At 70.5% G+C, this 54314-nt stretch carries 56 protein-coding genes (2 of these 56 running past the window's edge); 31 read left to right on the top strand and 25 right to left on the bottom strand.

Annotated features, from left to right (window positions below; translation table 11 throughout):
* The 4 genes from MD221_RS05945 to MD221_RS05930 form a co-directional block, all read left to right on the top strand.
* A protein-coding gene (locus tag MD221_RS05945) for a bifunctional 2-methylcitrate dehydratase/aconitate hydratase (RefSeq protein WP_242108500.1) crosses the window boundary here: on the top strand, positions 1-1209 show its 3' portion. The gene continues 243 nt to the left of window position 1, outside the view; only the last 1209 of its 1452 coding nucleotides appear in the window; its start codon lies off the left edge, out of view; it ends in the stop codon at positions 1207-1209.
* Positions 1210-1399: 190 nt separating this feature from the next.
* On the top strand, positions 1400-2506 hold the full coding sequence (locus tag MD221_RS05940; protein ID WP_242108499.1) for an OmpA family protein: 1107 nt from the start codon (positions 1400-1402) through the stop codon (positions 2504-2506).
* Between the two features lie 210 nt (positions 2507-2716).
* A complete protein-coding gene (locus MD221_RS05935) occupies positions 2717-3220 on the top strand; it encodes a hypothetical protein (protein ID WP_339328411.1) in 504 nt (167 codons plus the stop codon).
* 201 nt (positions 3221-3421) lie between these two features.
* Positions 3422-4168, top strand: a complete 747-nt coding sequence (locus tag MD221_RS05930) for a pseudouridine synthase (RefSeq protein ID WP_242108498.1) — start codon at positions 3422-3424, stop codon at positions 4166-4168.
* Between the two features lie 39 nt (positions 4169-4207).
* Here the strand turns inward: MD221_RS05930 and kbl are convergent, their stop codons facing one another.
* The 3 genes from kbl to tdh form a co-directional block, all read right to left on the bottom strand.
* The gene (kbl, locus tag MD221_RS05925) at positions 4208-5401 is read right to left on the bottom strand and encodes a glycine C-acetyltransferase (protein ID WP_242108497.1); all 1194 of its coding nucleotides are present in this window, start codon (positions 5399-5401) and stop codon (positions 4208-4210) included.
* A gap of 62 nt (positions 5402-5463) precedes the next feature.
* On the bottom strand, positions 5464-5766 hold the full coding sequence (locus MD221_RS05920; protein ID WP_242108496.1) for a hypothetical protein: 303 nt from the start codon (positions 5764-5766) through the stop codon (positions 5464-5466).
* Between the two features lie 13 nt (positions 5767-5779).
* Entirely contained in the window at positions 5780-6802 is a 1023-nt protein-coding gene (gene tdh, locus MD221_RS05915) for an L-threonine 3-dehydrogenase (RefSeq protein ID WP_242108607.1), read from the bottom strand.
* Between the two features lie 205 nt (positions 6803-7007).
* Here tdh and MD221_RS05910 point away from each other — a divergent pair, with 205 nt between their 5' ends.
* A complete protein-coding gene (locus MD221_RS05910; protein WP_425602208.1) occupies positions 7008-9206 on the top strand; it encodes a S46 family peptidase in 2199 nt (732 codons plus the stop codon).
* A gap of 118 nt (positions 9207-9324) precedes the next feature.
* On the opposite strand, the gene MD221_RS05905 is transcribed toward MD221_RS05910, so the two are convergent.
* The 5 genes from MD221_RS05905 to MD221_RS05885 all read right to left on the bottom strand — a co-directional run bounded on the left by MD221_RS05905 (position 9325) and on the right by MD221_RS05885 (position 10972).
* On the bottom strand, positions 9325-9558 hold the full coding sequence (locus MD221_RS05905) for a DUF6289 family protein (protein WP_242108495.1): 234 nt from the start codon (positions 9556-9558) through the stop codon (positions 9325-9327).
* A 22-nt stretch (positions 9559-9580) separates the two neighbouring features.
* Complete coding sequence (locus tag MD221_RS05900) at positions 9581-9799, bottom strand: DUF6289 family protein (RefSeq protein ID WP_242108494.1); 219 nt, start codon at positions 9797-9799, stop codon at positions 9581-9583.
* Positions 9800-9864: 65 nt separating this feature from the next.
* The gene (locus MD221_RS05895) at positions 9865-10089 is read right to left on the bottom strand and encodes a DUF6289 family protein (RefSeq protein ID WP_242108493.1); all 225 of its coding nucleotides are present in this window, start codon (positions 10087-10089) and stop codon (positions 9865-9867) included.
* Between the two features lie 74 nt (positions 10090-10163).
* Positions 10164-10388, bottom strand: a complete 225-nt coding sequence (locus MD221_RS05890; RefSeq protein WP_242108492.1) for a DUF6289 family protein — start codon at positions 10386-10388, stop codon at positions 10164-10166.
* Between the two features lie 362 nt (positions 10389-10750).
* Entirely contained in the window at positions 10751-10972 is a 222-nt protein-coding gene (locus tag MD221_RS05885) for a hypothetical protein (protein WP_242108491.1), read from the bottom strand.
* Positions 10973-11115: 143 nt separating this feature from the next.
* Between MD221_RS05885 and MD221_RS05880 the strand changes: the two genes are divergently transcribed.
* Together MD221_RS05880 and folC are read left to right on the top strand one after the other, a co-directional pair.
* Positions 11116-11760, top strand: a complete 645-nt coding sequence (locus MD221_RS05880) for a histidine phosphatase family protein (protein WP_242108490.1) — start codon at positions 11116-11118, stop codon at positions 11758-11760.
* 14 nt (positions 11761-11774) lie between these two features.
* Positions 11775-13046 carry a bifunctional tetrahydrofolate synthase/dihydrofolate synthase gene (gene folC, locus MD221_RS05875; protein ID WP_242108489.1) on the top strand — a complete coding sequence of 424 codons (1272 nt, stop codon included), beginning with the start codon at positions 11775-11777 and terminating at the stop codon, positions 13044-13046.
* A 37-nt stretch (positions 13047-13083) separates the two neighbouring features.
* Here the strand turns inward: folC and MD221_RS05870 are convergent, their stop codons facing one another.
* Complete coding sequence (locus tag MD221_RS05870; protein ID WP_242108487.1) at positions 13084-13455, bottom strand: antitoxin YezG family protein; 372 nt, start codon at positions 13453-13455, stop codon at positions 13084-13086.
* A 32-nt stretch (positions 13456-13487) separates the two neighbouring features.
* Positions 13488-14291 carry a DNA/RNA non-specific endonuclease gene (locus MD221_RS05865; RefSeq protein ID WP_242108485.1) on the bottom strand — a complete coding sequence of 268 codons (804 nt, stop codon included), beginning with the start codon at positions 14289-14291 and terminating at the stop codon, positions 13488-13490.
* 354 nt (positions 14292-14645) lie between these two features.
* Here MD221_RS05865 and MD221_RS05860 point away from each other — a divergent pair, with 354 nt between their 5' ends.
* The 4 genes from MD221_RS05860 to MD221_RS05845 all read left to right on the top strand — a co-directional run bounded on the left by MD221_RS05860 (position 14646) and on the right by MD221_RS05845 (position 18713).
* Positions 14646-15647, top strand: coding sequence for an SPOR domain-containing protein (locus MD221_RS05860; RefSeq protein WP_242108483.1), 1002 nt, complete (start codon positions 14646-14648; stop codon positions 15645-15647).
* A gap of 219 nt (positions 15648-15866) precedes the next feature.
* Positions 15867-17339 (top strand): amidophosphoribosyltransferase, encoded by a 1473-nt coding sequence (purF, locus tag MD221_RS05855; protein ID WP_242108481.1) that lies wholly within the window; start codon positions 15867-15869, stop codon positions 17337-17339.
* A 38-nt stretch (positions 17340-17377) separates the two neighbouring features.
* Positions 17378-17938: a hypothetical protein gene (locus tag MD221_RS05850; RefSeq protein WP_242108480.1), complete on the top strand. Its 561-nt coding sequence runs from the start codon at positions 17378-17380 to the stop codon at positions 17936-17938.
* Positions 17910-18713, top strand: coding sequence for a ferritin-like domain-containing protein (locus MD221_RS05845; protein ID WP_242108479.1), 804 nt, complete (start codon positions 17910-17912; stop codon positions 18711-18713). The genes MD221_RS05850 and MD221_RS05845 overlap by 29 nt, the downstream gene beginning before the upstream one ends.
* A 134-nt stretch (positions 18714-18847) precedes the next feature.
* On the opposite strand, the gene MD221_RS05840 is transcribed toward MD221_RS05845, so the two are convergent.
* A complete protein-coding gene (locus MD221_RS05840) occupies positions 18848-19567 on the bottom strand; it encodes a UDP-2,3-diacylglucosamine diphosphatase (RefSeq protein ID WP_242108478.1) in 720 nt (239 codons plus the stop codon).
* A 231-nt stretch (positions 19568-19798) separates the two neighbouring features.
* On the opposite strand from MD221_RS05840, the gene gltX reads away from it, so the two are divergent.
* Together gltX and MD221_RS05830 are read left to right on the top strand one after the other, a co-directional pair.
* The gene (gltX, locus tag MD221_RS05835; RefSeq protein ID WP_242108477.1) at positions 19799-21223 is read left to right on the top strand and encodes a glutamate--tRNA ligase; all 1425 of its coding nucleotides are present in this window, start codon (positions 19799-19801) and stop codon (positions 21221-21223) included.
* Positions 21224-21347: 124 nt separating this feature from the next.
* Positions 21348-21845 carry a Fur family transcriptional regulator gene (locus MD221_RS05830; protein WP_242108476.1) on the top strand — a complete coding sequence of 166 codons (498 nt, stop codon included), beginning with the start codon at positions 21348-21350 and terminating at the stop codon, positions 21843-21845.
* A gap of 34 nt (positions 21846-21879) precedes the next feature.
* Here the strand turns inward: MD221_RS05830 and MD221_RS05825 are convergent, their stop codons facing one another.
* The 3 genes from MD221_RS05825 to MD221_RS05815 form a co-directional block, all read right to left on the bottom strand.
* Positions 21880-23124, bottom strand: a complete 1245-nt coding sequence (locus MD221_RS05825; protein WP_242108475.1) for an MFS transporter — start codon at positions 23122-23124, stop codon at positions 21880-21882.
* Positions 23121-23567, bottom strand: a complete 447-nt coding sequence (locus tag MD221_RS05820) for a MarR family winged helix-turn-helix transcriptional regulator (protein ID WP_242108473.1) — start codon at positions 23565-23567, stop codon at positions 23121-23123. The genes MD221_RS05825 and MD221_RS05820 overlap by 4 nt, the downstream gene beginning before the upstream one ends.
* A 248-nt stretch (positions 23568-23815) precedes the next feature.
* Complete coding sequence (locus MD221_RS05815) at positions 23816-25999, bottom strand: TonB-dependent receptor (protein WP_242108471.1); 2184 nt, start codon at positions 25997-25999, stop codon at positions 23816-23818.
* A gap of 138 nt (positions 26000-26137) precedes the next feature.
* Between MD221_RS05815 and MD221_RS05810 the strand changes: the two genes are divergently transcribed.
* The 5 genes from MD221_RS05810 to MD221_RS05790 all read left to right on the top strand — a co-directional run bounded on the left by MD221_RS05810 (position 26138) and on the right by MD221_RS05790 (position 28980).
* Positions 26138-26548, top strand: coding sequence for a MerC domain-containing protein (locus MD221_RS05810; RefSeq protein WP_242108470.1), 411 nt, complete (start codon positions 26138-26140; stop codon positions 26546-26548).
* Positions 26549-26759: 211 nt separating this feature from the next.
* Positions 26760-26951 carry a 30S ribosomal protein THX gene (locus MD221_RS05805; RefSeq protein ID WP_242108469.1) on the top strand — a complete coding sequence of 64 codons (192 nt, stop codon included), beginning with the start codon at positions 26760-26762 and terminating at the stop codon, positions 26949-26951.
* Between the two features lie 226 nt (positions 26952-27177).
* The gene (locus MD221_RS05800) at positions 27178-27633 is read left to right on the top strand and encodes an SRPBCC family protein (protein ID WP_242108468.1); all 456 of its coding nucleotides are present in this window, start codon (positions 27178-27180) and stop codon (positions 27631-27633) included.
* A 71-nt stretch (positions 27634-27704) separates the two neighbouring features.
* A complete protein-coding gene (locus tag MD221_RS05795) occupies positions 27705-28580 on the top strand; it encodes an EamA family transporter (protein ID WP_242108467.1) in 876 nt (291 codons plus the stop codon).
* Positions 28581-28608: 28 nt separating this feature from the next.
* Positions 28609-28980, top strand: a complete 372-nt coding sequence (locus MD221_RS05790; RefSeq protein ID WP_242108466.1) for a low molecular weight protein tyrosine phosphatase family protein — start codon at positions 28609-28611, stop codon at positions 28978-28980.
* 22 nt (positions 28981-29002) lie between these two features.
* Here MD221_RS05790 and MD221_RS05785 read toward each other — a convergent pair whose 3' ends face one another.
* Together MD221_RS05785 and hutI are read right to left on the bottom strand one after the other, a co-directional pair.
* The gene (locus MD221_RS05785) at positions 29003-30199 is read right to left on the bottom strand and encodes a dipeptidase (RefSeq protein WP_242108465.1); all 1197 of its coding nucleotides are present in this window, start codon (positions 30197-30199) and stop codon (positions 29003-29005) included.
* Between the two features lie 14 nt (positions 30200-30213).
* Entirely contained in the window at positions 30214-31443 is a 1230-nt protein-coding gene (hutI, locus tag MD221_RS05780) for an imidazolonepropionase (RefSeq protein WP_242108605.1), read from the bottom strand.
* A 131-nt stretch (positions 31444-31574) separates the two neighbouring features.
* Between hutI and MD221_RS05775 the strand changes: the two genes are divergently transcribed.
* The gene (locus tag MD221_RS05775; protein ID WP_242108464.1) at positions 31575-32834 is read left to right on the top strand and encodes a formimidoylglutamate deiminase; all 1260 of its coding nucleotides are present in this window, start codon (positions 31575-31577) and stop codon (positions 32832-32834) included.
* A 12-nt stretch (positions 32835-32846) separates the two neighbouring features.
* On the opposite strand, the gene MD221_RS05770 is transcribed toward MD221_RS05775, so the two are convergent.
* The 3 genes from MD221_RS05770 to MD221_RS05760 all read right to left on the bottom strand — a co-directional run bounded on the left by MD221_RS05770 (position 32847) and on the right by MD221_RS05760 (position 36406).
* Complete coding sequence (locus tag MD221_RS05770; protein ID WP_242108461.1) at positions 32847-33353, bottom strand: methylated-DNA--[protein]-cysteine S-methyltransferase; 507 nt, start codon at positions 33351-33353, stop codon at positions 32847-32849.
* Complete coding sequence (locus MD221_RS05765; RefSeq protein WP_242108459.1) at positions 33350-34930, bottom strand: DNA-3-methyladenine glycosylase 2 family protein; 1581 nt, start codon at positions 34928-34930, stop codon at positions 33350-33352. The genes MD221_RS05770 and MD221_RS05765 overlap by 4 nt, the downstream gene beginning before the upstream one ends.
* 198 nt (positions 34931-35128) lie before the next feature.
* Positions 35129-36406: an alkaline phosphatase family protein gene (locus MD221_RS05760; protein WP_425602207.1), complete on the bottom strand. Its 1278-nt coding sequence runs from the start codon at positions 36404-36406 to the stop codon at positions 35129-35131.
* A 126-nt stretch (positions 36407-36532) separates the two neighbouring features.
* On the opposite strand from MD221_RS05760, the gene MD221_RS05755 reads away from it, so the two are divergent.
* Together MD221_RS05755 and MD221_RS05750 are read left to right on the top strand one after the other, a co-directional pair.
* Positions 36533-37126 carry a YybH family protein gene (locus MD221_RS05755; protein ID WP_242108458.1) on the top strand — a complete coding sequence of 198 codons (594 nt, stop codon included), beginning with the start codon at positions 36533-36535 and terminating at the stop codon, positions 37124-37126.
* Between the two features lie 104 nt (positions 37127-37230).
* Complete coding sequence (locus tag MD221_RS05750; protein WP_242108456.1) at positions 37231-37557, top strand: hypothetical protein; 327 nt, start codon at positions 37231-37233, stop codon at positions 37555-37557.
* Positions 37558-37642: 85 nt separating this feature from the next.
* Here MD221_RS05750 and MD221_RS05745 read toward each other — a convergent pair whose 3' ends face one another.
* On the bottom strand, positions 37643-39895 hold the full coding sequence (locus MD221_RS05745; RefSeq protein WP_242108454.1) for a S41 family peptidase: 2253 nt from the start codon (positions 39893-39895) through the stop codon (positions 37643-37645).
* Between the two features lie 179 nt (positions 39896-40074).
* Between MD221_RS05745 and hutU the strand changes: the two genes are divergently transcribed.
* Positions 40075-41742, top strand: coding sequence for a urocanate hydratase (hutU, locus tag MD221_RS05740; RefSeq protein WP_242108452.1), 1668 nt, complete (start codon positions 40075-40077; stop codon positions 41740-41742).
* A gap of 225 nt (positions 41743-41967) precedes the next feature.
* A complete protein-coding gene (locus tag MD221_RS05735; RefSeq protein ID WP_242108450.1) occupies positions 41968-43422 on the top strand; it encodes an amidase in 1455 nt (484 codons plus the stop codon).
* Positions 43423-43483: 61 nt separating this feature from the next.
* Here the strand turns inward: MD221_RS05735 and MD221_RS05730 are convergent, their stop codons facing one another.
* Positions 43484-44155 (bottom strand): hypothetical protein, encoded by a 672-nt coding sequence (locus MD221_RS05730; protein ID WP_242108449.1) that lies wholly within the window; start codon positions 44153-44155, stop codon positions 43484-43486.
* Between the two features lie 83 nt (positions 44156-44238).
* Positions 44239-44850, bottom strand: coding sequence for a YdeI/OmpD-associated family protein (locus MD221_RS05725; protein ID WP_242108448.1), 612 nt, complete (start codon positions 44848-44850; stop codon positions 44239-44241).
* A gap of 119 nt (positions 44851-44969) precedes the next feature.
* Between MD221_RS05725 and MD221_RS05720 the strand changes: the two genes are divergently transcribed.
* The 5 genes from MD221_RS05720 (at position 44970) to MD221_RS05700 (ending at position 50396) form a co-directional block, all read left to right on the top strand.
* Entirely contained in the window at positions 44970-45686 is a 717-nt protein-coding gene (locus MD221_RS05720) for a GNAT family N-acetyltransferase (protein ID WP_242108447.1), read from the top strand.
* Positions 45687-45744: 58 nt separating this feature from the next.
* Positions 45745-46725 carry a hypothetical protein gene (locus tag MD221_RS05715; RefSeq protein ID WP_242108446.1) on the top strand — a complete coding sequence of 327 codons (981 nt, stop codon included), beginning with the start codon at positions 45745-45747 and terminating at the stop codon, positions 46723-46725.
* Between the two features lie 214 nt (positions 46726-46939).
* Positions 46940-48337, top strand: coding sequence for an FAD/NAD(P)-binding protein (locus MD221_RS05710; RefSeq protein ID WP_242108445.1), 1398 nt, complete (start codon positions 46940-46942; stop codon positions 48335-48337).
* Between the two features lie 132 nt (positions 48338-48469).
* Positions 48470-48919, top strand: coding sequence for a nuclear transport factor 2 family protein (locus MD221_RS05705; protein ID WP_242108443.1), 450 nt, complete (start codon positions 48470-48472; stop codon positions 48917-48919).
* Positions 48920-49139: 220 nt separating this feature from the next.
* Positions 49140-50396: a COG3904 family protein gene (locus MD221_RS05700; protein ID WP_242108441.1), complete on the top strand. Its 1257-nt coding sequence runs from the start codon at positions 49140-49142 to the stop codon at positions 50394-50396.
* A 73-nt stretch (positions 50397-50469) separates the two neighbouring features.
* Here the strand turns inward: MD221_RS05700 and MD221_RS05695 are convergent, their stop codons facing one another.
* Entirely contained in the window at positions 50470-50682 is a 213-nt protein-coding gene (locus MD221_RS05695) for an RNA-binding S4 domain-containing protein (RefSeq protein ID WP_242108438.1), read from the bottom strand.
* A 140-nt stretch (positions 50683-50822) separates the two neighbouring features.
* Between MD221_RS05695 and MD221_RS05690 the strand changes: the two genes are divergently transcribed.
* Complete coding sequence (locus MD221_RS05690) at positions 50823-51338, top strand: DUF4019 domain-containing protein (protein WP_242108437.1); 516 nt, start codon at positions 50823-50825, stop codon at positions 51336-51338.
* An 82-nt stretch (positions 51339-51420) separates the two neighbouring features.
* Here the strand turns inward: MD221_RS05690 and MD221_RS05685 are convergent, their stop codons facing one another.
* Positions 51421-52077 carry a serine/threonine protein kinase gene (locus MD221_RS05685; protein WP_242108435.1) on the bottom strand — a complete coding sequence of 219 codons (657 nt, stop codon included), beginning with the start codon at positions 52075-52077 and terminating at the stop codon, positions 51421-51423.
* 51 nt (positions 52078-52128) lie between these two features.
* Positions 52129-52623 carry an RNA polymerase sigma factor gene (locus tag MD221_RS05680; RefSeq protein ID WP_242108433.1) on the bottom strand — a complete coding sequence of 165 codons (495 nt, stop codon included), beginning with the start codon at positions 52621-52623 and terminating at the stop codon, positions 52129-52131.
* 249 nt (positions 52624-52872) lie between these two features.
* Between MD221_RS05680 and MD221_RS05675 the strand changes: the two genes are divergently transcribed.
* Together MD221_RS05675 and MD221_RS05670 are read left to right on the top strand one after the other, a co-directional pair.
* Entirely contained in the window at positions 52873-53205 is a 333-nt protein-coding gene (locus MD221_RS05675; protein WP_242108431.1) for a hypothetical protein, read from the top strand.
* Positions 53202-54314, top strand: the 5' portion of a protein-coding gene (locus MD221_RS05670; protein WP_242108429.1) for a PepSY-associated TM helix domain-containing protein. The gene runs 423 nt beyond the window's last position; 1113 of the gene's 1536 nt are visible here — the first part of the coding sequence; it begins with the start codon at positions 53202-53204; its stop codon lies beyond the right edge, outside the window. Before MD221_RS05675 ends, MD221_RS05670 begins: the two co-directional genes overlap by 4 nt.

The raw sequence follows: 54314 nt of genomic DNA, 5'->3' as shown, positions 1-54314 counted from the left end.
GGCTTCGAGCTCGATCCGGTCCAGGCCGCCTTCAACATCGGCACCCTGGTGCGCTGGCTGGACTTCAACGACACCTGGCTGGCCGCCGAGTGGGGCCATCCCTCCGACAACCTCGGCACCATCCTCGCCGTGGGCGACTACCTCTCGCGCAAGGCGGAGAAGGAAGGCGGCAAGGGCCTGACCGTGCGCGACGCCCTGGGCTGGGCGATCAAGGCGCACGAGATCCAGGGCGTCTACGCCCTGCAGAACTCCTTCAACCGCGTTGGCCTGGATCACGTGATCCTGGTCCGCCTGGCCTCCACCGCCGTGGCCACCGCCATGCTCGGCGGCGACAAGGAGGCGGTGACCACCGCCGTCTCGCACTCCTGGATCGACAACGGCGTGCTGCGCACCTACCGCCATGCCCCGAACACCGGCCCGCGCAAGAGCTGGGCGGCGGGCGACGCCTGCCGCCGCGCCGTCATCCACGCACTCAACGCCGCGCACAAGAAGGTGGTGGGGTATCCGAGCGCGCTCTCGGCCAAGACCTGGGGCTTCTACGACATCGCCTTCAAGGGCAAGGAGTTCCAGTTCGAGCGGCCGTTCGGCAGCTACGTGATGGAGAACGTCCTGTTCAAGATCAGCTTCCCGGCCGAGTTCCACGCCCAGACGGCCGTGGAATGCGCCATGCAGCTGCACGGCCAGGTCAAGGACCGTATCGGCGAGATCGAGAAGATCGTGATCGAGACCCAGGAAGCGGGCGTGCGCATCATCGACAAGACCGGCCCCCTGGCCAACTACGCCGACCGCGACCACTGCATCCAGTACATGGTCGCCGTGCCGCTGATCTTCGGCCGCCTCACCGCGGCCGACTACAACGACGACGTGGCCGCCGATCCGCGCATCGACGCCCTGCGCGAGAAGATGACCGTCCAGGAGAACCCACAGTTCACCAAGGACTACTTCGACCCCGACAAGCGCTACATCGGCAACTCGGTGCAGGTTTTCTTCAAGGACGGCAGCAGCACGGAGAAGGTGTCCATCGACTACCCGATCGGCCACCGCAAGCGCCGCGGGGAGGGCATCCCGGTGCTGCTGGCCAAGTGCGAGGCGGCGCTGCGGGCGCACCTGCCGGCCGGCCAGGTCGACCGCCTGATGGCGCTGGCGGCCGATCCGGCGGCCCTGGACGCGCTCCCGCTTTCCGATTTCATTCAGCTATATCAACAATAATGTTGAACCGAGCTTCAGCTGGGGGATGCCTTTTCGGCTTGGCTTCCCCTAACTGTTATGGTAGCGTTAACAACGCCTTCACACGGCAGGCAATAGTCTGCGCGGCGAGGGCAGGCAGACCAGCTGTCTCAATCTAAGAAGTAGAAACTGCTACACCGCTTTTTTCCCCTTGATCTAGGAGCTGAACCCAATGAACAAGAAACTCCTTTGTGCCGCACTGCTGTGTGGTCTGGGCGTGGCCCAGGCGGCCAGCGCGCAGGAGTTCGACGACCGCTGGTACCTGACCGGTAGCGTCGGCTACAACTTCCAGGACAACGATCGCAAGACCGACGATGCCCCGTTCGGCACCATCGGCCTCGGCAAGTTCATCAGCCCGAACTGGTCGCTTGACGGCGAGCTGAACTATCAGAACCCGAACTTCGACTCCAGCAAGGTCGGCTACGGCGAAGACCTGAACTGGAGCCAGTACGGCATCTCGTTCGACGCCCGCTACCACTTCATCAAGGAAGGCCGCGGCTGGAACCCCTACCTGCTGTTCGGTCTGGGCATGCAGCGCGTGGAAGAAGAGTTCGACACCACGCCGGACCCGAACTCCCCCGGCCAGCGCCGCGACAACAACCTCGCCGCCAAGGTGGGCGTGGGTCTGCAGACCACCTTCACCAAGCGCGTCGCCGTGCGCGCCGAAGTGGCCTACCGTGCCGACTTCGACGACCAGAGCTTCAACGCTCCGCAGGAAGACTGGTTCGGTGACATCCTCGCCTCGGTTGGCGTCGTGATCCCGCTGGGTCCGGCCCCGACTGCCCCCGTTGCTCCGCCGCCGGTCGCCGACAACTGCGCCGACAAGGACGACGACGGCGACGGCGTCAACAACTGCGACGACAAGTGCCCCGGTTCGCAGGCTGGCCAGACCATCGGTCCGGACGGCTGCCCGGTGCCGGTCTCGATCGACCTGAAGGGCGTGAACTTCGACTTCGACAAGTCGACCCTGCGTCCGGACGCCGTCTCGATCCTCAACGAGGCCGTCGAGATCCTGAAGCGCTATCCGGATCTGAAGGTCGAGGTCGCCGGTCACACCGACTCGAAGGGTACCGACGCCTACAACCAGAAGCTCTCCGAGCGTCGCGCCAAGGCCGTGTACGACTACCTGACCAGCAACGGCGTCGACGCCGGTCGCCTGGTTGGCCCGGTCGGCTACGGCGAGACCCGCCCGATCGCTCCGAACACCAACCCGGATGGTTCGGACAATCCGGAAGGTCGTGCGAAGAACCGTCGCACCGAGCTGAACGTCCAGAACTAAGCGTCAGGACGCTTCCGCAAGCGTCCGGCTCCGGCCGGACGCCCAGGAAGAAGCGATACGAAGAAGCCCGGCCTCGCGCCGGGCTTCTTTTTTGTTGGTCGTCCGGGTTTGGTGCGCGAAACCTCATGTAAAACATCAACAAGGGTGCGCAAGGGTTGCCGCATGCTTCGCCCGCGCCTACACTCCCCGGACCATTCGCGAGGGGTCGCCATGCGCAAGACGTTGTTGGTTCTGTGTTGTTTCGCCGTTCCCGGTCTCGCGCAGGCGATCGATTGCTCGAACGTGGGCGTGCCCAGGGCCGCGCCGCTGCAGCCGACCGTGCTGTCGCCGATCTCCACGGAACTGGCCACCCCTTCGTACCGCATCGGCGGCGCCGGCAGCGTGCTGTCGGCGGCCTACGACGAATCGCAGTCGCTGGACCAGGTGCTGCTGCGCCTGCGCATCGAGGGCTGTGCCAACGTCGCCAAGGCCATCCCCGCGCCGAGCGCGATCAACCCCAACGACCCGGCGGCCTACAAGCCGCAGACCGAGTTCGACAACACGCCCTGGCGCTTCGACATGAGCCAGAACGGCAAGCGCATGACCGCCGAGGAGTTCGACGCCTGGATGAAGGCGCGCGGCGTGCGCGTGGCGAAGGGCAACGGCGCCCCGGCCGCCGCGCCTGCACAGCCTGCACCGGCGCCGGCGCCTGCCGAGGAAACGAAGAAGCCCTGATCCGGGAGCGGGTGGCCTGACGGCGCCGCTTCCGGCTGGACGTTGCTGAGCGGTCGTTCTTCAGCGGATCGTATTCAACGCATCGTTTCGTCATGCCCCGTGGCCGGGCATCGCCCGGAACCGCGCCTTCACCCGCGTCGCGGGACCGCGTGCCGCTTCGAGGCTGGCCGCCGGCCGTCGCGCCCTGCAAGCTAGCGGCCCATGTGTGCACTCCGTAGAACGCCCGCCACGCCCCGTCACGGGCTGGCGCGCGTGCTTTCCAAGCGCGGCGTCTGCTCGCGCACCGAGGCCGCCGCCTGGATTCGCGCCGGGCGGGTCATGCTCGATGGACGGGTGGTTCGCGATCCCGAGCATCCGACCGCGCTGGATGCCGCGGCGATCCTGGTCGACGGGCAATCCCTGGCGGCGCCCGCGCGGCGCTACCTGATGCTCAACAAGCCGCGCGGCCTGGTCACCACGGCCGCCGACGAGCGCGGCCGCGCGACCGTCTACCGCTGCTTCGACGGCGCCGGGCTGGGGTGGATCGCGCCGGTGGGGCGCCTGGACAAGGCCAGCGAAGGCCTGCTGCTGTTCAGCAACGACCCGGCCTGGGCCGCGTGCATCACCGATCCCGACACCGGGCCGGAGAAGACCTATCACGTCCAGGTCGATGCGATCCCGGGGCCGGCGCTGCTGTCGGCGCTGACGGACGGTATCGACGCCGGCGGCGAACGCCTGCGCGCGCGTTCGGCGACGCTGCTGCGCCAGGGCGACCGGCACGCCTGGCTGGAGATCGTGCTGGAGGAGGGGCGCAACCGGCAGATCCGGCGCATGCTCGAGGCGGCCGACCTCGCGGTGCTGCGCCTGGTGCGCGTGGCGATCGGGGGAATTGCCTTGGGCGCGCTGGCCAAGGGCGCCTGGCGCGAACTCGAGGCGGAGGAGATCGCGGCGCTGTCGGGGCGCGGGTGAGGCGGCCGGAATGTCCGGCCGCCGGTATCGCACGACCGATCAGCCCTTCAGCACGCCGAGCTCGCGGCCGATGCGGACGAAGGCGTCGATGGCGCGGTCCAGGTGCTCGCGGGTGTGGGCGGCGCTCATCTGCGTGCGGATGCGGGCCTGGCCCTTGGGCACGACCGGGAAGAAGAAGCCGATGGCGTAGATGCCTTCTTCCAGCAGGCGCGCGGCGAACTTCTGCGCCAGCGGCGCGTCGTAGAGCATCACCGGGCTGATCGGATGCGTGCCGGGCTTGAGGTCGAAGCCGGCCGCGGCCATCTTCTCGCGGAAATAGGCGGTGTTCTCGGCCAGGCGCACGCGCAGGTCGCCGGCGGCCTCGAGCATCTCGAAGGCCTTGATGCCGGCCGCGACCACGTGCGGCGGCAGCGAATTGGAGAACAGGTAGGGGCGCGAGCGCTGGCGCAGCAGCTCGACCACTTCCTTCTTCGCCGTGGTGAAGCCGCCCAGGGCGCCGCCCATGGCCTTGCCGAGGGTGCCGGTGAAGATGTCGATGCGGTCCAGCACGCCCTTCACCTCGGCCGAGCCGCGGCCGGTGCTGCCGAGGAAGCCGGTGGCGTGGCATTCGTCGATGTGCACCAGGGCGCCGTATTTCTTCGCCAGCGCGGTGATCTCGTCGAGCGGGGCGATGAAGCCGTCCATCGAGAACACGCCGTCGGTGGAGATCAGCTTGGTGCGCGCGCCGGCCGCGTCGGCCGCCTGCAGCTGCGCTTCCAGGTCCGCCATGTCGCAGTTGGCGTAGCGGAAGCGCTTGGCCTTGCACAGGCGCACGCCGTCGATGATCGAGGCGTGGTTGAGGGCGTCGGAGATGATCGCGTCCTCCTCGCCCAGCAGCGGCTCGTACAGGCCGCCGTTGGCGTCGAAGCAGGCGGCGTAGAGGATGGTGTCCTCGGTGCCGAAGAAGTCGGCGATGGTCTTCTCCAACTGCTTGTGCAGATCCTGGGTGCCGCAGATGAAGCGCACCGAGGCCATGCCGAAGCCGTGCGTGTCCAGCGCGTCCTTGGCCGCCTGGATCACGTCGGGATGGTCGGCCAGGCCCAGGTAGTTGTTGGCGCAGAAATTCAGCACGGTACGGCCGTCGGCGAGGGTGATCTGCGCCGACTGCGGGCTGGTGATGATGCGCTCGGACTTGAACAGCCCCTGGTCGCGGATTTCCTCGAGGGTGTCGGCGTAGCGTTGCGTCAGGGACATGGAAGGCTCGTCTGGATGTCGGGAGGAAGTCGGTGCGGAGCGTGCGGCCGCCCGTGAAGCGTCTAGCGGGGTTTTTCCCCGCCGTAGGCCTCGTCGCTGCGCGGCGCATCGGGCAATTGCCGGTCGAGCGACTGGCGGTAGCGGATGCAGCCGCGCAGGAACTCGGGCCAGGCGGGGACGGCGGGTGCCGGATCGGTCCGGTCCGGGAGCAGGGACCACAGGTCGGGATGGTGCCAGCACAGGTCGTGGCCGGTGCTGTCGCGATGGGTGCGGATGCCCTGGCGCAGCCTGCGCACCTCGGCGGCAAGCTGCTCGCGCGTCATGCCGTCGAGGTCCTCGTCCAGCCGGGCGTCGGGCGCGGCCATCGCCGATCCTCCGTCAGTTCCAGCTCAGGACCACCTTGCCGGCCTTGCCCGATTCCATCAGGTCGAAGCCCTTCTGGAATTCGTCCACCGGCAGCTGATGCGTGAGCACCTTGCCGAGCGGGAAGCCGGAAAGCACCAGCTGGGTCATCTTGTACCAGGTCTCGTACATGCGGCGCCCGTAGATGCCGTGCAGGGTCAGGCCCTTGAAGATGATCTTGTCCCAGTCCACGCCGGCGCCCTTGGGCAGGATGCCGAGCAGGGCGATCTTGCCGCCGTGGTACATGCAGTCGAGCATGTCGCCGAAGGCGCGCGGGTTGCCGCTCATCTCCAGGCCGACATCGAAGCCTTCCATGTGCAGGTCGCTCATCACGTCCTTCAGCGACTGGTTGGAGACGTTGACCACGCGCGTGGCGCCCATGTCGGCGGCGAGCTTGAGGCGGTAGTCGTTGACGTCGGTCACCACCACGTTGCGCGCGCCGATGTACTTGCAGATGCCGGCGGCCATCACCCCGATCGGGCCGGCGCCGGTGATCAGCACGTCCTCGCCGACCACGTCGAATTCCAGGGCGCAGTGCGCGGCGTTGCCGTAGGGATCGAAGAAGGCGGCCAGCTCGGACGGGATCTGGTCGGGGATCGGCCACAGGTTGCTGGCCGGCATCACCAGGTACTCGGCGAAGGCGCCGTTGCGGGTGACGCCGATGCCGACGGTGTTCGGGCACAGGTGCTGCTTGCCGGCGCGGCAGTTGCGGCAATGGCCGCAGACGATGTGGCCCTCGGCGGACACGCGCTGGCCGACGGTATAGCCGCTCACGCCGGGACCGATCTGCACGACGCGGCCGACGAACTCGTGGCCGATCACCAGGCCGGGCTTGATGGTGCGCTGGCTCCATTCGTCCCACAGGTAGATGTGCAGGTCGGTGCCGCAGATCGCGGTCTTCTCCAGCCGGATCAGCACTTCGTTGGGGCCGGGCGTGGGCACCGGCACCTCCTCCATCCAGATGCCCTTGGCGGCTTCGCGCTTGACCAGCGCCTTCATGCTGGAGGGGAGCTGCGCGGGCGTGGATTGCAGGGACGTTTGCGACATGGCGTGCCGGAGTGGGGAGGTCGGAAAGAGGGCGCCATTGTACCCCCGCGCCCGCGGGCCGCCGCCGCGCGCGGCGCGCCGCCGTTCATGACCGCCGGCAGTTGCCTGGGGCCTGCCGCTATGCCTATGGTCCGGTTTTTGGTCATGAGGAATCACCGTGCATATGCGTATGTTGCCCCTCGGCATCACCAGCGCGCTGCTGCTGTCCACGGCGGCGAGCGCCAACGAAGGCATGTGGGTGCCGCAGCAATTGCCCGAGATCGCGCCGGCGCTGCAGCAGGCCGGGCTGAAGCTCGATCCCAGGCAGCTCGCCGACCTGACCGGCGATCCGGTGGGCGCGGTGGTGTCGCTGGGCGGGTGCACGGCCAGCTTCGTGTCGCCGCAGGGACTGGTGATCACCAACCATCACTGCGCGTACGGCGCGATCCAGCTCAATTCGACGCCGGAAAAGAACCTCATCGCGAGCGGCTTCAATGCCGCGGGCCGCAACGACGAGCTCAGCGCCGGTCCCAATGCCCGCATCCACGTGCTCGACTCGATCGAGGACGTCACCGACCGGATCAGGGCGGCGGTCGCCGCGGCGCCGGACGCGCTGGCGCGGACCGAGGCGCTCGACAAGGCCGAGAAGCAGATGGTGGCCGCGTGCGAACAGGGCGGCGGCTACCGCTGCGAGCTTTACAGCTTCTCCGGCGGCAACGCCTACCGCCTGTTCAAGAGCCTGGAGATCCGCGACGTGCGCCTGGTGTACGCGCCGCCCGGCAGCATCGGCAACTTCGGCGGCGAGGTCGACAACTGGATGTGGCCGCGCCACACCGGCGACTTCTCCATCTATCGCGCCTATGTCGGCAAGGACGGCAAACCGGCCGCCTATGCCGCCGACAACGTGCCCTACCAGCCCAAGCATTGGCTGAAGTTCGCCGACAAGCCGCTCGCGGCCGGCGATTTCGTCATGGTGGCCGGATACCCGGGCTTCACCAACCGCTACGCGCTGGCGCAGGAATTCGAGAACGCCGCCGACTGGTCCTACCCGACGATCTCGCGCCATTACAAGCAGGTGATCGCCCTGGTCCAGGCCGAGGGCGCCAAGACGCCCGACATCGCGGTGAAGTACGCCAATACCGTGCGCAACTGGGAAAACGTCTCGAAGAACTACGACGGCCAGATCGACGGCTTCAAGCGCATCGACGCGCCTGCGCGCAAGCGCGCCGAGGAGAGCGCCGTGCTGGAATGGCTGCGCGGTCGCGGCGAGTCGGGGCAGGCCGCCCTGCAGGCGCACGAGAAGCTGGTGGCGCTCTCCAACGAAACCAGGCAGACGCGCGATCGCGACTTCCTGGTCGGCCAGTTCAACGGCACCGGCGCCATCGGCACGGCGATCACGCTGTACCGGCTGAGCCTGGAGCGCGCCAAGCCCGACGCCGAGCGCGAAGTCGGCTACCAGGAGCGCGACCTGCCCACCATCGAGGGCGCGCTGAAGCAGATGGACCGGCGCTACGTGCCGAGCATGGACGGCGTCCTGCAGCGCTACTGGCTCACCCAGTACGTCGATCTGCCCAAGCAGCAGCGTCTGGCGGCGCTGGACCGCTGGCTGGGCGGCGATAGCGAGAAGGCCGTCTCGCGCGCCGTCGCCAGGCTGGCCAAGACCAGGCTGGGCGACGCCGCCGAGCGCGGCAAGTGGTTCACGGCCGACAGCAAGGCGTTCGAAAGCAGCAAGGACCCGGCGATCCAGTACGCGGTGGCGCTGATGCCGGCCCTGCTCGAGCAGGAGCGCGCGCGCAAGACCCGCGAGGGCGAGAACCTGCTCGCGCGCCCGCTGTACCTGCAGGCGGTCGCCGACTACCGCAAGGGCAAGGGCGAGGCGGTGTACCCGGACGCCAATTCCTCGCTGCGCATCACCTTCGGCAACGTCAAGCCGTACACCAAGCTCAGCGGCGCGGCGCAGTTGCCGTTCACCACGCTCGAACAGGTGGCCGCCAAGAGCACGGGCAAGGAGCCCTTCGACGCGCCCAAGCCGCTGCTGGACGCCATCGCCGCCAAGCGCTACGGCGGACTGGCCGACCCGAAGCTCGGCACCGTGCCGGTCAATTTCCTCTCCGACCTGGACATCACCGGCGGCAATTCCGGTTCGCCCGTGCTCGACGCGCAGGGCCGCCTGGTCGGCCTGGCCTTCGACATGAACTGGGAGGCCGTGGTCTCGAACTGGGTGTTCGATCCGGCCATGACGCGGATGATCTCGGTCGACGGGCGCTACGTGCGCTGGATCCTGCAGGAGGCCTATCCGGCGCCGCAGCTGCTGCAGGAGATGAACCTGGCGCCGCGCCAGGCGCCCGTGGGCAAGAACAAGAAGAAGCGGCGATAGGCTTCGCCGCCAAGCGGCATCATCGACCGGTTGGAAACGGCGGCAGGGGATCCTGCCGCCGTTTTCGCTTTCGTGGGCGCAGTCGCCGGGATTGCCTTTCCGACGATGCGCCTGCGCGTCATTCCACCGGCGGCGGACAGTTCATGTGCGTCTTGACGGCGTTGGCGGTGCGTTCGCCCCATTCCCGAACCTCGCTGGAATAGCAGGGAATCCAGGCCTGCCCGACGACCTGGTTGTCGGCGTCCCGGTAATAGACGTAGTCGCCGGGCTGGGTGGGATAAAGCACGGCCCAGGCGGCGGTTGCGCCCAGCGCGGTCGTCAAGGCAAGTGCGAGCGTCAGTCGGATACGCATGGTCGATCTCTCCTTCGATGGCTCAACGCGGATTGCAGAACAGGTGGCCGTTGGTGATCGAATTCGAGGTGCGCGTGCCGCTGTAGCTGAAGACGCCTTCGCAGCTCACGATCCAGGTGCCGACGACATTGCCCTGGTCGTCCAGGTACACGCCCATGTCGCCGTTGTTGGGGCGGGCGAGGGCGTAGCCGGCGGCCAGCACGGCGGCCAGGCCAAGGGCGGCGACGAGTTTCTTGCGCATGGGTAACTCCTCTCTTTTTGTGGTGCGGGATGATCGGTCGCGGGTCGGATGCTATGCGGACGGCATCAGACGTCGGGATCGCAGATGAAAACGCCGGTCGCGCGATTGCGCGTGGGCTTGCCCCAGCTTTCGACGCTGCCGTCGCAATGGACGGCGTAGTAGCCGACCACGGTGCCGTTCTCGTCGAGGTAGTGGACGAATTCGCCGCGGCCGACGTCCGGCGCGGCGGCGGCCGTGCTGCCGATGGCGAGCGCCGTCGCCAGGCCCAGGTGAATGAGCGCTTTTCTCATGTCGTTGCTCCTGTTGGACGCGCGGATGCGGGCGGCCGGCGGTGCCGGTCGCGGGAAGGCCGCATCCGGCCGGATCAGTGTTGCGGACAGGTGGTATGCCCGACGTCGAATTTGTCGGTACGGACGCCTTCTTCGTAGAGCTTGCCGTCGCAGTCCATCCAGGCGTTGCCTACGACGCTGCCGCTCTGGTCGTAGTAGAAATAGAACTCGCCGATCTCGTCCGGGCCGGGAGGCACGGCGAGGGCGGCGGTGGTCACCAGCAAGGCCCCCAGGCCCAGGCCCATCGATCTCTTTCGCATCAGAGTTTCCTCGATTGAATGGATTGAACTCGTCGCGTCCGTGCCGATCCCCCCATGAAACGAACCATGGAGATTCGCGCGGCACCACGGCATTTGCACGATGCGCTGCAGCAAATGTGAAGTGCGTCAGGAAACCGTGCGCGTCGCTGCCGATGTCGAGGAGAAGAAGTTGCGTGCGAAACGAAAATCGAGAAGCGCGACATCGCCTGCCGGGACGCGGCCCGCTCGAAGCGCAGGCCGGAGAAGCGCAAGCCGGACCGGAGACCGGCCCGGCCTGCGGATGCGCGCGCCGTTCGAGCGGCCGATGCGGCCGATGCGGTCGAGCCGGCCGGCGGTGCCGTGGCGCGCGTTGCGGACGACCGTCAGCAGCTGACGGTGAACGATCCGATGTAATCGTCGGTGACGAGGCCGACGATGGAGATCTCGCCGGTGCACGGATTGTGGACCGCGCGGCCCACTTCCACCCCGTCCTGGAAATAGGTGCGGACTTCGCCGGGCGCCGGCAGGTTCGAACCCTTGCCGGCCACGGCGGCGCTGCTGGCCACGGCCAGCGCCAATGCCAGCCACAATGTCTTTCTGTTCATCGATCGACTCCTTGGATCGCGTCGGCCAATCGCCGACCCGGTGAGGCTGGCCCCATGGCGCTCCGGATGCATGGCGCAGTGCATCAATGGGGCGGTGAGTCTGATACCCTGCCGCGCCCCCATCGCACTCGTCCCGACGCCGCATGAAGATCCTGCTCGCCCGCCACGGTGAAACGCCCTGGAACGCCGAGGGCCGCTATCAGGGCCAGGAGGACATCGCGCTGTCGGCGATCGGCGAGGCCCAGGCCGCGGCGCTGGGCGAGCGCCTGGGCGAGGTGCGCATCGATCGCGCGGTGGCCTCGCCGCTGGCGCGCGCGCGGCGCACCGCGGAGCTGGCGCTGGGCGCATCGAGAGCGCAGGCGCTGACGCTCGATCCCGGGCTGATGGAGATCGCGCACGGCACCTGGGAGGGCCTGCTGGCCAGCGAGATCCGCGAGCGCGACCCGCAGCGCCTGCAGGCCTGGCGCGACGCGCCCGACAGCGTGCAGATGCCGGAGGGCGAGTCCCTGCAGCAGGTCTTCGATCGCGCCTGGCCGGCGCTGGCGCGCGCCTGCGAGGGCCTGCGTCCGGCCGACACGCTGCTGGTGGTGGCGCACGATGCCGTCAACCGGGTGCTGCTGTGCCGGGTGCTGGGCATCCCGTTCTCGCGGCTGTGGACGTTCCGCCAGGCGCCGACCACGCTGAACCTGCTCGAGGGCGACGACGTCGACCACCTCGACGTGGTGCGCCTGAACGACTGCGCCCATCACACGCCGTTCTTCGGCGAAGCGGTGCACCGCGCACTCTAGGGGGCGGCGCAACCATGCAATCGCTGGGCGACTGGCTGGCCTACATCGAGCGCCAGCACCCCAAGACCATCGACATGGGGCTGGAGCGCGTGCGCGAGGTCGCCGGACGCCTGGGGCTGGGCAGGCCCGGCAAGCGCGTGATCGTAGTCGGCGGCACCAACGGCAAGGGATCGACGGTGGCTTTCGCCGAGGCGATCGCGCGCGCGGCCGGCTGGAAGACCGGCGCCTACACCTCGCCGCACCTGCTGCGCTACAACGAGCGCGTGCGCATCGACGGGCGCGATGCCGACGACGACGCGCTGGTCGCCGCCTTCGAGGCGGTGGAGGCCGCACGCGGGACCACGCCGCTGACGTATTTCGAGTACGGCACGCTGGCCGCGTTCCGGCTGTTCGAGCGCGCCGGACTCGACCTGGCGATCCTCGAGGTCGGCCTCGGCGGCCGCCTGGACGCGGTCAACCTGGTCGACGCCGACGTCTCGGTGATCACCACGGTCGATCTCGACCACCAGGACTACCTCGGCGAGGACCGCGAGGCGATCGGCTTCGAGAAGGCGGGCATCGCCCGCGCCTGGAAACCGCTGGTGCTGGGCGAGGACGATCCGCCCTCGAGCGTGCTCGGCCACGCCTACGCCATCGGCGCCTCGACCTGGCGCGCCAACAACGATTTCTTCTTCGAGCGCATCGACGCCGCGACGTGGCGCTGGCGCGAGGTGGGGTTCGAGGCCGTGCTGCCGATGCCCGCATTGGTCGCCCCCGTGCAGCTGCGCAACGCCGCCACCGCGATCGCCGCGCTGCGCGCGCTCGAGCTCGCCGATCCGGCGGACGACATCGCCGAGGCCGCGCTTGCGCGCGGCGTCGCGCAGGCGCGCGTGCCGGGGCGTCTGCAGGCCTTCGTCCGCGACGGCGTCGAGATCGTGGTCGACGTCGGCCACAACCCGCAGGCCGCGCGCGAACTGGCCGCCTGGCTGCGCGCGGCGCCGGCCGCCGGCCGCACGTTCGCCGTCTACGCCGCGCTGGCGGACAAGGATGCGGCTGGCGTGGTCGATGCGCTGGGCGGGGAGGTGCAGGGCTGGTACGTCGCCGGGCTCCGCGATGCCGGGCCGCGCGGGCTCGACGTCGACGCGTTCGCGCAGCGGCTGGCCGGCGGCCCTGCGGCCGCGGCCGAGCGCCATGCCGAGGTCGCCGGCGCGCTGGCGTCCGCGCGCGCGCAGGCGCGCGAGGGCGATCGCATACTGGTGTTCGGTTCGTTCCACACCGCGGCGGCCGCACTCGCCATCCTGGGCTGACGGCACCGACGATCCCGGTGCCGGCCGCGCGCGGCGGTCAGGGACGCGCGCGCCGCGCGATCTCCGCCGCCGTCGACGGCGTGACGTGCCAGCGCTCGGGGTCGTCGTACTCGAAATCCACCACCGCCTTGCCGGTGCCGCGGTCGAGCTTGACCACGCAGGCGCGCCACGGCGCCTGGCCGTCGAGGCGGGTGGCCTCGCGCAGCGCATCGAGGCGGCCTTCCAGCTCCAGCCCCGCCGGGGTGGCCGGCTGTGCGGCATCCTCGCCGAGGTAGCGGAAGCCGTTGAGCTTGGACACGCCGTCGCCGTACCACGCCACCAGCGCGTACTTGTCCCACGGCTTGGACGCGACCTTGGGGTCGGAGACGATCAGGCGGCCGATCTCGACGATCAGTGCGTCCTTATCCACGTTGCGGCACCTCGCGTACGGTCATGCGGCGGTCACATGTCCTGGCGCGGCACGCGGTCGAAGGTCTGACCGGCCTCGTTGCGGAAGGTGACGCGCTGATCGTACACGACGCTGCCGTCGGTCGGATCGGTGACCTCGTAGGACACGTGCACTTGCTCCGGACGGTCGGCCTCGGCGGGCGTCAGCTCCACCGTGATGTGCACGTCCTTGCCGCTGTCGATCCAGTCGGCCCATTCGTTCTCGAGCTTCTTGTAGGCGCCGACGTTGAAGTTGCCGTTCTGCGGGAACAGGTTCTTCAGCCCCTGGTCCTTGACGAAGCGATGGCCGATCAGATGCCCGCCCTGGTCGCCTTCGACGCCGCGGTCGGCGGCCTCGCGCTGGGCGCGGGTCTCGGCCGAACTGCGGTCGATGCCGGTGAAGACCTCGGTCAGGTCGGCTTCGGCGCGGATCGGGCGGCCCTGGCTGTCGTTGGTCCAGGTGACGGTGTTCTCGCCGATGTGTTCGGTGGTCTGGGTGGTGCCGTTCGCCTGCGCGGCCGGCGACAGCGGCGCGCCGCCGGTCAGGCCCAGCAACTGGGGCGCGTCGTCGTCCTCGAAGCGATGCGGCCCGGCGCCTGCGGGCTTGCCGGCCGACAGCGCCGCGTAATCCTCGCGCACCGTGCGCGGGCTGTGCGTCTCCACCGCATGGGCGACGCCATCCTTGCCGAACACGCCCTCGATCCGGGCCAGCTGCGGCGCCTCCAGCTTGCCGGCGAGCTCGTTGACCAGATCGGTGCGCTCGCCGATGGACAGCGCGTCCACGTCCGTGGCCAGCTGCGCCTCCTGGGCGGGGGTCATCGCGCGGATGGCCGCGTCGGCGGCGGCGGGGTCGGCCCGCTTCAGCGCCGGTGGCGTCGGCGGCGGGGGCGGTGGAGGCGGCGGAAGATAGGGGGTTCGATCATCGACGCGCACGACCATGGCTGTCCCTTACGGCGACCGGTTCCGGTACCGGCAAGTCTAGGGAGGGCACGTGACGGCCGGTACTGGGGAACACCCTAGCTTCGGTGGCGCGCGACGTCGCGCGCACGGCGTCGCCGGCATGTACGGCGTCTGTACGCGCGATGCCGCCGGCCTCGCGCAACGGGCCGCGTGCGGGCCTCCGTCACAGCGCGCGGGTATAATTTGCGGGCCCGTCCGCTTTCGCGAGTCTCGATGGAATCCCAACTCAAACAGCGCCTGATCGGCGCGGCCGTGCTGGTCGCCCTGGCGGTGATCTTCCTGCCGATGCTGGTGAAGGGTCCGGCGCCCGACAGCGGGGTCTCCGACGTTCCGCTCAAGACTCCGGAAGCGCCGCAGGGCGACATGCAGACCCGCGATCTGCCGCTGGTGGCCCCGGCCGACGCTCCGGCCAACGGCGCCACCGGCATGCCGGCGCCGCCGGCCTCCGGCGATGCGCTGCCGACCGTCGATACCACCGCGCCCGGTGCCACGGGACAGCCCGGGCCTTCGCCCGACGCCGCCGACCTGGCCGGGCCCGAACCGATGCTGCCGCCCAGCGCGGCCGGCGGCGACTACGCGGTGCACTTCGGCGCCTACGCCAGCAGCGTCAGCGCCGACACCGTGGTCTCGCGCCTGCGCGGCGCGCAATTGCCGGCCTACCGCGAGAGCACCAGCCTGAACGGCAAGACCGTCTGGCGCGTGCGCGTGGGGCCGTACGCCAGCCGCGCCGACGCCGAAACCGTGCGCCTGCGCGCCAACGAGGTCGGCAACCAGTCCACCTCGCGCGTGGTGGCGCTCGATGCCGCCGACGCGGCCACGCCCGCCGCCACGGCGAGCGCTTCCAAACCGGCGCCCGCCAAACCCGCCCCCGAGCCGGCCAAGCCGCAGCCGTTGCCGCCGGAGCCGAGCAAGCCGGTTGCGACCGCCAAGCCGGAGCCGGCCAAGCCCGCGCCCGCGCCCAAGCCCTCGGGCGCCGCGTCGGTGGGCTTCGCCGTGCAATTGGGCGCCTTCAGCAGCGCCGACCAGGCCAACAAGAAGCGCGACGAACTGCGCGCCGCCGGCTTCAGCGCCTTCGTGCAGACGGTCAAGACCGACAAGGGCTCGCTGACCCGCGTGCTGGCCGGCCCGGTGGTCAGCCGCGCCGACGCCGATCGCCTCAAGGCGCAGATCAAGGCCAAGACCGGCACGGACGGGATGGTCCGCCCGCATCCATAATAGGCACGCGGCAGGCGCGGATCGCCCGCGCCGCCCGAGCCGCGAGCCCGGCGCAGGCCCGGCTCGTCCCGAACCCCGGACGCCGATGCGCCCGGTGCCCGACGCGGCCGTTTCCGGCCGCGCTGGCGAACCGCCCCTGGCGGCGCGCCAGGCGCACGGATCGCGCGCCAGCTTCTTCCGCGCTCCATCCCACATGTTCCATTCCAGGCAGATCGAGTTATGTGCGGCATCGTCGGCATCGTCGGAACCACCGAAGTCGCGGCAGCGTTGTATGACGGGCTGACCGTGCTCCAGCATCGCGGGCAGGACGCGGCGGGCATCGCCACCGCCAACGGCGCGCAGCTGCGCGTGCACAAGGGCAACGGCCTGGTGCGCGACGTCTTCGACGCCAAGGCGATGCGGCTGCTGGAAGGGCGCGTGGGCATCGGCCATTGCCGCTATCCCACCGCCGGCAGCGAGGGCAGCGACGAGGCGCAGCCGTTCTACGTCAATTCGCCCTACGGCATCGCCCTGGCGCACAACGGCAACCTGATCAATACCGACGCGCTGCGCCGCGAGGTGTTCGAGCAGGACCGCCGCAACATCAACACCGAGTCCGACTCGGAAGTACTGCTCAACGTGTTCGCCCACGAGCTCGACCGCGAGCGGGCGCTGACCCCGGAGGCGGCGTTCAAGGCCATCGAGGGCGTCAACCGCCGCGCCAAGGGCGGCTACGCCGTGGTCGCCACCGTGCTCGGCCTGGGCCTGGTCGCGTTCCGCGACCCGTACGGCATCCGTCCGCTGGTGCTCGGCCGCCGCAGCACCGACGCCGGCACCGAGTACTGCATCGCCTCCGAATCGGTGGCGCTGGACATCCTCGGCTTCGAGCGCCTGCGCGACGTGCAGCCGGGCGAGGGCATCGTGGTCACCGCGCGCGGCGAGCTGCACACGCGCATGTGCGCGCAGCCGCAGCAGCACGCACCGTGCATCTTCGAGTACGTGTACTTCGCCCGCCCGGACTCGATGATCGAGGAGATCTCGGTGCACAAGGCGCGCATGCGCATGGGCGTGACCCTGGGCGAGAAGATTCTGCGCCAGCGCCCCGACCACGACATCGACGTGGTGATCCCGATCCCGGACACCTCGCGCGATTCCGCGCTGGAGATCGCCAACGTCCTCAACGTGAAATACCGCGAGGGCTTCATCAAGAACCGCTACGTCGGCCGCACCTTCATCATGCCGGGGCAGGGCGAGCGCGCGAAATCGGTCAAGCGCAAGCTCAACCCGATCCCGCTGGAGTTCAAGAACCGCGTGGTGCTGCTGGTGGACGACTCGATCGTGCGCGGCACCACCTCCAAGCAGATCGTGCAGATGGCGCGCGACGCCGGCGCGCGCAAGGTCTACCTGGCCTCCGCCGCGCCGCCGGTGCGCCACCCGAACATCTACGGCATCGACATGCCCTCGTCGGACGAGCTGATCGCGCACGGCCGCACCGAGCAGGAAATCCAGCAGTTCCTCGGCTGCGACTGGCTGATCTACCAGGACCTGGCCGACCTCGAAGCGGCCGTGGCCGGGCCGAAGTTCGTCGGCCGCGTGTTCGACAGCTCCTGCTTCAGCGGCGAGTACGTCACCGGCATCGAGCCGGGCTATTTCGAGCGCCTGCAGCAGCTGCGTTCCGACGAGGCCAAGAAGAAGCGGCGCCTGGCTTCGTGAGGCGCGCGGGCGGCAGATGGGTCGCCGTGCCGATGCTCATGGCGGCGCTGGCCGCCTGCCACCGCGACGGCGGCGAGGCATCGCCGGTCGCCGGGCTCGACGATCCGCGCGTGGCGCAGGGCCAGTCCGCCGATGAAATCCTGTTGCAGACCCCCATGGCCGGGTATCTGGACGAGCATTTCCGCACCGTGGCCGGCGGTCCCGAGGTGCTCGGGGCGGCGCGCATCGGACCGGACATCGTCAAGGTGTACCTGACGCGGCCGGTCCAGCCGGCGGAATCCCTCGCGCACCCATATGTGGCCTATGCCGCCGACTGCAGGACGCGGCGGATGCGGGTGGCCGGCGCGGGCGACACGTTCGATGCCGTCTCGCGGGGCATGGGCGCGCAGGCGGCGGTCACGCCGTGGCCCGCGCATGCTGGGCAGGCCGCGGTGCTCGAAACGGTCTGCGCCAACCGGATGCGCTGCGAGTTTCTCGCGAAGGACAATCCCTGCAGGCGCGAGATGCTCCGGCGCCTCGAACGCGCGAACGCCGCAGCGGCCGCATCGATGCAACCGCCGGAGCCGGAACATGGCGAGCCTCCAGCACGCCGCGAGTGAATGCCTGGCGGCGGCCGGCCCGGACGACAAGGTCGCCATGACCTTCGCCGCCGCCGCCGCGTTCGGCCGCGGCGAACTGCAACCCGATGCCGCGGCGACGCCCGTCGATCCGATCCGCATGCCCGGGCGGCCGGCGCGGCCGTTGCTGGTGCATCCGCGCGACCTGCCCAGGCGCGGCTTCGGCACGCCCGAGGGGCGCGCGGCCTTCGTGCATTCCATCGCCCACATCGAGTTCAACGCCATCGACCTGGCCTGGGACGCGGTGTACCGCTTCCGCGGCATGCCGGCGCGCTATTACGCCGACTGGGTGGGCGTGGCCAACGACGAGGCCCGGCACTTCGTGCTGCTGCGCGAGAGGCTGCAGCAGCTCGGCCACGACTACGGCGACTTCGACGCGCACAACGGACTGTGGGAGATGGCCGAGAAGACCGCCCACGACGGCCTGGCGCGCATGGCCCTGGTGCCGCGCGTGCTGGAGGCGCGCGGGCTCGACGTCACCCCGGGCATGATCGTGAAGCTGCGTTCGCTGGGCGACGATGCCACCGCGGACATCCTCGAGGTGATCCTGCGCGAGGAGATCGCGCACGTCGCCGCGGGCAGCCGCTGGTTCCGCTGGCATTGCGAGCGCGCGGGCGTGGCGCCGGAACCGAAGTTCCGCGAACTGCTCGCCGAGTACGCGCGCGCCGTGCTGCACGGGCCGTTCAACGTGCAGGCGCGCAGCGCGGCGGGATTCAGCGACGAGGAACTGCGCGCGCTGCAGCAGATCGCCTCCTGAACCGCGCCGATCCTCGAGAGCTCGCAGGGCCTCTCGCCCGTCATTCCGTCATTCCTGCGAAAGCAGGAATCCAGTGCCTTTGTTTCCAAAGCCTCAAACCGGCAGGTTTTGGGCTCCGGACGTGCCCCCTCGGCCTACAGGCTCGCCAGCTCCATGCCGCCGTCGCCCACGCGCAGCACCGATCCCTGTTCGTACCAGTCGCCGAGCACGATGCGCGTCTGCGCGCCGTCGCGATGGATCGCGGGACGGTGCGTGTGGCCGTGGATGATGGTGTCGACGCCGTAGCGCGCGAACGTCTCCGCCACCGTCTGCGGCGAGACGTCGGTGATGGTTTCCATGGTGCCGGCCTCGCGCAGCTCGCCCTGGCGCGCCTGGCTGGCGGCGCGCGCCTGCTGCGCGAAGGCCAGGCGCGCGGCCAGCGGCTGCGCCAGGAACTGCTGCTGCCAGGCCGGCGCGCGCGTCATCGCGCGGAACTGCTGGTAGGCGGTGTCGTCGGTGCACAGCAGGTCGCCGTGCATCAGCAGCACCGGCCGGCCCTGCAGCTGCACCACGGTCGGGTCGGCGAGCAGGGTCATGCCGGCGCGGCGCGCATAGTCCTCGCCGACCAGGAAATCGCGGTTGCCGTGCATGAAGAACACCGGTACGCCGCCATCGCGCAGGGCCTTGAGCCGCTGCGCCACGAAGGCGCCGGTCTCGGAAGGATCGTCGTCGCCCACCCAGGCCTCGAACAGGTCGCCGAGGATGTACAGCGCCTCGGCTGCCGGCGCCTCCCGATCGACGAATTCGCCGAACAGGCGGGTGACCTCCGGGCGCGCCGGATCCAGATGCAGATCGGAGATGAAGAGCGTGGTCATGGAGCCATTCTATTCCTTGCCCGCATCCAGGCCGGATGGGCCGGCAGAACGGCCGTTCGAGGTCTCCGTCGCCGTCCTCGGCGCCACGATCCGGGTTCCGTGAGCCGGCCCGTCCGCTCGCATGGCCTCGCGCTCGGCGGCGTCGCGGCCCGCGGGGCTCGAGCACGCGGCTTCCCCCGGTAAAACCACGCCCGGTAAAATCCTGCCATTCCGCCGCTCGCCGACTCGCCCATGACCTGCCGTACCCGCTTCGCCCCCAGCCCCACCGGATACCTGCACATCGGCGGCGCGCGCACCGCGCTGTACTGCTGGCTGGAAGCGCGCCGGCGCGGCGGGCAGTTCATCCTGCGCATCGAGGACACCGATCGCGAGCGCAGCACCCAGGCGGCGATCGACGCCATCCTGCAGGCGATGGACTGGCTGGGCCTGGACTACGACGAGGGCCCGATCTACCAGACCCGGCGCCTGGAGCGCTACCGCGAGGTGGCCGAGCAGCTGGTCGCGGCCGGACACGCCTATTACGCCTACGAGACCAAGGAAGAGCTGGAGGCGATGCGCGAGGCGGCGATGGCGCGCAACGAGAAGCCGCGCTACAACGGCGCCTACCGCGACCGCGCCGACCGCGCCTTCGACGAGGCGCATCGCGACGATCCCAATCGCGTGATCCGCTTCAGGAATCCGCTGGACGGCGCCGTCGCCTGGGACGACAAGGTCAAGGGCCGCATCGAGATCAGCAACGGCGAGCTCGACGACCTGGTGATCTTCCGTTCCGACGGCTATCCGACCTACAACTTCGCCGTGGTCGTCGACGATCTCGACATGGGCATCACCGACGTGGTGCGCGGCGACGACCACGTCAACAACACGCCGCGCCAGATCAACATCTACCAGGCGCTCGGCGCCCCGGTGCCGCATTTCGCGCACCTGCCGATGATCCTCGACCCGGAAGGCGCCAAGCTCTCCAAGCGCACCGGCGCCGCCGACGTGATGCAGTATCGCGACGAAGGCTACCTGCCGCACGCGCTGCTGAACTACCTGGTGCGGCTGGGCTGGTCGCACGGCGACCAGGAGATCTTCTCGATCGGGGAGATGACGCGCCTGTTCGACCTGAAGGACGTCAACGCCAAGGCCTCGCGCCTGGATCCGGCCAAGCTCGGCTGGCTCAACCAGCAGTACCTGAAGAGCGACGACCCGAACGATGTCGCCCCGCACCTGGAATGGCATCTGCGCGAGGCGGGCTACGACCTGGCCCGGGGACCGGCGCCGTCCGACATCGTGGTGGCGCTGCGCGACCGCGTGCAGACGCTCAAGGACATGGCCGCGCGCGCCGCGGTCTGGTATGGCCCGCTCACGCATTACGACGACGCCGCGGTCGCCAAGCATCTGGTGCCCGCCGCCGCCGCGCCGCTGGCCGACGCGCGCGCGCGCCTGGCGGCGCTGCCGGCGTGGAGCGCCGAAACGGTGAGCCAGGCCCTGCACGCGAGCGCCGAAGCGCTCGGCATCGGCATGGGCAAGATCGCGCAGCCGCTGCGCGTGGCGATCACCGGGACGCAGGTGAGTCCGGATATTTCACATACCGTTTATCTGGCGGGGCAGGAGGAAGCCCTGCGCCGCATCGACGCCGCGCTGCGGAAGATTCCCGCCGCCGCCGATTGAGCGGGCGGGTCCGTCGGATCGCGGGATCGCGCCGGTCGCGATCCCGGCCGTTTCGGCCGTGTTTTCATGGCCTTGCGCGCGGTCTCGACTTGAGTTCCGACGCCGCCGCCGCCATCATCCGGACATGGTCAAGTCCGTCTGCACAGACCCCCGGCACCACGTCCACGACGCCCACGGCTTCGTGGCGGCGGTGGAGCGCGCCTGCCACGAGCGCGGGCTGCGCCTGACGCCGATCCGCGCGCGGGTGCTGGGGCTGGTGGCCGATGCCGGACAGCCGATCAAGGCCTACGACCTGCTCGAACAGATCAGCCGCGCCAACAGCCTCGACGGCGAGGGCGCCGGCGCGGCCGCGCCGCCCACCGTGTACCGGGCGCTGGATTTCCTGCTCGCCAACGGCTTCATCCACAAGCTCGAATCGGTCAACGCCTTCGTCGCCTGCCATCATCCGAACACCGCGCAGCATTCGGTGCCGTTCCTGATCTGCGACAACTGCCACTCGGCGGTGGAACTGGAGGACCTGGAAGTGGTGGCGCAGCTGGAGGAGCGGGCGAAATCGCTCGGTTTCCGCCCGCAGGCGCAGACGCTGGAAGTGCACGGGCTCTGCGCGCGCTGCGCGGCCTGATTCCTTACAACCGTCGCGCCCCGCGACGGGCGCATCAGGCCGGCGCGGCCTGCAGGCGCGGCGACTGCTCGCGAATCGGCAGGTTGGCCAACGCGGCCAGCAGCGCCAGCGCCATGTCCGCGTACCACATCCAGGTGTAGTCGCCGAAGGTTTCCAGCGCCACCCCGCCGAGCCAGGCGCCGAAGAAACCGCCGATCTGGTGCGAGAACAGCGTGAGTCCGAACAGCGTGCCCAGGTGGCGCGCACCGAACAGCTTGCCGACCAGCCCGGCGGTGGGCGGCACCGTCGCCAGCCAGGTGAAGCCGAGCGCGGCGGCGAACACGTAGAAGGTCAGCGGCGTCGGCGGCGCGACCAGATACAAGGCGATCATCGCCGCGCGGCTGGCGTACATCGCCGCCAGCAGCCATTTCATCCGGTAGCGCTGGCCGAGCACGCCCATGCTCAGGCTGCCGGCGATGTTGAACAGGCCGATCAGCGCGATCGCCGAGGCCGAGACGCTGGCCGGCAGCCCGCACAGCGCGATCTCGCCCGGCAGGTGCGTGACCAGGAAGGCGATGTGCACGCCGCAGGTGAAGAAGCCGATGTGGAGGCACCAGTAGCTGCGGTCGCGCAACGCCACGCGCAGCTGCGCGCGCAGCGGCAGCCCGTTCGCGGCGTCGATCGGCGCCTGCGCGGCGGCGGGCGCCGGCTTGCGGCGCAGCGCCCAGGCCAGCGGCAGGGCGAGCAGGGAAGAGGCGGCCAGGCCGAACATGGTCGTGGCCCATCCGGCGGCGGCGATGCCGGCCTGCACCAGCGGCGCGAACACGAATTGCCCGAGCGAGCCGCCGGCATTGATCAGGCCGGCCGCGAACGAGCGCCGCTCGGGCGCCAGGCGCGCGGCGGTGGCGCCGATCAGGATCGAGAAACTGCCGGCCCCCGCGCCCGCCGCCGTGAGCAGGCCGAGGGTGAGCACCAGTCCCCATTGCGACTGCAGGAACGGCGTCAGCGCCAAGCCCAGCGCCAGCAGCAGCGTGCCGGCCCAGACCACGCGCACGGAGCCGTGGCGGTCGGCGACGGCACCGAACAGCGGCTGCACCGCGCCCCAGACGAACTGGCCGATCGCCAGCGCGAAGCTGATCGTGGCGATGCCCAGACCGCTGCTGTGGTGGATCGGGGTGACGAACAGTCCGGTGGTCTGGCGCGCGCCCATGGTCAGCATCAGGATCGCGCTGGCGGCCAGCAGCACGCCCCATTGCGCGTTCGATGCGGCACGCGTGCCGGCGACGGCGGGCCCGCTCATGCTTCGCGCTCCGCCAGCGCCGCCAGCCGCGCGCGCAGCGCGTCCAGGTCGCCGTGCAGGCGTTCGATGCCTGCGCGCCCGTACAGCGTTTCCACGCGCTTCTGCGCCCGTCGCCAGTGCGGCAGGGCCGCATCCACGCGCGCGCGGCCGGCGGGCGTGATCTCGATGACGCGCTTGCGCCCGTCGTCCTCGGCGCGGCGCTCGCGCAGCCAGCCGGCCTCGTACAGCGGCCGCAGGTTGCGGGTGAGGGTGGTGCGGTCCATGCCCAGCTCGTCGGCGAACTCGCCGAGCACGCGCGGCGCGCGCGAGGCGCGCTTGAGGATCGAGTACTGGTTCAGGCTCAGCCCCAGGGGAGCGAGCTCGCGATCGTAGAACTGCGAGACCTGGCGCGCGGTGCGCCGCAGCAGGAAGCAGGTGCAATGGCTGGCGGCGGGAGCGCTCATCGCCTGGGTCCGGGGAAGGGTGCCGCATGATAAGTGTATATGCACGTATCTTGTCAACAAGAACCGCGGTCAGTCCCGGAACCGCCGAGAGATTCGGTTCCGGAACTGCCGCGGGTGATGCTCCGTGCCCAGTCGATGCCCGAGCGGCATCGGCTGTGGTGGTGATGCACGCCGGGCTGGGGGAGGTAGGCCCGGCGTCGCGAAACCACGCCGCCCGCACCGGGCGGCGTGGAATGCCCGTTGATCGACTAGAAGAAGATGCGCACGCCCCCGCTGACGCCGCGCCCGGGCAGGGGCGCCACGTCTTTCAGGAACGAGGTATGCGCGCGCGCTTCCTTGTCGAGCAGGTTGCTGCCGTCCAGGAACACCTCCCAGCCGTTGCCGGCGGCGGTGTCCCGGTGCCAGGCGAGGTGCGCGTCGACCAGGGTGTAGCCGGGCGTCTCTTCCTCGTGCTCGGCGACGCGATCGGCCTGGGCGTAGCGCACGGCGCCGAGCGAGGCGCGTATCGGGCCGCGCTCCCAGCGCAGTTCCCCGCCCACGCGCGCCGGCGCCATCCGCGGCAGGTTGCCGCTGCGCGCCAGCTCGATGCCGTAGTCGTGGGTGTGGTCGCCATGCGGCACCGACACCTCGAGCGTGCGCGTGCCGCCGCCCGAGAGCTTGCCGCGCACGATGTCGCCGAATACGTGCACGGTCCAGCTGCCGCTGTCGTTGTCGGCGAAGTTCCAGTCCATCTGCGCCTCGGCGCCGTTGAAGCGGGCATCGCCCTGCGTCCACACGCGCAGCGGGCCGTCGTGCTCCTCCACGCCGGTGTCGGCCAGGTAGATGAAGTCGCTGTAGCGCACGTGGTAGATCGACGCGCCGAGCTTGAACGGCCCGCTGTGCCAGTGGAAGCCGAGCTCGGCGCGGTCGGCGGTTTCGCGGTCGAGCTGCGCATCGCCGATCTCCACGCTGCCGGTGGCCACGTGCGTGCCCTGCGAATACAGTTCCTCGGCGGTGGGCGAGCGCTGCGCGCGGTCGAGGCCGAGCGAGACGTGGAAGCCCTCGGCGACGTTCCAGCGCGCCGCCGCCGACAGGCTGGTGGTGCCGAAGTCGCGGTCGCGCGCATCGCGACCGATGGCGATGGCGGCATCGTCGACGTCGACGCGGTTGCGGTCGTGGCGCGCGCCCAGCTCCAGCTTCACCGGGCCGAACTCGCGGTCACCGATCCAGAACAGGCCGACGTCGCGCGACTTGGACGGGGGCACGAAGGCCTCGTCGCCCTCGGCGTCGAACTTGCGCTGCGCCCATTGCAGGCCGAAGGCGCCGTTCCACCCGGCCCAGGGCTTGTGGGCGAGCTCGATGCGGCCCTCGGTGCTGTCGTTGTCGAACACCGTGCCGGGCACCTCGCCCTCGTACTCGGTGTGGGTATAGTCGGTGTGCGCCAGCTTCACGCGCAGCGAGGCGAAGGGACCCAGATCGTCGAGCCCGCCGCGTACCTCGCTGCGGCGCTGGTCCATGACGATGTGCACGCCGCCTTCCTCCTCGTGGCCGGCCTCGGCTTCCTCGCCCTCGTGGCCGTGGTCGTCGTCGCCGTGTTCGTGCTCGTGGCCGGGCACGCCGTAGCGCGTGTTGAACATGCTGTAGCCGACGCCGAGGAAGCCGCGGTCGCCGACCCAGGTCACGCCGAGCGCGCCGCTGGTGGTGCGCACCGCGCTGTTGTCCAGCGTGCCGCGCGTGGCCGGGTCGGGCGTCTCGCCTTCCTCGGCCATGTGCCGGCGGCTCTCGGCGTAGCCCGGGATGTCGTAGTCGCCGGTTTCGCGGTGCATGCCGTCGAAATGGAAGACCAGGTTGCCGGCGGTGCCGTCCAGGCGCAGCATGCCGGTCTTCTCGTCGTTGACGCTGCCGGCGCGCAGTTCGGCGCGGCCCTGCAGCGGCTGCTCGGTGCGCGCCTCGGGGATGCGGCCGTCGACCACGTTCACCGCGCCGCCGATCGCGCCGCTGCCGTAGAGCAGGGTGGCCGGTCCCTTGAGCACCTCGATCTGGTTGGCGAGGAAGGGTTCGATGGTGACCGCGTGGTCGACGCTGACGGTGGACACGTCGCCGGAGGACAGGCCGTCGCTGAGCACCTGCACGCGCGCGCCGTCGAAGCCGCGGATGATCGGACGGCCGACGCCGGGGCCGAAATAGGAAGACTGCACGCCCGGGAGCTTGGCCACCGTCTCGCCGATGGAATTGGACTTGGCCGCGTCCAGGCGGTCGCCGGCGAGCACCTCGATCGGCAGCGCCAGGTCCTCGGCGGTGGTCGGGATCGGCCGGGCGGTGACCATCACCCGGTCCAGGTCTTTGACATGATGTTCGTCCGAGGCCGGCTGGCTGGCCCCGGCCTGGGCCGCTTCGGCCTCCTGGGGCGCCGGCGCGGCGAAAGCGGGGGTGAGGACGGCGGCCAGGGCCATGGCGAGAGCGGTGCGGGCCGGCAAGCGGAGTGTTGGCATGGAGGGCGGGGATCCGGTGGGGGAGACAAGAAGCTATTTATGTTATAACATAACAAAACAAGAACACGGCCCCTGCCACAAGTCACGCTCCACGTCCCCATGAAGACCTATCTGCACGCATTGCTCGATCGTCTCGGCGCCACCGGCTCGCTGCTGTGCGCCCTGCATTGCGCGCTGCTGCCCCTGGCCCTGGCGGTGATCCCTTCGGTGGGCCTGTCGGTGTGGTTCGGCGACGGCTTCGAGCGCGGCTTCGTGCTGTTCGCCACGCTGATGGGCGCCTTCAGTCTGGTCTGGGGCTATCGCCGCCATCGCAAGTTCCGCGCGCTGGGCCTGCTGCTGCTCGGCCTGGCGGCCATCTGGGCAGGGCTGCTCTACGACCCCTGGCACAGCGGCTCGGTCGGGCTGCACGCCGCGGTGATGACCTTCGGCGGCACCCTGGTCGGGCTGGCGCACCTGCTCAACCTGCGGCTGAACCATGGGCATGTGCATGACGCGAGTTGCGCGCATTGATGCCAATGCGCAGCATTGGCATCAATCCCAAAGTTTGCGTAGCAAACTTTGGGCCCCGGCTTTTGCCTTCCGATCCCCGCCCCTTCGGGGCGCCCCCTTACCAAGGGGGCTCTGCTCCAGTAGGTAGGGGCTAGGCCGGAGGGAACGGGAGGGCGTGGTAAGATGCTGGGTTACCAGACAGCACGTCATCCACGAACTTCGGAGCACGAACATGGGCAAGGGCGACCGCAAGACCGCCAAGGGCAAGCGCTACAACTCCAGCTACGGCAACGCCCGCAGCCAGGCGACCAAGAAGGTCGCGGGCACGGCCTCGGCTCCCGTCGCCAAGAAGGCCGCGACGAAGTCGGTGACCAAGGCGCCGGCCAAGAAGGTCGTGGCCAAGAAGGCGGCCGCCAAGGAGTGAGGCGCCATCGCCGACCCCGCGCCGCATGAGAAAGCCCCGCATAGCGGGGCTTTTTTCTGCCCGCCGCATCGGCCTGCGGCGCTGCGGGGCGCCTTCAGGGAGGGCTGCGGGGGCCGGCTCGGGATCCGCTGCCTGGACCGCCGCAAATTCGCGGCGGCCGATGTCGATTTCGGGCAGGCTGCTTCGTCGCAGGCAAGAGGGCTCCTCCTCGCCAACGGGAAATCCCATGACGACCGCCGACCATACCGTCCGCCTCCACCGTGTCCTGACCGCGCCGCCGGAGCGGGTCTACCGCGCCTTCCTCGACGCCGACGCCCTGGCCAAGTGGCTGCCGCCGAACGGCTTCACCTGCAAGGTGCACGAGCTCGACGCGAAAGTGGGGGGCGTCCACCGCATGAGCTTCACCAATTTCACCACCGGCAACGGCCACAGCTTCGGCGGGACGTATCTGGAGCTGGTGCCGGGCGAGCGCATCCGCTACACCGACAGCTTCGAGGATCCCAACCTGCCCGGCGAGATGACCACCACCATCACGCTCCGCCAGGTGGCCTGCGGCACCGAGATCGACATCGTGCAGGAGAACGTGCCCGAGTCCATCCCGGTCGAGTTCTGCTACCTGGGCTGGCAGGAATCGCTGGTGCTGCTCGGCAAGCTGGTGGAGCCGGAAATCCCCGACCAGTGACGGGATGCGGGATTCGCCCGGAAGGCCGTGCCGGGCGGATCGCGTTCCTTTGGACAGGCCTGGAGGTAGTGATGCACGACGAGGGCAAGGCTGCAGCGACCGGGACGCCCGCCACGCGCTCGGGCCTGGCCGCGTGCATGGCGGTGGCCTCGATGACGTCGGTGCAGCTGGGCGCCGCCCTGGCGCATCCGGTCATGGATGCGCACGGCTCCTTCGCCACCACCTGGGCGCGCCTGGTCTGGGCGGCGCTGCTGCTCGGGCTGATCGTGCGTCCGAACCTGCGCCGCTACCGGCGCGAGGATCTCCTGGCGGCGCTGGCGCTGGGCACCGCCATCGCCACGATGACCTTGTCGTTCTTCGTGGCGATCACGCGCGTGCCGCTCGGTCTGGTGGTGGCCATCGAGTTCCTCGGCCCGCTCGGCGTGGCCGCGCTGGGCTTCGCGCGCAGCTGGCGGCTGGTCTGGCTGCTGCTGGCCTTCGCCGGCGTGCTGCTGCTGGTGCGCGACCGCCAGGGCTGGAGCGTCGACCTCGCCGGCTTCGGCTTCGCCCTGCTCGCCGGCGCCGGCTGGGGCGCCTACATCCTGCTGAGCAAGCACATCGGCAAGGCGTTCAAGGGCCTGGACGGATTGGCGGTGTCCTTCGCGGCGGCGGCGCTGATCGCCACGCCCTTCGGGCTGTCCGACACCGGCCTGCGTTTTCCGACCGATCTCGCCCTGAGCACGGTCGGCCTGGCGGTGCTCACGCCCTTGCTGCCCTATGCGCTGGAAATGATGGCCCTGCGCAGCCTGCAGCCGGCGACCTTCGGCATCCTGATGAGCGCCGAGCCCGGCATCGGCGCGCTCGCGGGTTATCTGCTCCTGCACGAGCCGCTGAGCCCGCAGCAGATCGGCGGCATCGCGCTGGTGATCTGCGCCAGCGCCGGCGCGGTGATCAGCACGCGCGAATGAAGCGCAGGCTTCCGGCCTTCATCGGTAGATGGCAGGATGGAGATCGAGATCGACCGGATCGGGATTGCTCTTGCGCAAGGTGCTTTTCGTCTGCAGCCGCAATCGCCTGCGCAGCCCGACGGCCGAGCAGGTGTTCGCCGACTGGCCGGGCGTGGAGACCGCCTCGGCCGGGGTCGACCACGACGCCGACAATCCGCTCACGCCCGAGCTGCTGCGCTGGGCCGATCAGATCTTCGTCATGGAGCGCGCGCATTGCGACAAGCTTTCCAGGAGGTTCCGCGCCCACCTCGGCGGCAAACGCGTGATCTGCCTGGAGATTCCCGACGAGTACGGCTACATGGACGAGGGCCTGGTGAGGTTGCTGAAAGCCAAAGTCCCCAGCTACCTGCCGGGCGGCTGACGCCGCGCGGACCCCGGCCGCGTCAGGGCTTTTCGGCGCCCGCCTCGATGGCGGTCCACGTCCGCAACAGGTTGCCGCCGAGGATCTTGCGGATGTCGGCATCGGAATAGCCGCGCGACTGCAGGCCGGCCACCAGGTTGGGATAGTCGGCGACCGTGCGCAGGGTGTCGGGCAGCTCGCCGCTGACGCCGTCGAAATCCGAGCCGATGCCGACGTGGTCGACGCCGATCAGCTTGACGCCGTAGTCGATCTGGTCGAGGACGGCGTCGATCTTCGTGGCCGGCGCCGGATGCGAATCCGACCAGGCCTTCTCGAACGCTTCGCGGTCCTCTTCGGGCTTGCCGGCGGCCTTGAGCTCGGCATTGCGCTTGTTGAGGTCGTTGATGGCGCGGAAATGCGCCTGGGTGTCGGCGGCGCCCTTCGGGTTGACGAAGGCGATGCCGAAGGGCACCTGCACCACGCCGCCCTTGGCGGCCACGGCCTTGGCCAGCTCGTCGCTGATGTTGCGCTCGAAATCCGGGGTGAAGTGGCGGAACGCGGAGTGGCTGGCGATCACCGGCACGCGGCTCAGCGCGATGGCCTCGCGCGCGGACTCGTCGGAGATGTGCGAGACGTCGACCATGATGCCGAGCCGGTTCATCTCGGCCACCACCTGCTTGCCGAACGGGCTCAGGCCGTGCCACTTGCGCTCGATGCCGTAGGAGGAGTCGGCGATGCGGTTGGCGGCGCTGTGGGCGAGGGTGATGTAGCGCACGCCGCGGTCGTGGAACAGCTTGAGGTTGGCGAGGTCGTCGCCGATCGGCGCGCCGTTCTCCATGCCCAGCGGCAGCAGCACGCGATCGCCCTTGCGCAGCCTGTCGACGTCGCCGGGCGAGCGCAGCAGCGCGAACTTGTCGGGATGGCGCTCGGCCAGGGCCTCGACCGAATCGATCATGGCGTTGGCGATCTGCCAGGCCTCGCCCTTCTCGTCCTGCTCGGGCGAGGTGTAGATCGACATGAAGGCGACATCGAGCCCGCCGGCGCGCGCCTTCGGGTAGTCGAACTCGCGTCCCTGCGCGTCGGCGCCGAGATCCATCCAGCGCTCGGTCAGCATGCCGGGGGCGTCGACATGGGTGTCGACGATCACGGCCTCGCGCGCCAGCGCGCGCGCGGCGTCTTCGGCGGCCAGGGCGGCGATCGGCAACAGCAGCAGCGGAGCGAGCAGCGACGCACGGGACATGGCGGGGTTCCTGGTCAAGAAGAGGTCAACAGGCGGCCGTCGGCGTATACGCCGGCGGCAAGGTCGCCGCCGAGCCAGTAGCACAGCTCGGCCGGCTGGCGAACGCACCAGCGCACGAAGTCGGCGCGCAGGCCGGGGCGCAGCACGCCGCGGTCGGCGAGGCCGAGCGCGCGCGCGGCGTTCACGGTGGCGCCGCGCAGCGCTTCCTCCGGCGTCAGGCGGAAATGCGCGCAGGCCAGCTGCATCGCCTGGCGCAGCGACAGCAGCGGCGAGGTGCCGGGATTGCAGTCGGTGGCCACCGCCATCGGCACGCCCTGGGCGCGGAATTCGTTCAGCGGCGGCAGTCGCGTCTCGCGCAGGACATGGAACGCGCCCGGCAGCAGGACGGCGACCGTGCCGGCGCGCGCCATCGCCGCGACGCCCGCCTCGGAGGTGTATTCGACGTGGTCGGCCGACAGGCCGCCGAACTCGGCGACCAGCGCCGCGCCGCCGCCGTCGCTGAGCTGGTCGGCGTGCAGCTTCACCGGCAGGCCGAGCGCGCGCGCGGCGGCGAACACGCGCCGGGTCTGTTCGCGGTCGAAGCCGATGCGCTCGCAGAAGCCGTCCACCGCATCGACCAGGCCTTCGGCGTGCAGCTTCGGCATCCATTCGACCACGGCGTCGATGTAGGCGTCGGCGCGTCCGGCGTATTCGGCCGGCAGGGCGTGCGCGCCGAGGAAGGTGCAGCGCACGTCGATGCCGAGCGCGTCCGCCACCCGCCGCGCCGCGCGCAGCATCTTGCGTTCGTTCTCCAGGTCCAGGCCGTAGCCGGACTTGATCTCCAGCGTGGTCACGCCGTCGTCGCGCAGCGCGCGGGCGCGCGGCAGCGACTGCGCCAGTAGCGCGTCCTCGTCGGCGGCGCGGGTATGCCGCACGGTGGAGAGGATGCCGCCGCCGGCGCGGGCGATCTGTTCGTAGTCCGCGCCCTGCAGGCGCTGCTCGAATTCGCCGGCGCGGTCGCCCGCGAACACCGCGTGGGTATGGCAATCGACCAGCCCGGGCGTGATGCAGTCGCCGCCGGCATCGACGGTCGGCGTGTCCCCGCCGGCGGCGTCGGCCGGCAGGCCCGCGCGCGGGCCCGCGTAGGCGAGCACGCCCTCGCGCCAGGCCAGGGCGCCGTCCTCGACCAGGCCGTAGCCGGCCTCGGCGTCGAGCGTGATCAGGGTCGCATTGACGATCAGGCCGTCCCGGCGCGCGTCGGTCATGATCGCGGCGTCCATGGCAAGCGGACGCCGGCGAGAGAGCGATCTGGGGCCTCGAACGGGACGAGCATGGGTGTGCGCGATCTGCGAAAGCGTTAGCCTAATCCATTCGCTCCCGGAACGCAGGAACGCACATGCCCACGCCGCAGCGCTGGACGCCCACAGGCTGGATCGATGCGCCCCAGGCGGAGGGCTGGTGCCTGCCGGGAATCGCCAACCTGCACTCGCATGCGTTCCAGCGCGCGATGGCCGGATTGGCCGAGCGCCAGACCAACCCGTCCGACTCGTTCTGGACCTGGCGCGAGACCATGTACCGTTTCGCCGCGCGCTTCGATCCGGACACGCTGTACGCCGTGGCCTCGCAGCTGTACGTCGAGATGCTCGAGGCGGGCTATACCACGGTCTGCGAATTCCACTACCTGCACCATGCGCCGGACGGGCGCGCCTACGACGATCCGGCGGCGATGTCGCGGGCGCTGATCCGCGCTGCGCGCGATACCGGCATCCGCCTGACCTTGCTGCCGGTGCTGTACATGTGCGGCGGCTTCGACGGCCGACCGCTCGGCGAGCGCCAGCGGCGATTCGGGCACGACGTGGACGCCTACCTGCGCCTGCTGGAGACGCTGCGGATCGAAGGCGACGCGACGCTGCGGATCGGCTGCGCCCTGCACAGCCTGCGTGCGGTGCCCGCCGATGCGATGCGCGACGTGCTGGCGGCGCTGCCGCGCCAGAGCCGCGTGCACATCCACATCGCCGAGCAGATCGGCGAGGTGCAGGACTGCCTGGCCGTGCGCGACGCGCGGCCGGTGGAATGGCTGCTGGACAATGCCGAGGTGGACGCGCGCTGGACCCTCGTGCACGCCACCCATCTCACCCCCGGCGAGGTCCAGGGGATCGCGCGCAGCGGCGCCACGGTGGCGCTGTGCCCGACCACGGAGGCGAATCTGGGCGACGGCCTGTTCCCGCTGCGCGACTACCTGGACGCCGGCGGCGCCTGGGGCATCGGCTCGGATTCGCATATCTCGGTCTCGCCGGTGGAGGAGCTGCGCTGGCTCGAATACGGCCAGCGCCTGGTCACACGCCACCGCAACATCGCCGTGCGCGAGGATTCGCCGAGCGTGGGCGAGACGCTGCTGCGCGGCGTGGTCGCCACCGCAGCCAATGCCTCGGAGTTCTCCGGCGCCGACGACGTTCTCGTGCTGGACGCGGCCTCGCCGCAGTTCGCCGGCGCGATCGCCGGGAACGTGGTCGATCGCTGGCTGTTCGCCGGCAACCGCAATCCCGTACGCCAGGTGTCGGTGGCGGGCATGCCCGTGGTCGCCGCCGGCCGCCATCGCGACCGCGAGGCGGTGGCGCTGGCCTACGCCGCAGCGATGCGCAAGCTCATGGCCTGAGGGCGCGCGGCGTCAGTGCGCCGCGGCGAACAGGTCGTCCGCGCGCAACGCGCCTTCCAGCGTCAGCAGGAAGCGCTTGGTCGGCAGTCCGCCGCCGAAGCCGGTGAGCGAGCCGTCGCTGCCGATGACGCGGTGGCAGGGCAGCACGATCGGCAGCGGGTTGCGGCCGTTCGCGGCGCCGACCGCGCGCGTGGCGGTCGGCTGGCCGATGCGGCGCGCCATCTGCGCATAGCTCCAGGTCTCGCCCCAGGGGATCTCGGCGAGCGTGCGCCAGACCTGCATCTGGAACGGCGTGCCGTGCGGTGCCAGCGGCAGGTCGAAATCGCGGCGCTTGCCGGCGAAGTACGCATCCAGCTGCCTGCGGGTCTCGCGCAACACCGCGTCGTCGCCCTCGCGCCAGCGCGCATCGCGCTTGGCCGGATGCCAGGGCGCTTCGAATTCGATCAGGCGCAGACCGTCGTCGGCGCTGGCCAGCAGCAGCGGCCCGACCGGGCTGTCGACGTGGCGGTAGGTGATCATGCGGCCTTCCTGGACTTCTTCGCGGGCTTGGCGGCCTCGCCACCGGTCTTCACCGCAGTCTTCGTCGCGTCGGCGATGGGCACCGGCATGCTGTCGCGCCACAGCTGGATGACGGCGTAGGCGCGCCAGGGGCGCCAGGCCTCGGCACGCGCGCCCAGGGCGCGCGCGCTCAGGCGCGAGCCGTCGGTGGGCACGGCCTTCTGCAGCACCAGGTCCTCCGCGGGGAAGGCATCGGGATGGCCGAGCGCGCGCATCGCGATGTAGTGCGCGGTCCAGGGGCCGATGCCGGGCAGGGCGGTCCAGCGCGCGACGAAATCCTCCAGCGTGCGGTCGACGCGGAAGTCGACGCGGCCATCGAGCAGCGCGCGCGCCAGCGTGCGCACCGTCTCGGCGCGCGTGCGCGTCAGGCCGATCGCGGTCAGGTCGGCTTCGGCCAGGACGTCCGGCGTCGGGAACAGGTGCGTCAGTCCGTGCGCGGCGTGTTCGGCCGGCAGTGCGCTGCCGAAGCGTTGCGCGGTACGCGCCGCGAAGGTGCGCGCCGCCGCCACGCTGACCTGCTGGCCGAGGATGGCGCGCACCGCGATCTCGAAACCGTCCCAGCCGCTGGGCAGGCGCAGGCCGGGGCGCGCGCGCAGCAGCGGCGCCAGGCGCGGGTCGCGGGAGAGCGCGTCGCCGATCGCATGCGGATCGGCGTCGAGGTCGAACATGCGCCGCAGGCGATTGACGATCTCGAGCAGGCGCGAGGCCAGCGGCGCAGGCAGTTCCAGCTTGAGCGCGTGGCTGGCCTCGCCGTCGTGTCCCGGCCAGGCGCTCACGCGCAGCCAGCCGGGCGGCGCGCCCGGGCCTTCGCTGGGAATGGCGCGCGCATAGCCATGCTCGTCCACGGTTTCCACGCCGGGCAGGGCGCGGCCGCGCAGGAAGGCGAGCATGGAAGCGAAGTCGTAGGGCGGGCGATAGCCCAGGCGCAGCGTCAGCGTCTGGTCGCCGGAGGCGACCGAGGCCGCCGGCTTGCGGCGCAGATCGCGCGGCGCCATGCGATAGGCGTCCTTGAACGCGGCGTTGAACCTGCGCAGGCTGCCGAAGCCGGCGGCGAGCGCGACCTCGGTGATCGACAGGTGGGTCTCGCTGAGCAATTGCTTGGCGAACAGCAGCCGGCGCGTGGTGTGCACGCCGATCGGCGCCGCGCCCAGGCGCTCGACGAACAGGCGCCGCAGCTGGCGTTCGCCCAGATTCACCCGTTCGGCGAGCACGGACAGCGGCTGCTCGGCCAGCAGGCCCTGGTCGATGAGCTTCAGCGCGCGCGCCAGCGCCGCGTCGCCGCGCCGCCAGGCGCCGTCCGAAGGCGAGAGTTCGGGACGGCAGCGCAGGCAGGGCCGGAATCCGGCCGCTTCCGCGGCCGCGGCCGAACGGTAGTAGGTCACGCGCTTGGCCCACGGCGCCGGGCACACCGGTCGGCAATAGATGCGGGTGCTGAGCACGGCGGTGAAGAACAGCCCGTCGAAGCGCGGATCGCGGCTCAGGCGCGCCTGTTCGCAGACGTGCGGCGGTGGCAGCGCGACGAGGTCGGGAGAGGTCATGGCGGCAGGTTAGCACCGGCCGGCGGCACCGACTCGCCGGATTCGGACATGGGGGCGAGGAGTCGCAACCGATGCCCTATCGGCATCGGCTGCGACTCCGAACGCCCGGCCATGGAGGGCCGGGCCGGGCAGTCCGGAGCCGATGAAGCTGCGCCATGGATGGCGATCGGCACCTCATTGCGACCTGTCTCAATAAGCTCAGTGTTCCCGCAACGCCGGCAGCAGCGGCGCGAGATCGCCATCGTTGCGCGCCGGCGCGATACCGGCCAGCCGGGCCAGCAGCGGGTATACGTCGACGTTGTCGAACGGCGCGATCTCCACGCCGCGCCTGAACGCCGGTCCGCGCGCCAGGAACAGCGCCCGCATCGACGGCAGCGCCGGGTCGTAGCCGTGCGAGCCGCGCGTCCGGGTCGCCGCTTCCTTCGCCCGTTTGGTCAATATCTCGCGTGGCACTGCGTCCCAGCCCTCGCGCATCTGGCACAGGATCGGCGGGATGCGCGGATGCGTGCCGAAGTGCCAGCGAGCGGGCAGCTCGCCCTTGCGCCAGCAATCGTAGTGATCGTGCGCGCCGAGCAGCTTGGCCGCGACGGCTTGCTCGTGACCGGGATTGGGCGCGATCCCGATCACCTGCCCGATCGAGATCACGGCCGCTTCCTGCAGCGTCACCATGTCCTCCACCGCGATCGCATGCCCGGGCGCGACCGTGGCCATGCCGTGGTCGGAGACGACGATCAGGTTGGTGCGGTCCAGGCGCCCGCGCCGGGCGAGGCCGTCGAGCAGCCGGCCGATGGCGGCATCGATTTCGCGGATCGCGGCATCGGTTTCCGGCGCGTCCGGGCCGCGCTCGTGCGAGACGGCATCGACCTTGTCGAAATACAGGGTGATCACGCGCGGGCGTTCGGCCTCGGGCAGGTCCAGCCAGGACAGCACCGTGTCCACGCGCGCGCCGGCGGAGAAATCCTTGTCGAACAGTCTCCATTGCGACGGACGGATGCCGTCGATCTCCGCCTCGCTGCCCGGCCAGAACATGGTGGCGCTGCGGATGCCGGCCTTCTCGGCGCTCACCCAGATCGGTTCGCCGCCGTTCCACCAGCGGCCGTCGCCCACCGCCTCGCGGTTGGCATGCCTGAAGCCGCCGAGCCCGGTATCGAGCATCGTGTTGTGGACGATGCCGTGGTGGTCCGGCCGCAGGCCGGTGACGATGCTGTAGTGGTTGGGAAAGGTCAGCGACGGGTACGAGGGATTCATCCAGCGTGCGCGCGCACCCTCGGCGGCGATGCGGGCGAGGTTGGGCGTGATGCCGCGCGCCAGATAGTCGATGCGGAAGGCGTCGATGGAGACGAGCAGGAGGGTGTCGGCGGTCGCCGGGGGCCGGGCGGCGGCGGGCGTCTCGGGGGCGGCCGGCGTCGTCATGCATGCCGAGACCGAGGCCGCGACCAGGCAGAGGGTCGCGATCAGGCGAAAGAGGAATCTCATCCGGGCATGATAAACGCTGCCGATGTCGTTCCAGAGACATGGCCGGCCGCCGTGCCATGACTTCCGCCGCATGCCGTCTCGCCGCTTCGCGAGGACAGTGGGGACGAACCGTCGAGGAGCCGGCGCATGCGAAGGAAGACGGATGGGAAATGGCGTCCGGCCGCGCTGCTCGCGACCGTTCTGCTGCTGGCCGGCGCGCCCTGGCGCTGCGTGCCCGCGGCCGACGCGTCGCGCAAGCAGGCGTCCGGACCCGCGCCGCCGGCGATGTCCGCGGCCGAATGCGAGGTCTGGGCACGCGAGCGCAGCTTCGCGCGATCGGTGGCCGATCACGATGCGGCGGCGTTCGCCGGGCATCTGCACCCGGGCGCGGTGTTCATCGGTGGCCCGCAGCCGCTGCGCGGCGCGCGCGCGGTGGCCGAGGGCTGGGCACCCCTAATCCGGGGCGAGGGCATGCGCCTGCGCTGGTATCCGGAGCAGGTGGTGATCGGCGGCGATCCCGACACCGCGCTGTCAATGGGGCCGTACTGGCTGGAGGACGCCCGCCCGGGCGCGGACCCGCGCTACCGGCTCGGGCGCTTCATTTCCACGTGGAAACGTGACGGCCACGGCACCTGGCACGTGCTGTTCGACGGCGGTGGCGGCAACGCGGCCAGGCCGGCCACCGACGCCGAGGTGGCCGCGCTCAAGGCCGCGCTGCCGGCGGACTGCCCGCGCGGCTGAGCGCACCGAATCCGCTCAGCCGCCGTTGTGCGCGACGGGCGTAGCGTCATGGGGACGCGGCGGGGGCCCGCCGCGACTTTCCTCCACACGATGCGAGGTGCGCAATGAAACGACTGCTTCTCCTGCTCCTGATCGGCGGCTTCGCGGGCATCGCCTGCGCGCAGGCGCCGGCCGCCAACGACGAAGGCGCGAGCGAAACCGCGACCGCGATCGGTACGCAAGCCAGCGATCGCGCGAGCGACCGCAACTGCCTGAAGAGCACCGGCTCGCGCATCGCCGCCGGCGCCAACGCCAAGGCCCGCAAGGCGGGCAAGCCCGAGCGCGCCTGCGCCAATGCCGCCGGACGTTCCTATACGCAGGACGACCTGGACCGCACCGGGCGCACCGATGTGGCCTCGGCGCTGCGCCAGCTGGATCCCTCGATCCGCTGATCCTTCCGCGGACCGCACCTCCGACGCCCGGCCGATGCCGGGCGTTTTTTTGCCTGGCGTTTCGCTTCGCGAAGCGTCCGGAAGCTCAATCCAGCAGTTTCAGCGCCGCCTCCAGCACCTCGTCGCGCCCGGCGCGGATGCCCGCTACCGTCGGTTCCGCGGCCACGTCCGGCGGCGTGCCGAGCGCGTGATAGCGGCCCACGCCGTCATGGCGGGTGACCCGCATGCCCGTGAACATCACGTTGAAGCCGGAAGGCGTATCGAAATCGGTGACGTTGCCGTTGGCGCCGCAGGTGGTGCTGCCGACGATGGTGCCCAGCCCAAGCTCGCGCACGTAGCCCATGATCGACTCGCCGTAGCTGATGGTGCTGCCGTTGACCAGGAAGAGGGCGCGGCCGCGAAGACGTGGCGTACGCGGCTGCAGGTTCCAGCCCGAATCGCGGTATCCCGCGCGCTCCCCGAATGGGCCGGTATACAGCGGAATATGCATCCAGCGCGCCTGCTCGGGCGCCTGCAGCAGATGCGGCAGTACGTCGAACGCCGCCTCGCTCGGATAGTCGCGCATGTCGAAGACCAGCGCCCGTGCCCGCGCCAGCCGCTCCAGGTTGTCGGCGAGCTGCGCCTGCTTCAGGCGCGAGAGATCCACGTAGAGGACGCCGGGGCGAAGTTCGGCGATCGTCGCCGGCCGCGGCCGGTCCGGCCAGGTCTCCGCTTCGAAGGGGAGCGCGACATCGACCGTCGATCCGTCCTGCCGCTGCAGCGACAGGGTACGCACCGTGCCCCGGGTGCCGAAGGTCAGCGGCGCCAGCGCCTTCCATGGACGCGCCGAGGGCTGGGCCGAAGCGAGCGCTTCCAGGCGCGCCTTTTCCTGCGCGGCGGGCACGCCGTCCACGGCGGCGACCACGTCGCCGGCGCGGACCTTGTCGGGAACCGAGGAGGCCAGCACCACCCACCGGTCGCCGACCGGCGCGAAGCGGACGGGAAGGCTGGCGCGCTTGGGGCCGCGCTCGTCGTAGACGGTGCCGTGTCCGTCCTGCAGCGCGGCGATCAGGCGTTGCAGCGTCTGCCTCTGCAGTTCGCGCGATGCGCCGGTCCGCGCCTCGGCAAGCGCGGGCGCCAGGCGCGCGTCCCAGTCGTCGGGGATCACGTCCCAATAAGGGTAGAAGTGCCGCAGCACGCTCCAGGCCACGATCACGTCGGCCTGGCGCGCCTCGGCCGGGATGTCGCGGTCGGCGACCGGAAGGCTCGGCAGGCGTGCCTTGAGCGCGGCCAGGGCCTGCGCGCGTGCGGGCATGGCGCGCGCCTGCGCGTCCGCGAGGGTCAGCGCCACGCGAGCCTTCAGTCCCGCGCCCAATTCGAGCGTCGCGGTTTTTCCGGCGATGGCGGGAGCGTCGAAGAGCGTGGTGCCGGAAGGGTCGCGCGCGTAGCGCAGCTGCAGGTAACCGCCGTCGTCGGCCTGCCAGGAAGCGCCGGCGCCCTCGCGCAAGGGGCCCGCGATCGACCACGCCTGCGCGGACGCGCCGTCGACGGCCGCCTCGCGCAACGATGGCGTCTCGACGGGGCGCCAGGCGCCCTTGCCGTCGCCGACTTCCAGCGTCAGGTGCCTGAGGCCGCCGCTCGACACGCCCGGCGCGCCGGTCTGCATCATGAGTCCGAAGCCCGCGCCGGTGGCGTCCTCGTCGACGCGCGCGAGCACCTCGTGCGCCTGCCAGGCATCGCCGGTGTTGGCGTTGGTCACCGAATTCTCGAACGTTCCCGGTTTTCCCTGCGGCCGGCCGATGTCCAGCCACAGCCCGAGCTGGTTGGCGTGCAATGCCTGCAGCGGCCTGAGCTCGGCGCGAAGCCGCAGGGTCTTGCCGCGCAGCGCGCGCGCGTCGACGCTCGCGCCGAGCGTGGTGTAGCCGTTGCTCACCGCGCGTCCGGTGCGCTCGCCGGCGTAGGCGCGGCTTTCGGAGGAGGGAAACCCCTTGTAGCGCCAGGCGACCAGTGGCGGCGATGCTTCAGTCGGCGCCGGCGGGAAGGTCTCGCGCTCGCCGACGATGTCGATGCCGGGGCCGAGCGGATCGAACAGCGCACGCAGCCGCGCCCGCAGATCGTCGTCGTCCTTCGCGGCGCGCGCCTCGGCCGCGCCGAGCATCGCGAAGCCGTTCCAGTCGATGTCCTGGGCCGCATCGCCCGGATAGAAATAGCGCACCACGCCGTAGAGCCGGGCGAAAGCGGCCACGCGCGCCTGGCGCGCGGCGTCGGCTTGCGGCGCGGGCGCGGCGGACGCGAGCGCGCACAGGCACGCGAAGAGCACGAACAGGGAGCAGGCGAGGCGTCTTCCGATACGGTGCATATGGCTCTCCGGTGCCAGGGGGCGCACTCCGGATCCCTCTAATCCGGAAAAGGCCCCGCAATACCGACAGCCATCACATGCGTTCAGTTCCCCCGCGGCCGCGGCACGGCCGGGCGGTTTGGCGGCTGCGGGCCGGACGCCCATAATTGGCGGTTCACGTCCCCCGCAGACACGAGTCCATGAGCAACCGCAGCGATCCGTCCCGCCAGATCCGCGCCCCGCGCGGCGCCACGCTCACCTGCAAGAGCTGGCTCACCGAGGCCCCGTTCCGCATGCTGCAGAACAATCTGGATGCCGAGGTGGCCGAGAATCCGGCGGAGCTGGTGGTCTACGGCGGCATCGGCCGCGCGGCCCGCGACTGGGATTGCTACGACGCCATCCTGCGCTCGCTGCAGACGCTCGAGGACGACCAGACCCTGCTGGTGCAGTCCGGCAAGCCGGTCGGCGTCTTTCCCTCGCACGCGGACGCGCCGCGCGTGCTGATCGCCAATTCCAACCTGGTGCCGGCCTGGGCGACCTGGGAGCACTTCAACGAACTCGATCGCAAGGGCCTGATGATGTACGGCCAGATGACGGCCGGCTCCTGGATCTACATCGGCTCGCAGGGCATCGTGCAGGGCACCTACGAGACCTTCGTCGAGATGGGGCGCCAGCACTACGGCGGCGACCTGACAGGCAAGTGGATCCTCACCGCGGGCCTGGGCGGCATGGGCGGCGCGCAGCCGCTGGCGGCCTCGCTGGCCGGCGCCTGCAGCCTCAATATCGAATGCCAGCAGTCGCGCATCGACTTCCGCCTCAAGACCCGCTACGTCGACGAGCAGGCCGACGATCTCGACGATGCGCTCGCCCGCATCGAGAAGTACACCAAGGCCGGCGTGGCGAAGTCGATCGCGCTGCTCGGCAATGCCGCCGAACTGCTGCCGCAGATGGTCGAGCGCGGCGTGCGTCCGGACGCGGTCACCGACCAGACCAGCGCGCACGATCCGGTGCACGGCTACCTGCCGATCGGCTGGACGGTGGAGCAGTGGCTCACCGGACAGAAGCAGCATCCCGAGCGGGTGCGCGATGCGGCGAAGAAGTCGATGCGCGTGCACGTGGAGGCGATGCTCGCCTTCCAGAAGCAGGGCGTGCCGACCTTCGACTACGGCAACAACATCCGCCAGATGGCCAAGGACGAGGGCTGCGCCAACGCCTTCGACTTCCCCGGCTTCGTGCCGGCCTACGTGCGCCCGCTGTTCTGCCGCGGCGTGGGGCCGTTCCGCTGGGTGGCGCTCTCCGGCGATCCCGAGGACATCTACAGGACCGACGCCAAGGTCAAGGAGCTGATCCCGGACGACAAGCACCTGCACAACTGGCTGGACATGGCGCGCGAGCGCATCAGCTTCCAGGGACTGCCGGCGCGCATCTGCTGGGTCGGCCTGGGACAGCGCCACAAGCTCGGCCTGGCCTTCAACGAGATGGTGCGCAAGGGCGAGCTGAAGGCGCCGGTGGTGATCGGCCGCGACCACCTGGATTCGGGCAGCGTCGCCTCGCCCAATCGCGAGACCGAGGCGATGCGCGACGGCAGCGATGCGGTCTCCGACTGGCCGCTGCTCAACGCCATGCTCAACGTCGCCGGCGGCGCTACCTGGGTGTCGCTGCACCACGGCGGCGGCGTCGGCATGGGCTATTCGCAGCACTCGGGCGTGGTCATCGTCTGCGACGGCAGCGAAGCCGCCGACAAGCGCATCGCGCGCGTGCTGTGGAACGATCCGGGCACCGGCGTGATGCGGCATGCGGACGCCGGCTACGAGATCGCCGTGCAGTGCGCCAGGGAGCAGGGCCTGACGCTGCCGATGCAGCGCTGAGCCGCGCAAGCGCCGGCGATTCCGCCTGCGCGCGCAGCGCAGGGAGGGTTTCCCGTCTCATGCCGGAACGCATCGTTCCGGCCGATCGCTGGACCTGAAGAGCGCTTCAGGTTTTAGGATGCCGTGCATCCGGGATTCGTGAAGCGCCCGGCGAGTGCCGGAGGTTTCGGCACCGCCGGTCCGTGCCCTCGAACCCGCCCACGTCCAGCCGGGAGGCGCCGCAACATGTCGCAGATCACCCACGACCTGGCGGAAGGCTATGCCTCCCGCGACGCGCTCGGCCTCGCGCAGTGGATCCGCAGCGGCGAGGTTTCCGCGGCCGAGGTCGTCGAGATCGCCATCGCGCGCATCGAGCGGGTCAATCCCGAGCTCAACGCCGTGATCCTGAAAACCTACGACATCGCGCGGCGCGCGGCGGCCGAACCGGCGGACAGGGACGCGCCGTTCGCGGGCGTGCCGTTCCTGCTCAAGGACGCGTTCACGCCCTGGGCCGGATTGCCCACGGCCAATACCTGCGCCTACCTGCGGCCGCTGGTGGCGCCCGCCGACAGCGAGACGGCGCGGCGCATCAAGCGCGCCGGCTTCGCGCTGCTCGGCAAGACCAACGTGCCGGAGAACGGCTGGAGCATCGCCACCGAGCCGAAGCTGACCGGGCGCACCCGCAATCCCTGGCGCGAGGACGTCAGCGCCGGCGGTTCCAGCGGCGGCTCGGCGGCGGCGGTGGCCGCGCGCATCGTGCCGCTGGCGGATGCCACCGACGGCGCCGGTTCGATCCGCGTGCCGGCATCCAACAACGGCCTGGTCGGGCTGAAGCCCTCGCGCGGACGCATCAGCTACGCGCCGTTCGTGGCCGATCCCTGGTACGGCGGCACCTATGCGCTGTGCAATTCGCTCACGGTGCGCGACACGGCCGCCTACCTCGACGCGATGGGCGGCGGCAGCCTGCCCGGCGATCCTTACAGCGCCGCGCCTCCGCAGGACAACTGGCTCGCGGCGTCGTCGCGCGCGCCCGGGCGCCTGCGCATCGGCTTCGCCGGCGCCACGCCGCAGGGCGAAGCCTTCCATCCGGAGGTGCAGGCGGCGATGCGCAACGCCGCGCGGCTGCTGGAACGCCTGGGACACCACGTCGAGGCGCACGAGCTGTCCGCCTTCGACGCCGACGCCGCCTGGATGGCCTACACCGGCATGGCCGCCGTGCAGACCGCGAGCATGTTCGAGTCGCTCGCGCCACTGGTCGGCAGGCCGGTGACGGCGGCGGACGTCGAACCGCTGACCTGGGCGTGCATCGAGCGCGGGCGCAGCCTGTCCGGGGTGCGCCATGCCGCCGACATCGAAGCCCTGCGGCAAATCGGCCGGGCGCTGGTGACGGAGCTGATGCCGTTCGATGTCTACCTGACGCCGACGCTGACGCATCCGCCGCGGCCGCACGGTCATTGGGACATGGACATGACCGACTACGACGCCTACAACGCGCTCTGGTCGGACGGCGTGTTCCTGTTCCCGTTCAACATCTCCGGCCAGCCGGCGATGTCGCTGCCGCTGCACTGGACCGACGACGGCCTGCCGGTCGGCGTGCAGATCGTCGGACGCCCGGGCGAGGAGCGCACCTTGCTGCAGCTGGCGACCCAGCTGGAACAGGCGCAGCCCTGGATCGATCGCCGGCCGCCGATCCGCGCCTGAGGGAACAGCGCCTGAGAGAAGCCTCACCTGAGGGAAGCCGCGCCCCCGAAGGGGCGCCATGTCATTCGTCGGGAATCGCGTCGAAGTCGGCCGGATCGTAGATCCGGTTGAACTTCTCGAGCGGGATGTTCCTGGACGATTCCTCGATGCGCTTTATCTCCTCGTCCACCGAGACCGTATGCTTGAGGTAGGCCTTGTGTGTCGGCGTGTTGGGCGCGAGTTCCGGAAACACGGGGTGCTCGAGATAGTGCCGGACATGCCATTTCGCCTGGCCGACCATGCGCAGGAGGGTTTTGATGGAATCGCCGTAGCCCTCCGCCTCCGTCGCCGTGATCTTCTTGTCGGACCGGGCCTTGTCGCGCAGTTGGATCAGTTTCTCGGTGAATTCGCGGTTCCTGTCGTTGAGCGCATCGATGTAGGAGTGCGTCAGCTGCATCGCGCGTCGCTGATGGCGGTTCATGCCGATCGCGGCGTCCCGGTAATGGTTGTTGAAGATGTGGTGGGTGAGGGGCAGCGGCGTCGACGAGTCGAAGCCCTTGAGCGTGCTGATCTGCAGCGTTCGCGCATAGGACTGCCACCAGCGGTCGAGTTCGTCGGAGATCTCCAGCAGTTCGTCGTTGAGCGCCTTGCGCGTACGGCGCCGGTCGTGCCAGGTGCGAAGACTCGTCGACAGCTGCGCCAGCAACCAGCCGGCGACCACGCCAACGAGGGCGGCGGTGAGTTTCGGGTCCATGCGGGGATGTCCTTCGGAAAGCGCGGGTCGCGGTCGGTCGGGGAGGCGTTGGTGGAGGATGGCGCGGATTAGCCGGACGCGGCCTAGCCGGAGGGCTTTTCGTACTTCCAGTTGCGCGACTTGCCATCGGCGATCCATTCCATGGCCTGGGCGATGCGCCGCGCGCGGGTCTGCTCCTGCTTGGCCTCGGCGATCCATTCGGCATAGTCGCGGCGCTTGCTCGGCGCGAACCCGGCGAAGTGGGATCGGGCCGCGGCGTTCTTCGACAGGGCCAGGGTGAGGGCCTCGGGAATCTCCACGGGCGGCTTGGGTATGTCGCGCCTGCCGCGCGGGCGCTTCTCGCCGGCGTCGATGGCCCGGGCCGCGCGCTGGAGTTGCGCGATCAGCGCGCGCCTGGACGGCAGGTCGGAGAGCGCGGTGATCCGCCCGTAGTCGCCCATCGCCTCGCCGCGCTTGCCGGCGCTCCCGCCGGCCGCAGCGGCCATCGGCACGGCGAAGGCGGCGTGCTGCTTGAAGGCGGACATGCCGGCGAGGATCCTGCCGTTGCGGGTGAAATGCGGCATGCCCCACTTGATGGTCTCCTCCACGCCGGGACAGGCCTCGTGGACGAGGGCGCGCAGATGCGCCAGGATCGGCTTGGCGAACTCGGCCGACTTGGCGATGTAGGCATCGATCCTGTCGTCGCGGGCGGGCATCGCGATTTCCTCGGTGGCGGAACCGGGCGGATTCTACGGCCTGCGCGCGGGCCCGCCGATGCGCCGCCGCAATGCCGGCGGCGCTTTAGAATTCGCCGTTCCGCCATGCCTGGCCGGCCATGTCCGAATCGGAGCTCGACAACCCGTTCTGGTCCTCGCTGCGCACCCGCCATGCCGGGATCGCGCAGCGCGCGGGCGAGGCCGCGCGCTATTCCGCCGACTTCGCCCCGTTCCTCGGGATCGCGCACGCGCGGGCGGCGGGCGATGCCGACCTGGCCGCGCTGGTCGCGCCGGGGGAGCGTGTCTACCTGCTCGGCGTGGCGCCGGCGCGGCCGCCGGCGGGATGGCGGCTGGAAGTGCTGCGGCCGCTGGCGCAGATGGTCTGCCCCGCGGCGATCGCGGCGGTCGACGGGCCGGAGATCGCCGCCCTGGAAACGCCGGCGCACCGCGCCGACGTGCTGGCACTGACCGCGCGGGTCTACCCGCATTATTTCCGGGCGCGCACGATCGAGATGGGACGCTATGTCGGCATCTACCGCGACGGCTGCCTGGCGGCCATGGCCGGGGAGCGGCTGGGCATGGACGCCCTGCAGGAGGTCAGCGCGATCTGCACGCATCCGGACTTCAACGGCCGCGGCTACGCGCGCCGCCTCACCGCGATGCTGTGCAACGCCAACCTCGCGGCGGGACGCCTGCCGTTCCTGCACGTGAGCCACGAGAACCCGCGGGCCGAGCAGCTGTACGCGCGCATCGGTTTCCGGCATCGCCGCGACATCGGCTTCTGGGCGCTGTCGCGTCCCGCGGCGGACGCCCATGCGGGGGCGCCTGTAGACTAGGCGGACATGCGCCGCCCCCGTTGCACGGGCGTGGCGATGGCGAAGCGAAGGGGGACGCATGATAGTTCCGCGGTACTGGGCCGAGGCCCGGCGGCGGCATCGCAGCGGCGGCCGGCAGGTCACGGTGCGCCGGTTCGGATGGTCCGACGACAGCCAGGCGACCGCGCAGGCGCATGCCGGCGTGCGCGCGGAAGAAGCCATGCGCCGCATCCTGGCCGGCGAGCGCCTGCCCAGGCACGACCCGAAGCTTCCCTACAACGGTGCCGAGGGCGTGCCAATCCGCGAGGAGGTCGTCGATCGGCGCGGCGATGCCGTGCTCAGCCGCAACAGCTACGGCGCGCTGTGCCTGAACACGCCCGACGTGCTGTTCGTCGATATCGATTTCGCCGACCCCGGACCCGGGCGGCGGCTCTACGCATCGAGTTTCCTGTCGCTGCTGGCGCTTGCGACGATCGCGGGCCTGCTCGCGCAATCGACCAAGGTGGCGGTGGCCGGTGCGGCGATCGCGCTGCTGTGCGGGGCGTGGGTGGCCGGACGCGTGCAGCGCTATCTGTGGGCGAGGGCAGGTGGTCCGGAGCGCCGCGCGCAACGGCGGCTGCAGGCGTTCTTGCGCGCGCATCCGGACTGGCACGTCGGCACGTACCGGACGCCCGCGGGCTGGCGGGTCCTGGTCCTGCATCGCCTGTTCGATCCGCGCGAAGAAGCGGTGCGCGCGTGCTTCGACGCACTCGGCGTCGATCCGGTGTATGCGCGCATGTGCCGGCGCCAGCATTGCTTCCGCGCGCGGGTGACGCCCAAGCCGTGGCGCATCGGCATGGCCGCGCATCTGCGCCCGCGGCCCGGCGTCTGGCCGGTGAGGCCGGAAGGCCTGGCGCTTCGGCAGCGCTGGGTGCGGCAGTACGAACTGGCCAGCGCGGGCTACGCGGCCTGCAGCGCGCTGGGCGAGGCGGGCAGCGGCAGGATCGACGCCAAGGCGGAAGCGGTGCGGGAATGGCACGACGATTTGTGCAGGGCAAAACAATCGCTGCCGATCGCCTGATTCCGGCGCGCCGCGCCGCGTTTCGCATCTGAAGATAACCCTTCGTCATATCGCCGGAAACGCGCACGCGCGCGTTCGGAATCCGGAAGTTACATCGCGTTACAGGCGCGCCTGCGCCAATGCGCGACGCGCGGCGCATCGCGCTAACCGGCTTTTTACAAAGCCGCGTGTCGGGCCCTGCTACAAGTTGCGCCACTTCAAGCAGGAGTCCGTCATGCGCATCAGCATCATCGGCGCCGGTTTCAGCGGAACCGCGCTCGCCACCGAACTGGCCACGCCCGACGACTCCGACCTGGATGTCTGCCTGGTGGGCGTCGGCAGCACCTTCTCGCGCGGCGTCGCCTACGGCGAGGCGCGTCCGGAACACCTGCTCAACGTGCGCGCGCGGCAGCTGGGCGCGAGCGCGGACAATCCGGGCGAATTCGCCGACTGGCTCAATCTCACCGAGCGCGGACGCGACAGCTTCCTGCCGCGGCTGGCCTACGGCGAGTATCTGCAGGACCGCCTGCAGTCGGTGCAGGCGCTGTCCTCGAACCTGACCTGCCTGGAATACGAGGCGATCATGATCGAGCGGCAGCCGGGCGGCTTCCGCGTCCACCTGGCCGACGGCAGCGATTTCTTCAGCGATCGCGTCGTGCTCGCGCTGGGCGCGCTGCCGCCGCAGCGGCTGGCCGGCGTCGGGCCGCGCCTGGCGGCGCATGCGCGCTACATCGGCTGGCCGTGGCAGGACGGGGCCCTCGACCGCATCCCGTCCTCGGCGCGGCTGCTGATCGTGGGCACCGGCCTGACCATGGCCGACGTGGCGGCGACCCTGCGCCGTCGCGGGCATCGCGGGCCGATCACGGCGCTGTCGCGTCACGGCCGCCTGCCGCAGCCGCATCTGCCCGAGCCGAGTCCCGCCATCGAGCTTCCGCCGCACGTGCTGCGCGCGCTGGCCGCGCGCGAGGTCGGCCAGCTGCTGCGCGCGATCCGTTCGCTGGCGCCGGTGGTGCCGGACTGGCGCAGCGTGATCGATGCGCTGCGGCCGCATACGCAGGCGTTCTGGCAGCAGCTGCCGCCGGCGCAGCGCGGCCGCTTCGTGCGCCACGTGCGCTCGTACTGGGAGATCTTCCGCCATCGCCTCGCGCCGCAGGTGTCGGCCGAGCTCGACGAGCTGCAGGTGAGCGGCCAGCTGCAGGTGCGCGCGGGACGCCTGCTGCGTGCCGGCCTGTCCACCGACGGCGAGGGCGTCGACACGCTGATCCGCGATCGCGGCCAGACGCGGATGAACAGCGAACGCTACGACTATCTGATCCGCGCGACCGGCCTGGACACCGACATCGCCCGCACCACGCATCCGCTGGTCCTGCACCTGCGCGAATCCGGACTGGTGCGCGCCGACGCGCTCGGGCTCGGGCTGGAAACGACGCCGCGGTACGAGGTGGAGGATGCGGCCGGGCGCGCCGTCTCCGGCCTGTACTGCATCGGCCCGCTGCTGCGCGGCCGGCTGTGGGAAATCACCGCGGTGCCCGAGCTGCGGAGCGCGGCGCGCGAACTGGCGGCGCAACTGCTGGCCGGGGAGCGGACGGCGCGGGCGCCCAGGCCCGCCGCGAGGCGGCGCGCCAAGGCCTAGCTTGGAGGCATGGCGCGATGCGGCCGCGGGCGCCGCCGCGGCCCATGCATCCGCTCCGGCCAGCCTCTAAGATGGCCGCTTCGTGCGGACGGCCGGGCCGTCCGCGAGGCCGCCATCCCGACCGGAGTGACCATGAAGCCGTTGATGCCGATGTTCGTCGCCGTACTCGCCATGACCGCGACCGCCGCGCAGGCGCGCGACGCGGCGCAGGACAGGGCCGAGATCCTGCGCGTGGAAGCCGTCCTGTGCCGCGCCTTCGAGCAGGGCGACGCCAAGACGCTGCGCGAGGCGCTGGATCCGACCTTCACCCTGACCGACTCGCGCGGCGCGGTCACCGACCTGGCGCAGAACCTCGCCGAGGTCGAGAAGCGCGATCCGCTCTACAGCGAGTTCCGCAATCACGGACAGGATGTCCGCCTGTACGGCGATGCGGCCATCGTCACCGGCATCACCACGGTGAAGGGCAGTTCCGGCGGCGATGCCTTCGCGGCCGATTTCCAGTTCACCGATACCTGGGTCTACCGCGATGGCGGCTGGAAGCTGGCGGCCAGCCACGCGAGCCGGCTGCAGAAGAAGGAATGAGCGGCGCCGGCGCGCAGCGCGCGCCGTTGCCGTTGCCGACGGTGCGATGACTTCGGTTCGCGCGTCGACGCGTCGCGCAACGCGCCGCGTCCGCGCAAGCGCCGCCACGCGGGCGGTGACGGCGGATTCACCGGAGGTTGGCAATGCGCCGGCAGCTTCCCCCTACACTTGATGTTTCGCCCTTCACGGCCGCCCGGGCCGTCACGCCACGGTAATCCGCTTGCGCACGTCCAGGATCCTGTTCCCGCTGCTTCTCGGCGCCGGCCTCGTCGCATGCCGGCAGCAGGCGCCCGTTCCGCCACCGGCGCCCAAGCCGCTGACCGTCCCGGCCAGCAGCGGCGAGGACAGCGGCGCGCTCAGCAGCGACGCCAAGCCGGCCAGGGCGGCGCAGGTCGACGTGCTCAAGGGCACCGACTGGCCGCCGATCCGGGTGACCTCGGGCGAGGCGTCGATCAGCTGCGAGGCCGAGGATCCCGCGCCCGAGATCGTGATCGAACCGCCCGCCGCCTCGCCGCGGCCGGTGCCCCGGGAAGCCGCCGCGCCCGTGCCGGCCGCTCCCGAGGCGGAGGCCGGTACCTCGGCCTCGGCCGCCGGGCAGGGCGAGCCGGCCGCCGGCACGACGACGGACGCCGCGGCCGCGGCGCCTGTCTTGCCCGGGGCGCTCAGCGAGCTCGATTTCAAGAGCGTGTCGGCGGCCGTCGCGCCCTGCCGCGAAAAGGCCCTGGTGCGCGTGCGCTACAAGGGCAAGATCGGCAGCGACTTCACCGCGCTGATGCAGCGCGTGTCGGCGATGGCCGACCGCCTGCACATCGGCCGCCGCATCCTCGATATCGACTCCACCGGCGGCCGCGTCGAGGACGCGATGCCGGCGGGCGATGCCATCGCCGAATCGCAGTGGACGATCCGCGTGCGCCAGGATGCGATCTGCCACAGCGCCTGCGTGCTGGTGCTGGCCGCCGGCGACGATCGCCGGATCGCCGGGCGCATCGGCATCCATCGCATGATCCGCGTCGGCTCGAAGGCGAACACGCGCGCCGAGCTGAGCCAGGAGCTGCGCGAGGTCTACGGCGAGATGAAGGACTATCTCGAACGCAACGGCGCCTCGGTGGCGGTGGCCGACCTGATGATGACGGTGCCCAACCGCAGCCTGCGCCTGCTGAGCGAGACCGAGCTGAAGGAATATGGTTTGTCGGGCGAGAACGCGGTGCAGGACGACCTGGACCGCATCCGCCTGGCGCGGCGTTGCGGCGACGAGTTCGTCAAGCGCCGCGACGCCTACCAGCGCGACTACGACCGGCAGTGCACGGTCGCCGATCCGTCCGGGCAGTCCGCGCTGGACCTGGAGGCCTGCGCGAAGCCGCTGCGCGAGCAATACGGCTTCCCCGACGCGAAGTGCCTGGCCGACAGCCCCGTGGCGGTGCTCCCCGCCACCCAGGCGCGCGCCGGCGCGGTGGCGGCCGAGGAAGGCCGGCACTGACCCGCGCGCGCCGCGCCGGTGTTCCGGTGCGGCGTCAGCCCGACGCAGGTTTTCCGTCCAGCCCGGAAGCGCGTCAGGCGACGCGAATCTCCACGTCGTCCAGCTGCACGCGCTGTCCGGCGCGGATCTTGCAGGTCTTGCGCAGCTCGACCGCGCCGTCCACGAGCACGCGGCCCTCGGCGACCAGGGCCTTGCCGGCGCCGCCGCTGTCGCACAGCCCCGTGAGCTTGAGCAACTGGTTGAGTTCGACGTGGTCGCGGTCGAGCTGGAAATCGAGGCGAGGCATGGGCGGGCCGAAAGCGGGGACCCCGCCAGTGTCGCAGCGCGGCGATCGGGATGCACGCGGGCGAGCGGCGGCCGTGGGCAGCCACGCGGGCTTGTCGTAGACTCCAGGACCCCTGCACCCCTTTCTTGCAAGGAATGTCCATGAAACACAGCCGTCTTTTCCTGTTCGCGGCTCTGCTGGGCGGCATCGGCAGCGTGTCCGCGCAGCAGGCCCAGCCCGCGCGCCCGGCGCCCAGCCAGCCCGCCGCCGCGAGGCCGGCCCAGCCGGCGCTGACCCCGGAGCAGCAGGCCCAGCTGGCCAAGCAGAACGCGCAGATGACCCAGGCCGCGCAGCAGGTCATGCAGATGGTCGATGCCAATCGCATCGGCGAGGTCTGGGACAGCGCCTCGGCGACCATGAAGCGCGCGGTCTCGCGCGACGAATTCGTCAAGCAGGTCACCATCGACCGCAACAAGCTCGGCAAGCCGGGCGCGCGCGGACAGGCGCTGGTCACCCGCTCGCAGTTCCGGGCAGGGGGCCGCGTGCCCGAGGGCCTGTATCTGAACGTCGCGGTGCCGACAAAGTTCGCGGGCGCGCCGCAGCCGGTGCGCGAGCTGGTGTCGTTCCGGCTCGACGAGGACAAGACCTGGCGCGTGTCGGGCTACAGCCTGCGCTGAGCGGCACGGTTCCGAAACGGAAAAGGGCGGAGTTCACTCCGCCCTTTTTTCGTGCCGGGGATTTCGCGGCGCCGGGTCCGGCTCATTCCTGCTCGAAGCGCGCGATTTCCTCGACCAGGCTTTGCGTCCTGCGAATGCTCCCGCCCGCCGCGTTGTCGTCCAGGCGCTGGCCGAGCCGGGCGCGGCTGGGGTGGTGCGCCCAGCGGTGGAACCCCCAGGTCGCCAGCAGCCCGAGCACGCCGACGCCCAGGCCGCACCAGACCGTGAGCGGCGATCGGGCGTACAGGTCCCCGCCGGTCACGCCGGCCAGCACCATGATCACCGGCACCCAGAGCACCCACCAGGACAGGCCGATGACCATGCCGTTGTGCATGTAGAACTGGCGCAATGCGCCCAGCTGCTTCTGGATCGTCAGCACGGGCGCGGCGTAGTCGATCGCGGAGATCTTGCCGAGGGTGCCGCCGGCCAGCGCGATCGTGACGATGCCGTAGAGCTGGACGAGCACGCCGGCGATCACCAGGTGCGGCGCGTCCGGCTGCCGCGACCAGAGGACGCCGGCCAGCAGCACGAAGGCCAGGCCGAACAGGATCTGCGCGATCTGCCCCCAGAACAGCGGGCGCAGCCGCGAGCGCGCCTTGTCGAGCCGGCTGTCGCGGAACAGCTGCAGGTGGATCGCATTGTGCTGCTGCAGTCGGCGGTCGAGCGACTGCCAGGCGGATTTGAGTTCGTCGGGGTCCATGCGGATTTCCATCGTTGCTTGCGCATCCTGGGCGGATGCCGGGAGGAGGGGTCAGATTTCGTCGCGGATGCGCTGCTTGAGGCGGCTGATCTTGGTGGTGACGTTGCTTTCGCCGATGCCGAGGACGTCGGCGATCTCGCGGCCGCTGTGGTTCTCCAGATAGAGCAGCATCAGCGCGCGGTCGAGCGGCGCGAGCCGGGCGATGAAGCCGTACAGGGCGCGCACGCGCTGCGCCGCCTCGGGATCGGTGGCGTTGTCGTCGGCGAGATCGTGCAGCGTGTCGTCCAGCGGTACCCAGTGGCGGCCGCGGCGGCCGGCGTCGCGCACGTGCGAGATCGCCACGTTCAGCGCGATGCGGTACATCCAGGTGGAGAAGCTGCGCGCGGCCTCGTAGCGCGGCCAGGCATGCCAGAGCTGGGCGGCGATCTCCTGCGCCAGGTCGGCGCGGTCGTCGGCGCCGAAGGCGTAGGTATGCGCCACCTTCATCACGATGCCGCGATGGCGTTCCAGCAGGGACGCGAAGCGTTCCCTCGACTCCATTGTCATGGCGGTCGCCCGTTCCATCCCTTGTCGCGCTCCCCGGAGCGATTGTGCTCGTTGCCTGGGTGATTCGCGCCAGGGCGGAACTTGTCACGGCGCGAGGGAAGACGGCTCTCGTTGCGCATGAGAATCAATCTCGTTAAGATCGGCGTATTCCGCGGTCGCTCGACAGCCGCCTTTTCCTTTCGACCGTGAATCCGATCTCCCGCGCCATGACGCTTCGCCACCCTCCGCCCGGCAATCGGGCGGCCGTCGATGCGTAGCGTCGCGCCGCCGCAGGCGGCCGCCGCGCGCAAGACGCGCCGCGGCGTGCATCCCTGGATCGCCGCCGCGCGCGTGCTGGCGGCGCTGGTCGCCGGCTACTGGGTGGCCTGGGGCAGCACCGCCTTCCTCACCCTGGCGCTGCCGATGTCGCGGCCCAACCGGGTGATCACCGCCAGCCTGCTGTGCTTCGCGGTGTGGGCGGCGGCGGCGATGTACGCCTTCGCCGCGCGCGGCACCTGGCGCGCCTGGTGGGTACTGCTGGCGATCGGCGGCGTGCTGTACGCGATCGCGCTGGCATTCGGCGAACAGGCGATGCGGCCATGAAGAACAGTTTCTCGCAGAGCATGGCGTGGCTGCATACCTGGGCCGGGCTGATCGTGGGCTGGCTGCTGTTCGTGATCTTCGTCGGCGGCACCATCGCCTGCTTCGACACCGAGCTCGACCGCTGGATGCGTCCCGGGATCGCGGCGCAGGCGCCCGAGCGGCCGGCGCTCGACGCGCTGGCGGCGACCCTGGAGCGCGAGGAGCCCGGCGCGCACGCCTGGTACCTGTACCTGCCCACCGCGCGCTTCCCGGCGATGAAGGGCGGCGCCTACCACGACGACGGCCGCTTCGAGGTCCACGCCTACGACGCCGCGACCGGCGCCAGGCTGCGCGACACCGCCGGCGGCGAATTCTTCTTCACGCTGCACTACAACCTGCACGCCGGCAACATCGGCATGTACCTGGTCGGCCTGGCGGGCATGATGATGCTGGTGGCGATCCTCACCGGCATCGTCATCCACAAGCGCATCTTCAAGGACTTCTTCCTGCTGCGCTTCCGCGCCGGCGGCCAGCGCGGCTGGCTGGACGGGCACAACATCAGCGCGGTGCTCGGCCTGCCGTTCCATCTGATGATCGCCTACACGGGCGTGGCGATCTTCGTGTCCTCGTACATGCTGGCCGGGCTGAAGCTCGGCTACGGCGGCGACGCCGAGAAGTTCTACCAGGAAGCCTCGCCCTACACCCATCGCGAGGAGATGCACAAGCCGCCGCCCTCGCGCGCGCCGCTGCTGCCGATGGTCGAGGATGCGCGCCGGCGCCTGGGCGCCGATCCCTGGATCGTCTCGGTGGAGCATCCGGCCGACGCGTCCACCCTGGTCACGGTGGCGCTCGACCACAGCCGCCACGTGGCCTGGAACTACCGCAACGTGGTCTACGACGGCGTCACCGGCGCGCGCCTGGCCGACGGGCGCCGGCCGAGCGACGGCTATTCCACCTATGCCTTCCTCGGCGGCCTGCACATGGTGCAGTTCGGTGGCGCGCTGTTCCGCTGGCTCTATTTCGTGCTCGGCCTGTCGGGCTGCGTGATGCTCGCCTGCGGCATGCAGGTGTGGGTGGAGAAGCGCGCCCGGCGCGTGCGCGAGGCGGGCGTGGTCTCCGGCTACGGGCTG

This window comes from Luteimonas aquatica, from assembly GCF_022662575.1.
Classification (GTDB): Bacteria; Pseudomonadota; Gammaproteobacteria; order Xanthomonadales; family Xanthomonadaceae; genus Luteimonas; species Luteimonas aquatica.
Note: the sequence above shows the minus strand (reverse complement) of the source record. Positions and strands in the feature narration are given on the sequence as shown.

What these genes read in the sequence shown, in the direction of transcription:
- MD221_RS05940 (WP_242108499.1), top strand. Translation starts at nt 1,400, where the DNA reads ATGAACAAGAAACTCCTTTGTGCCGCACTGCTGTGTGGTCTGGGCGTG.
- MD221_RS05935 (WP_339328411.1), top strand. Translation starts at nt 2,717, where the DNA reads ATGCGCAAGACGTTGTTGGTTCTGTGTTGTTTCGCCGTTCCCGGTCTC.
- MD221_RS05930 (WP_242108498.1), top strand. Translation starts at nt 3,422, where the DNA reads ATGTGTGCACTCCGTAGAACGCCCGCCACGCCCCGTCACGGGCTGGCG.
- kbl (WP_242108497.1), bottom strand. Translation starts at nt 5,401, where the DNA reads ATGTCCCTGACGCAACGCTACGCCGACACCCTCGAGGAAATCCGCGAC.
- MD221_RS05920 (WP_242108496.1), bottom strand. Translation starts at nt 5,766, where the DNA reads ATGGCCGCGCCCGACGCCCGGCTGGACGAGGACCTCGACGGCATGACG.
- tdh (WP_242108607.1), bottom strand. Translation starts at nt 6,802, where the DNA reads ATGAAGGCGCTGGTCAAGCGCGAAGCCGCCAAGGGCATCTGGATGGAG.
- MD221_RS05905 (WP_242108495.1), bottom strand. Translation starts at nt 9,558, where the DNA reads ATGCGTATCCGACTGACGCTCGCACTTGCCTTGACGACCGCGCTGGGC.
- MD221_RS05900 (WP_242108494.1), bottom strand. Translation starts at nt 9,799, where the DNA reads ATGCGCAAGAAACTCGTCGCCGCCCTTGGCCTGGCCGCCGTGCTGGCC.
- MD221_RS05895 (WP_242108493.1), bottom strand. Translation starts at nt 10,089, where the DNA reads ATGAGAAAAGCGCTCATTCACCTGGGCCTGGCGACGGCGCTCGCCATC.
- MD221_RS05890 (WP_242108492.1), bottom strand. Translation starts at nt 10,388, where the DNA reads ATGCGAAAGAGATCGATGGGCCTGGGCCTGGGGGCCTTGCTGGTGACC.
- MD221_RS05885 (WP_242108491.1), bottom strand. Translation starts at nt 10,972, where the DNA reads ATGAACAGAAAGACATTGTGGCTGGCATTGGCGCTGGCCGTGGCCAGC.
- MD221_RS05880 (WP_242108490.1), top strand. Translation starts at nt 11,116, where the DNA reads ATGAAGATCCTGCTCGCCCGCCACGGTGAAACGCCCTGGAACGCCGAG.
- folC (WP_242108489.1), top strand. Translation starts at nt 11,775, where the DNA reads ATGCAATCGCTGGGCGACTGGCTGGCCTACATCGAGCGCCAGCACCCC.
- MD221_RS05865 (WP_242108485.1), bottom strand. Translation starts at nt 14,291, where the DNA reads ATGACCCCCGCCCAGGAGGCGCAGCTGGCCACGGACGTGGACGCGCTG.
- MD221_RS05860 (WP_242108483.1), top strand. Translation starts at nt 14,646, where the DNA reads ATGGAATCCCAACTCAAACAGCGCCTGATCGGCGCGGCCGTGCTGGTC.
- purF (WP_242108481.1), top strand. Translation starts at nt 15,867, where the DNA reads ATGTGCGGCATCGTCGGCATCGTCGGAACCACCGAAGTCGCGGCAGCG.
- MD221_RS05850 (WP_242108480.1), top strand. Translation starts at nt 17,378, where the DNA reads ATGGCGGCGCTGGCCGCCTGCCACCGCGACGGCGGCGAGGCATCGCCG.
- MD221_RS05845 (WP_242108479.1), top strand. Translation starts at nt 17,910, where the DNA reads ATGGCGAGCCTCCAGCACGCCGCGAGTGAATGCCTGGCGGCGGCCGGC.
- MD221_RS05840 (WP_242108478.1), bottom strand. Translation starts at nt 19,567, where the DNA reads ATGACCACGCTCTTCATCTCCGATCTGCATCTGGATCCGGCGCGCCCG.
- gltX (WP_242108477.1), top strand. Translation starts at nt 19,799, where the DNA reads ATGACCTGCCGTACCCGCTTCGCCCCCAGCCCCACCGGATACCTGCAC.
- MD221_RS05830 (WP_242108476.1), top strand. Translation starts at nt 21,348, where the DNA reads ATGGTCAAGTCCGTCTGCACAGACCCCCGGCACCACGTCCACGACGCC.
- MD221_RS05825 (WP_242108475.1), bottom strand. Translation starts at nt 23,124, where the DNA reads ATGAGCGGGCCCGCCGTCGCCGGCACGCGTGCCGCATCGAACGCGCAA.
- MD221_RS05820 (WP_242108473.1), bottom strand. Translation starts at nt 23,567, where the DNA reads ATGAGCGCTCCCGCCGCCAGCCATTGCACCTGCTTCCTGCTGCGGCGC.
- MD221_RS05815 (WP_242108471.1), bottom strand. Translation starts at nt 25,999, where the DNA reads ATGGCCCTGGCCGCCGTCCTCACCCCCGCTTTCGCCGCGCCGGCGCCC.
- MD221_RS05810 (WP_242108470.1), top strand. Translation starts at nt 26,138, where the DNA reads ATGAAGACCTATCTGCACGCATTGCTCGATCGTCTCGGCGCCACCGGC.
- MD221_RS05805 (WP_242108469.1), top strand. Translation starts at nt 26,760, where the DNA reads ATGGGCAAGGGCGACCGCAAGACCGCCAAGGGCAAGCGCTACAACTCC.
- MD221_RS05800 (WP_242108468.1), top strand. Translation starts at nt 27,178, where the DNA reads ATGACGACCGCCGACCATACCGTCCGCCTCCACCGTGTCCTGACCGCG.
- MD221_RS05795 (WP_242108467.1), top strand. Translation starts at nt 27,705, where the DNA reads ATGCACGACGAGGGCAAGGCTGCAGCGACCGGGACGCCCGCCACGCGC.
- MD221_RS05790 (WP_242108466.1), top strand. Translation starts at nt 28,609, where the DNA reads ATGGCAGGATGGAGATCGAGATCGACCGGATCGGGATTGCTCTTGCGC.
- MD221_RS05785 (WP_242108465.1), bottom strand. Translation starts at nt 30,199, where the DNA reads ATGTCCCGTGCGTCGCTGCTCGCTCCGCTGCTGCTGTTGCCGATCGCC.
- hutI (WP_242108605.1), bottom strand. Translation starts at nt 31,443, where the DNA reads ATGACCGACGCGCGCCGGGACGGCCTGATCGTCAATGCGACCCTGATC.
- MD221_RS05775 (WP_242108464.1), top strand. Translation starts at nt 31,575, where the DNA reads ATGCCCACGCCGCAGCGCTGGACGCCCACAGGCTGGATCGATGCGCCC.
- MD221_RS05770 (WP_242108461.1), bottom strand. Translation starts at nt 33,353, where the DNA reads ATGATCACCTACCGCCACGTCGACAGCCCGGTCGGGCCGCTGCTGCTG.
- MD221_RS05765 (WP_242108459.1), bottom strand. Translation starts at nt 34,930, where the DNA reads ATGACCTCTCCCGACCTCGTCGCGCTGCCACCGCCGCACGTCTGCGAA.
- MD221_RS05760 (WP_425602207.1), bottom strand. Translation starts at nt 36,406, where the DNA reads ATGAGATTCCTCTTTCGCCTGATCGCGACCCTCTGCCTGGTCGCGGCC.
- MD221_RS05755 (WP_242108458.1), top strand. Translation starts at nt 36,533, where the DNA reads ATGCGAAGGAAGACGGATGGGAAATGGCGTCCGGCCGCGCTGCTCGCG.
- MD221_RS05750 (WP_242108456.1), top strand. Translation starts at nt 37,231, where the DNA reads ATGAAACGACTGCTTCTCCTGCTCCTGATCGGCGGCTTCGCGGGCATC.
- MD221_RS05745 (WP_242108454.1), bottom strand. Translation starts at nt 39,895, where the DNA reads ATGCACCGTATCGGAAGACGCCTCGCCTGCTCCCTGTTCGTGCTCTTC.
- hutU (WP_242108452.1), top strand. Translation starts at nt 40,075, where the DNA reads ATGAGCAACCGCAGCGATCCGTCCCGCCAGATCCGCGCCCCGCGCGGC.
- MD221_RS05735 (WP_242108450.1), top strand. Translation starts at nt 41,968, where the DNA reads ATGTCGCAGATCACCCACGACCTGGCGGAAGGCTATGCCTCCCGCGAC.
- MD221_RS05730 (WP_242108449.1), bottom strand. Translation starts at nt 44,155, where the DNA reads ATGGACCCGAAACTCACCGCCGCCCTCGTTGGCGTGGTCGCCGGCTGG.
- MD221_RS05725 (WP_242108448.1), bottom strand. Translation starts at nt 44,850, where the DNA reads ATGCCCGCCCGCGACGACAGGATCGATGCCTACATCGCCAAGTCGGCC.
- MD221_RS05720 (WP_242108447.1), top strand. Translation starts at nt 44,970, where the DNA reads ATGTCCGAATCGGAGCTCGACAACCCGTTCTGGTCCTCGCTGCGCACC.
- MD221_RS05715 (WP_242108446.1), top strand. Translation starts at nt 45,745, where the DNA reads ATGATAGTTCCGCGGTACTGGGCCGAGGCCCGGCGGCGGCATCGCAGC.
- MD221_RS05710 (WP_242108445.1), top strand. Translation starts at nt 46,940, where the DNA reads ATGCGCATCAGCATCATCGGCGCCGGTTTCAGCGGAACCGCGCTCGCC.
- MD221_RS05705 (WP_242108443.1), top strand. Translation starts at nt 48,470, where the DNA reads ATGAAGCCGTTGATGCCGATGTTCGTCGCCGTACTCGCCATGACCGCG.
- MD221_RS05695 (WP_242108438.1), bottom strand. Translation starts at nt 50,682, where the DNA reads ATGCCTCGCCTCGATTTCCAGCTCGACCGCGACCACGTCGAACTCAAC.
- MD221_RS05690 (WP_242108437.1), top strand. Translation starts at nt 50,823, where the DNA reads ATGAAACACAGCCGTCTTTTCCTGTTCGCGGCTCTGCTGGGCGGCATC.
- MD221_RS05685 (WP_242108435.1), bottom strand. Translation starts at nt 52,077, where the DNA reads ATGGACCCCGACGAACTCAAATCCGCCTGGCAGTCGCTCGACCGCCGA.
- MD221_RS05680 (WP_242108433.1), bottom strand. Translation starts at nt 52,623, where the DNA reads ATGACAATGGAGTCGAGGGAACGCTTCGCGTCCCTGCTGGAACGCCAT.
- MD221_RS05675 (WP_242108431.1), top strand. Translation starts at nt 52,873, where the DNA reads ATGCGTAGCGTCGCGCCGCCGCAGGCGGCCGCCGCGCGCAAGACGCGC.